Here is a 57,671-nt window from a genome sequence, read left to right on the forward strand (position 1 = left end):
TACGGCGCTTTAGCCTCAAAAAACAGGGCTTTCCACGCAATGGAAAATCACGAACTGAAACCTCCTCAAAAAAACCTTTAGAAAGTAGCTTCTCACCAACAAATTCTTGGGGATGGATATTCTTTTCAATGAGATAAATATAAGTGGAGCCATTAACCGTTTCTACTTTATCAAAATCAAAGTAGTCGCTAAGCCCTTGGGGAAGTATTAAGGAAAGTAGTGCTGAATTCAAAAGTCAAGTGTTTCAGGCAAAATTAATTAAATTTTATTCCTCCCCAACTTTTACGCTTGGTCCGTAAAAAGCACCAGATTGCCAATACACGCCTAAAGAAAAAAGGCTTCTAGAATAATCTAAAAGCCTTTAGCTGTACCCCCAATAGGATTCGAACCTATGACCTACGGTTTAGAAAACCGGTGCTCTATCCAGCTGAGCTATGGAGGCATCCTAAACCAATTCATCAATGATTTATTGGTTAATGCTGCAAAGATATAATTTCAAAAGGATAATTAGAATAATTTTTTAAAATTATATGCTTTTAAAAGCATACATCTCTATTTTAGGTTGATTAATAACCAATTAGCTTTTAAGAATAATTCAGTTAAAGTATCTTTTTAATAATTTCCAGTTACCCCTACTTCAAGTCCCCTCAGTTCTGCTAAGCCCCTTAGCCTACCAATGGCAGAATAACCTGGATTTGTAATTTTATTTAAATCATCTAACATCTGATGACCATGATCAGGTCTAAAAGGAATTTGTTCTGCTCTCCTAGCATTTTCTGCTGTTACTACCTTCATTACTTCATACATATTCACATCGCCACCTAAATGATCGGCTTCATAAAAATTTCCTTCTTCATCTTTAGTAACATTACGCAGATGCAAAAAATATACACGCTCTTTTATGGCTTCAAAAATATCAACCAAATCGTTACTCATACCTGCACCCAAAGAACCAGTACAATAGCAAATGCCATTAAATGTTTGGTCTACACTTTTTAAAATGTCTACTAAATCTTCTTTGGTACTTGCAATACGAGGTAAGCCTAAAATTGGATATGGAGGGTCATCTGGGTGAATAGTCATCTTTATTCCTGTTTCAGTGCAAGTTTCAGCAATACCTTTTAAAAACCAAGCTAAATTTTGCTTTAATCCTTCCCTACCTATCTCTTTATACTCATCAATACTTGCACGTAGCGCTTCTATTTCAATTTCCTTTTCATTCGGAATTCCCATTAAAACATTGGTGCGCAATTCATCCAGCTCTGCTGTAGTCATTTGAGCATGTTTAGCTTTGGCTTTTGCTAAAATATTTTCATCATAATCGTCAGCAGCATTAACTCTATTAAAAATATAAAGATCAAAAATAGCTAAGTCTGTCCAGTTAAAATATAAAGCTTTAGAGCCATCAGTCATTTCTAAATCTAACTGCGTACGTGTCCAATCCAGCACCGGCATAAAATTATAACAAATGGTTTTAAGTCCACAAGCTGCTAAATTTTTAAGCGACTGATTGTAGTTAGCCAAATAATGCTCGGCATTTGGTCTGCGGGTTTTAATAGCTTCATGCACAGGTACGCTTTCTACCACAGCCCATGTTAAGCCAGTTGCTTCAATAATTCTTTTACGTTCCTTAATATCTTCAATTGGCCAAATTTCGCCATGCGGAATATGATGCAATGCAGATACTATTCCGTTTGCTCCCGCCTGCTTAATGTCTTGTAAACTTACAGGATCTATTGGCCCATACCAACGCCAAGTTTGTTGTAATTTATGTTTTATAGTACTCATAGTGTTGCTTAATGCCTAGTAAAATAAATTTTTTACCAATATAAGTGAAAAACAAAGTTCATGTTTAAAATGTGCATAAAATAATTACGGAAACGTTAGCGTAAGGTTGGTTCATAATTTCAATTGTTCATTAAGCTAGCGGCATTAAATTTATGATCATTTAACAGATATTGAGGAACAAAACCTAAAAGATTGAACTAACAAAATGTTTAAATCATTAATTATTTTGAAAAGCAGTTACAGTACTGCTATTAACGGCAGCCCCGCCAATGCTACAATTCTTCAAACTTTTTATTCCCAATTTCATTGGGAAAAGTTTAAAGAGATTTTCGCGTATGTCAGGTTTAGGTAACTGGTTTTTTGCACCTATGCAGGTTTTACTGCACCACCTTTAATTATAGCCCTGGTTGTAGCGATATCTCCCTATTTTTTTTCGATTTGATCGGAGAAAAATAGAGAATAAAGCGGAAAGCAGGAACAAAGTAACTAGCATGCAATGTAACTGCGCTTCATAATTTATTAATAACCTTTGTTTTTACGCCTTAACAAGGCTTCGATGTAATAATAATCAGCATAATTAATAGGTACATCAATTTCAGATTTCGCAGGGCGATGACCTGTGCTATGTTCTAATAAAAAACCATAGTTGGCATTTGGTGCACTTGCATAAGTAGAACTTAACGAGATCAATATTTTATCTGCTGCAGCTTTGTATTTTTTTGCATTAGCCTTACTAAATTTTGCCAACTCATAAAGTGCCGATGCGGTTATAGATGCCGCAGATGCATCTCTAGAAACATTCGGGATCTGAGGGTCGTTGTAATCCCAATAAGGAATACCATCTGCTGGCGTAATTTTGCTACTTAAAATATAGTTTGCTATGGCATCAGCTTGGTTAAGGTAAGTAGAGTTTTGAGTGTAACGGTAGCATAAAGTATAACCATATAAACCCCAAGCTTGGCCTCTAGCCCATGCCGATTCATTTGCGTAACCTTGCGCAGTTAATTTATTGCGAACATTACCCGAGATCGTATCATAATCGATGACATGGTAAGAGCTAAAATCTGGACGGTAATGATGGGCGATAGTTTGATCAGCATGTGAAACAGCTATTTTATAAAATGAAGAATCACCTGTAAATTTCGTAGCCTCAAATAACAATTCTAAATTCATCATGTTATCTATTATTACAGGAAACTTCCATTTATCTGTATTGTGATCCCACGATTTAATCACACCAGCTTTTGCATTAAAACGTGTAGAAAGTGATTTTGCAGCTTGGACAATCACATCTTTATAAGCTTCATTTTTAGTTAATTTATAGCCATTACCAAAAGGACAATAAATCATAAAACCTAAATCATGTGTACCTGTGTTAAACTGCTCTTTTTTAATGTCTTCAGTGTATTTTTTAGCTAAATCTAACCATTTTTCATCTTTGGTATATTGATAATAAAACCACAATTGTGCAGGAAAAAATCCACTCGTCCAATCTCTAGAAACCACCATCTTAAACTGACCATTTTCTACCGTTCTTGGCGATACCAAATTTGGTTTAATCAGCCTTGCTGAGTCTACGTTTTTAACCAATACTTGTGTTTGTTCCATCGCATGGTTAAATGCTTGTTTTACATTAAGCTTTTGAGCTTGCACATAAGTACACATTAGCAACATTATTGCTATTAAATTTAACTTCATTTTCATGATTTATTTTTTCTTAAGTTCTTCTACTTGTTTTAAATATAATGACAGAGGCATTAAACCCTTTTTATTCAATCCTTCAACAATGCCTACTGGTCTTCCTTTTAATCTACCATCGTACAAATTTGCATTTAAACTAAAAGCATAATTTTTACCGCTTACATAAGGGTTTTGTATAGCTACCTTACTAGCAGTACAATTCCAAAGTACCTGGTTTGCCCCAGACCATCCGTGTCCTGTGCCCCAATTACCCCGGTCTTGGATATTAATTTCACCATCGGTAACTACATTGTCGTATAAAGTACCAACAGCCCAACGGTGGTGCGGACCAATATCTGCTTTGGCGTTTTCTGATCTGCAATTGTAAAAAACATTTGGTCCGGCAACTTTAGCACCTGTAACATAATCATGCCTTCCTTCTGCTGCATAACAATTCATCACTAAATTCAGTTGTCCATCATTGTTAAAAGAATATCTCCTACCTCCTATAATCTGAGATTTTGGCGAAAGTGATTTACAATCTTTTACGGTAATTTGTTTACTAAAGTTGCCCAAATTAACACACGAATAACCAAAATATTTGCTGGTTACACCACTCACCCAGCTATTCTCAATTCTATTGTATGAAATGGCGTCCCAACCATGGTCTTCATCTGTATCGCCATTGTATTCAGATTCTAAAGCAAGGTTTTCAATACCTACTTCGTTAATTCTTCCCTCAAAAGTGTATCTATAAACTTCTCCGCCGCCATATTGAGTTTCCATGGCCATCACAATCGGATTATCAATATCAATTCTGTTGCCTTTAATTGCAGTAATTACCCTTTCAAATTCTAGATGATAATCATCGGCTTTCCATTGCACCAAAGTTGGCTTATCCTCAATCTGATCCATTTTTAAATCTTTAATCCAATTGGCTGTGCCTGGTCTAAATACTACAATTTTATCGCCCACTTTTAGGCCTTTAGTATTGGCAACGTTAAAATATTTTGCACCAACGGGTACATAATTGTCTGTAATTTTTATTCTAGTATTGGGCACTTCCTCTAACTTGCCGTTGCCAGAGGCGATGATCGTTTTTCGTTGTCCCTTACCTGTGGCTAATAATACCGTTTCCTCCCCCTCGCCCCGTAAAACGATGCCATTTGCAGTGATTTTAATGCTGCCAGGAATTTTATAAACTCCTTTTTTTAGTAAAATAGCACCGCGGATTCCATTTTTATCTACTGGAATTTTACTGAGTTCATCAATTGCTTTTTGTATTTTTTGCTGATCATCATTTCCGGTGGCATAAAGCGTATCCATTACCGGAGCATTTGGTATAGTTTTTTGCCCTTGTTGGTAACCTACCCTACTAAAATCTGGAATAATATTACCCTGCTCATCTGGCCGATAAGCTAATTTACCATCGCTTTTAAGCTTAATGTATTTCGATTCCCATAATTTTTGGGCCGATGCATCATGCAATAAAAATAGGCTACTCAATAAAACAATTACTTTTAGTTTATTTAAAATTTTCATATTTATAACCAAATTAAGGGATGCCTGATAGGAACATTACGGATTACTTCTTCGTTAGATGGCTTTAAATCGAGACTTTTCCAAGTATTAAACCAATGTTGTTTATTAAAATTATTTGCTCCAAAAATTAAAAAAGGTTGTGCCACTGGCCAATTGTTCCAATACATTACATCAGGTTTTAAAGTCCACTTGCTTTTATCTGCCACGTAAGGATAAAGATAAGTAATGCCTTTGTAAATCGACTTTCCATCAGCTGTTTCGTACTCCCAAAGGTTATCTTTTTGGGTAGATAAAATATGACAGATCATGGTAAACGCATCTAAATTAAAAATCGAATAACCATAAGGCTTTGTTCTGGCCAACTCTAAAGGAAAACTGCCATCAACTGCCATTTGATGAGGTAGTGAAACATTTTTATATCTCCACCTTAAAGAATCAAGCATTAACTGATCATTACATAATTTTGCAAATGATGCAACTTGCATTACCCAACATGCGCTATGGTTATTTTTTGATAGTTTTTCGGCAATACCGGGCTTACTTGTATTTAACCAAAGCGTGTAGGCAGCAAACCATTTTTTTATGGTAGCTAAATCTTCTCGATTAAATGATTTAGCCTTTTCCATTACAATTATTCCTTGGGCAACTTCCATTAAATGTATGGTATCTATAATACCCCAACTTCTCCCTGTTGCCACCCCTTTTACCGCTTGGGCAAAAAGTAAATTAGGGTTCATTAGCGTTTCTTTATTTACAAACCATGCTTTTAAGTGCAATACTGCATGTTTTACATATTTTTCATCGCCAGTAATTTGATAAGCTGACGCCAATGCACCTATAATTTCGCTAAACCTAATCATGGCTTTGCGGTGTGCAACAAAATTATCGGGGTTAGTTTCTCCATCTCTGTTAACGTAAGGGCCGTCAGGATTTAAAGGGTTTGGCCACCAGTAATCGGCCTCAGAAAAGAAGTCGTGTTTACCGCCAGCACTTCTGGGCGAATTTTGCGCAGTAACTGTAATTGGCTGTTGCTGCAAAGCCCAATTTGCATCAGTTAAAACCTGCTTTTTTAAAACTTCAATTGTTTGCGCTTTAATGATATCTTTTTGGCCAAAGGCGATTAAAGACATTGAAATCAGCACAAAAAATAAAATTACTTTTTTCATAATTATAGATTTGAAAAGAACTTTGTTAATCTTACATCTAATGATTTATTCATCTTTTAATACAAACTCGCTCTCCAATTTAATTTGATCTGATGCCGTTCCAATCATTAATTTAAAATCGCCAGGTTCGGCAGCCCATTCTAATTTTTGATTATAAAAGGAAAGTTTTTCTTTATCAATTACAAAGTTGATGGTTTTACTTTCACCCTGCTTTAACATTACTTTTTGAAAATCTTTTAACTCTTTAACAGGTCTGGTAATGGATGCAAATTTATCTTGCAAATAAAGTTGAACGACTTCTTCACCATCAAATTTTCCAGTATTTTTTAGCGTAAAACTGATGTTAATTTTCGCTTGCTGAGAAAGTTCTTTCGTACTTAATTTTAAATCCGCATAATCAAAAGTGGTGTAGCTTAAACCATGTCCAAAAGCAAATTTCGGACTGTTTTGCATGTCTAGATACGCAGAGCGATACCTCGTATCCTGATCATTTTTCGCTGGTCTACCTGTGCTTAAATGGTTATAGTAAATGGGTATTTGTCCTTCATCACGAGGAAAAGTCATCGGTAATTTACCTGCCGGATTGTAATCGCCATAAAGCACGTTTGCCATCGCATTTCCAGCTTCGCTACCTAACCACCAAGTATACAAAATGGCGTCAGCGTTATCAGCCGTATAATTAAAAACCAATGGTCGGCCAGCCATAATTAACACTACAACAGACTTACCAGTAGCTTTTATGGCTCTAATTAAATCTTCTTGTATACCAGGTAGATGAATATTTGCTTTGCTTTTTGCTTCACCGCTCATATCGTAAGCCTCGCCTACAGCCATAACTACAACATCTGCTTGTTTGGCAATTGCTATTGCTTCTGCAAAACCTGTTTTACTGGTGTCAGTAATTTCACAACCTTTGGCATAAAGCAACTCGGTTTGTTTGCCTACTTTATTTTGCAAGCCCTCGTACAAGGAGATGAGTTTATCGTTTTGCCAAGAAACCGACCAAAAACCTTGCATATCTTTTTCAGATTTTGCTAGTGGACCGATTACTGCAATTTTCTTTAAGCTTTTGGTAAGCGGTAAAGTTTGTTTATTATTTTTAAGCAATACGATACTTTTTTCGGCCATTCTTAAGCTTGCTTGTTTATTTGCTGCCGAATTAATTTCTTTTTCTTGGCGAGTTACATCACTAAAACGATAAGGATCATCAAAAAGACCTAACTCAAACTTTTTACGCAAAATTCTTTTAACCGCATCATCAATTAAAGCAATATCAACTTTGTTTTCTTTAACCAATTGAGCTAGGTATGGCAAGTAACTTCTACTTTCCATATCCATATCACTGCCTGCTTTAATCGCTTGTTCGGCAGCTTGTTTTTTGTCTTTTGAAAAACCATGAGCAACCATTTCGCCAATTGAGCCCCAATCGCTAACCATAAAACCATCAAAGCCCCATTTCCCTTTTAAAATATCGCGTTGCAAATAATTATTCCCAGTAGCAGGTACGCCATTTAAGGTATTAAAAGAGTTCATAAAAGTTGCAGCACCAGCATCTAAACCAGCTTTAAAAGGAGGAAGATAATATTCCCATAACGCATTTTCACTCATATCAACAGCAGCATAATCTCTTCCCGCAATTGCGGCGCCATAAGCTGCAAAATGTTTAACACAAGCCATTACTGCATCTAAATTACCCAATCCTTTACCCTGAAAGCCTTTAACCCTAGCATAGGCTATTTTTGATCCTAAATAAGTGTCTTCCCCAGCGCCTTCCATTACTCTGCCCCAACGTGGGTCGCGACCAATATCTACCATTGGTGCAAATGTCCAATGTATGCCAGAGGCAGCAGTTTCTCTACCCGCAACTCTAGCTGCATTTTCCATTTCAGCTAAATCCCAGCTTGCTGCCTCGGCCAAAGGGATGGGAAATGTAACGCGATAACCATGTACCACATCAAGTCCAAATAACAAAGGAATTTTTAAACGAGATTGCATCGCAACTTCTTGTACAGCCCGAGTTTCTTTGGCGCCACGAACGTTAAGCATTGAACCTAATTTGCCGTCCCGAACTTCTTTTAATTTATTCGGACTATTGGTGATTGGCCCTGTTGCATCTCTGTCGCCAGTATATTGATTTAATTGCCCGATTTTCTCATCCAATGTCATCAATTTTAGTACAGAATCAACCTTTAAATCTATTCGATCAACAGCTCTTTTTTGCGCCGAAACTGAATTTATTTGCAATACAAACCCTAAAAACAGGATTGCTGTTATTTTATTTTTAATCATTTTTGCTTGTTTCTTTTATTTTACTCCATCTAAAATGCCTTGATAAGCAGCTTTCCTTTGGTATAGGTTATTAAATGGCATTGGCCAGTCTGGGCGATTATAATTTGATGGAATCCAGCTATCTGCATCGGTTACATTCCAAGTAGTTATACCAAATTGCTGTTCTCTTGGAATAGCATTAAATGTTTTTACGATGAACTTATATTTTGCTGCTTGGAGTTCGCCTAAAGCTGTGGTATAGGTAAGTGATTGATTATTGTCTGGATTTAATGCAATATCTAACTCTGAAATGTGAACCCTCAACCCTGTTGCTACAGCGGTATTTATTGCAGCTGCAAGATTGGCATCGGTTTGGTTGTAACGGGTATGCATTTGTAAACCAATGCCATTAATAGGCACGCCCTTGGCTTTTAAATCTGTAACCAATTTAACGATGGCTGCTCTTTTGGTTGCACTATATTCGTGTCCATAATCGTTGTAAAACAACAAAGCATCTGGATCTGCATTTCTGGCATACTGGAAAGCTCGCTCAATATAACCAACGCCCAATTTTTGCACCCAAATGCTATTGCGATAAGTTCCGTCATCTTCCAAGGCTTCATTTACTACATCCCATGAAGTAACCTTGCCTTTGTAACGACCAACTACAGTTTCGATATGTGTTTTTAACAAATTTTCCCAATCTGCAGTTGTACCATTAAAGTTGTTTACCCAATCAGGTAATGATTTATACCAATTTAAAGTGTGCCCATGAACCCTTTTTCCATTTGCTTTTGCAAAATCAACCAAGTAATCGGCATCCGTAAAATTGTAGGTGGTTGCAGATGGTCGTAATGCGTTCATTTTCATTACGTTTTCTGCAGTCACACTATTAAACTCTTTAATTACCAAATTACGATAATTGCTGTTGTTTTTTAGCAAACCAATGTTTAATGCTGCTCCTATCGGAAAGGGCAATTTCTCTTTCAAAGTACCATCTCCAATTACCACAATTTCTGGAGAAATAGTTGGAGCTATTGAGGTTTGGCTTTTTTTAGAACACACTAAAAAAGTTAAAGACGAAATGCAGATGATTTTGATATAGCTATTCATATCTAGCGTTGTTTTTTATCGAAAAAATCGGTGAGTTGATACATTTGCAGATTAAGTTCTTTCATTTTATCAACCAAAGGCGAATAAGGTTGATAATCGTTATTTAAAATTCCTTTATTTGCGTTGGTATTTGATGGCTCTGCTCCTTTTTGATCTGGATCATTGTCCATATATTTAAACCAATGCCAGCCAATACAATTTTTAGATTCAATTAAACCAAGGGTGAAGTTTTGGTAAAATAAACCTCTGTCGTTTTGTGTTTTAACCACCCATCCTGCACCTGCGGTATTGCCCAAACCAGAATCATCTGCTTTTACATACCATTCGGTAATTAGAAAAGATTTGCCAGACCAGTTTGCCCAGTTTGCCATTTCGGCCTGATTTGGCGTCCAAGCGTTGTAATAATTCATCGAAATTGCATCGATATATTTACCTGCTGAACGCCACAATGGCTCCCATTTACTTTGCTGACCATGAAACCTACATCCCAAATACATGTGATTGGGATCGTATTTTTTTATTGCTTTAGAAACTATTGAAAAGTACTTATCAGCCACTACAGACAAAAATTCAAGTCGATTGGCATCGCTAAGTTTATTGGCATCAATCCCTCTTTCATCAATCCATTTTTTGGCAATCAAATAACCGGGATCATTCTTATCTTTTAACGTTAAGTAACCGTCTAAATTTTTAATGCCCAGCGGCATTTCATTATCAGAAAAATAGCCAAACAAATTAGGATCATCTTTATAGGCCAATAGTTTTTTAGCATGTCCATCACAAAACTCTTCAAACTGAGGATCGAAAACGAAGATGACGTTATTTGGATAACCTTTATGCCCAGGTACCACATAAGTTCCTCCCCTTTTATCGCCATAAGCACTCATAAAATCGAGGTTGATGGTGTAAGCTAATGGTTTTGTTTTTTGTAGGGGAGAATTGGTAATCACATTTGTATTAGACCATGCGCCAACCCCATTAAAGCCATTTTCCTTTAAGTAATTTTGCGTTTTTGCAATCCATTCTTTTTCATCACTATACTGTTTACCAAATGCATTTTTATTTCTCTCTGATGAGCCATAATTAACAGCCACAACAGCATTATGCAAAAATAAATGTCCTTTCGGATCGATAGCCCACCATCTGCCATCAATTTTTTTAGTGTGATAAAAACCCGTAGCTTTTTCTTTACGATCTAATCTGCCACCGTAAACATCGTTTTTAATTGTTTTAGCTTTAAACCCTGTTAAACTATTCAGTGTTCTTGTTAAAAATGGCTTATAAGGAGTAAAATAAGCATTTACTGAAGAATTTTTCTCTACTTTTCTAGCATCAACTTTTAGCTTAAAATCTAAACTATCCTGAGCATTGAGTGATACGATCGAGAGCGTAAATAATCCAATAACCAATCCAAATTTTTTCATGTTATTTATATTTAGCTTGCATTTGCTTATAATAATCTTGTAGCACGAAAAAAGCTTTTTTCTTCTTTCCTGTTTCGCTAATTAAGCCCTTTCGGTTCCAAAAATTTTGGTAAACAGGGTGCTGTCTTCTGGGTGATCTAAAATCTGCCAAAATCCATGGGGTCATGCCTCTTAATGCATCAATTTTACTTAACAGGATAATTTGATTTTTGTATAATGCCTCTTGATATTCTTCACTCCAACGGGTATTCTCATCTGCATGAAAACCTCCTAAGGCATCGCCCCCAAACTCGGTAATTACTACAGGTTTATTGTATTTAATATCGAAATTGTAACTGGTAATTTCACTTGGTGTGCCACCCCAATACCAACCTGCGTATTCATTAAAACTTACCAAATCTATTTTATCTCCCAATGGATCATTTAAGATAATGGTTTTACCTTCTCTATGCACTTCTAAAGCTGCTGCAACTAAACGTGTATCATCTAAACCTCTGGCTGTTTCGGCCAAGTTGCTCATAAAACTTAGTCTTGGCGAGCTCAATGGCGTTTCGTTTCCAATAGACCAAACAATTACGCTTGCTCTATTTTTATCTCTTACAATTAAATCGGTAAGTTGTTGTTTTGCATTGGCATAAGTACCAGGATTTTCCCAACTTATAGTCCAGTAAACTGGCACTTCTGCCCAAACTAATAAACCCATTTCATCAGCCAATCGAACCATTTCTTCGTTATGCGGATAATGAGCTAAACGCACATAATTACAATTCATGTCCTTTGCCCATTGCAACATCATTCGCATATCGCCTTCAGAACGTAATCTGCCAGCCAATAAAGGGTTTTCATCATGGATAGAAATTCCTCTTAAAAAGATAGATTTACCATTTAGCAAGATATTATTTTCTTTAGTTTCTATTGTTCTAAAGCCAATTTTGTCTTGCAGCGTTTCTGTGGCCGATTTTATGGTAACCGCGTAAAGTTTAGGGTTTTCTGGCGACCAAAAATTTAGCCTATTCCACTGAAATTGTTCACTAATTTTACCTTCGCTATCTGTTGTAAACTTTTTTTCTAATTTCAATTCAGGAATAGTAAGGGTAATTTCTTGTCCGGCAGTGGCATCTTCCAATTTCACATCTAATTTTAAGGTGTTGTTGCTACCTTTAATCAATTGTAGTTTATAATCTTGGATATAATGATTTGGCAGTTCTGCTAAAAACACATCTCTGGTAATGCCTCCATAATTCCACCAATCTGTATTTACGGTTGGTATTTCATCAGGTTTCCTAGTGTTATCAGCTTTAACAACTAAAGAGTTTTCACCTGCTTTTAGTTTATCGGTTACATCAAATTGAAAAGGTGTAAATCCACCTTTGTGTATACCTAATTTTTTACCATTTAAATATACATGAGCTTCATAATTTACTGCACTAAAATACACCAAGTATTTCTTCCCCTTTTCAGGCTGTGCATTAAACTTACGCCTTAACCAAACTGTACCTTCATACAATTCTAGCTTTTCCGATTGCGAATTCCAGTCGCCAGGTACATTCATTTGTGGAGATAAATCAAAATTGTATTCAATCAACTCTGTTTTATTTTTTTGAACTTTATCATCATAAAAACCGCCAGAACCTGATTTAGACTGATCAAAGGGATCATGCCTGTAATCGTAAAATCCGTTCTCATAAGGATCTACAATATAATTCCATTTGCCATTGAGGCTGAGGATTTTACGAGATTGTATATTTTGTATAGAGTTAACTTGAGCGTAACTGAATGTGGTAAGAAGGGAAAAGCAGATGATGAGTACTCTATTTTTTAATTTTAGCATAGTATGGTGATGAGATTTTTAAGTATAATATCAACAGCTAATAGAACCTACGAGCTGTTGATTTTTAGTGTTAATAACCTGTATTCTGGCCAAGTTTAGGTGATCTGTTTAATTCGTTTTGCGAAATTGGATAAAGGTAATTTCTGGCTGCAAATACTCTATTATCAACAGTAAAACGAGTATAGGTAAAAGTTGTTGCCGTAATTGGCGTAATTCTCATGCCTGTAACTGGTCCGTTAAAAGTAGTTTCGCCTTCTTTCCATCTACGTACATCAAAAAAGCGATGCTCTTCAAAACTAAGTTCTACTCTGCGTTCGTTTCTAATTCTTTTGCGCAATTCAATTTGGGTTGGCGCTACATAAGCATTACCTGCCGGATTTGTAGTTTGCAAAGCTGGCATTGCCACACCAGCTCTTGCCCTAACCAAATTAACAACCCTTAAAATTTCTGTAAGCTGAGCAGTTCCTTGAGCTTCATTTAGTGCTTCAGCATAATTTAATAAAACCTCTGCATATCTAAAGAAAATCCAAGGGCGACGAATATTTGTAGTTGTACCTGCCCAAGATGCACTCTCGCTTAAATACTTACGCATGTAATAGCCTGTTTTAGTTGCATTTACATTTAACCCCAAACCGTCTTTACCGCCAACAAAAGTTTCTACAGGGCGAGATTTAAAATTGGTAGCTGCTATTGCAGGTTGTACCGAAGCCGAGTTAAATAATACCGTAAAACCTAAACGTGGGTCTCTGTTGGTATAAGGTGCGTTTGCATTGTAACCAGAAGTACCATCAGAAATTGGTTTGCCTGTAGTTCTCATCTCGAAAGCATCAACAAATTCTTGTGTTGGGTTAGTGCGACCATTTGCACCATCGTAACTAATTGGCGCATTATTGGTTTCGATAGCTGTGGTATTTAATGTTGCAGTGGCAAAAATTGTTTCGTTATTAAATGCTCCAGCAGTATTCCACAACCAAATGTTTGGGTAAGAACTATAAATACCATGTTTGCCGGTATCCATAATTCGTTTGGCCGCATCAGCAGCTGCTTGCCATTTTACTAAACTGTTGGTGGTATTGTATTGCGGACTAGCAGCATACAACAATAATCTGGCTTTTAAAGCCATTGCTGCAGTTTGCGTTGCTCTACCTCTATCAACTGTTCTCCACTCAACTGGTGATAATGGTAATCTTGAAATAGCTGCTTCACAGTCATCTGAGATTTGTTTAACACATTCATCGAAAGTATTTCTTGGTAAATCTAACTCATCGTTAACTGATAAAGTTTTGGTTACGATGACATAACTACCATAGCGTTTTAACAATTCGAACTGGAAAAATGCCCTTAAAAAATAAGCCTGACCCAATAAACGTTGTATTTGAGCATCATAAGTTTGGTTTGCTGCTACATTTGCAGGCAAAACTTCATCAATGGGAATAATTGCACTTCCATTTGCTTTTTCTAAAAACATGTTCGCCTTGCGAATACCAGTATACATATCCGTATACACATCATCAACTGTTCTGGCGGCATTCCATGTACCATTTGTAAAAGTGTTAATGCCCGAATTTAAATTTGAATTAACCGCCTCATCAGTTGCAGATGCCAATAGTGCGCCATCGCCCAAATTATATCGATCTGAGAGTGATGCATAAACATTGTTCAAAAAATTTCTGGCATAATCTGGATTTGCCCACAATTGAGCCTCAGTAACATCGTTTGTTCCACTGAATGATCCATCCTGAAGAAATTTATCTTTTTCGCATCCTGCTGAAATTAAAATTGCAGCGAGGAATATATAGCATATATTTTTTTTCATCTTCTTAATCATTAAAATTTCAAGTTTAAACCGAATGAATAGATTTTCATATAAGGATATGATGAATTGTAACCTGATTCTGGTAGTTCAGGATCGATATCCAAATCGCCCAATTTATCAAAGGTTAACAAGTTTAAACCACCTACATAAAATCTCAATTGTTGAAGTTTTAGTTTCTTTACAAATGCATCTGGTAATGAATAACCTAGCTCGATATTTTTCAATCTTAAAAAATCGCCAGAGCGGATCCAAAAATCTGAGTTAACCGTATTGTTCCCTCTATCTGCCAATAACAATCTAGGGAATGGTGCATTCGGATTTGATGGTGTCCATCTATCTACGCTGTATTGATTTAAAAATCCGTTGTTGGTATTGCCTGCATTAACCAATTGTTGAATAGTAATTGAGCTACCTAATGTTCCTTGCAATAAAAAATTTAAATCGAAACCTTTTACAGCAACGCCAGCTCCAAAACCATAAACAGATTTTGGCACGAAGTTAAAATCGGTTTTAACACGATCTAAATCATTGATAATTCCATCTCCATTTTGATCTACGTACCTGATATCTCCCGGTTTAACTTCTCTCGAAAAAAGTTGAGTTGGGGCGGCATCTATCTCTGCTTGAGTTTGAAAAATACCATTAGAAATTAACATGCTGTTAATGTAACCAGCTCCTGTAGTTGCCGTTGCAGCTGGTGAAATTACACTCGAAATTGGTCTGCCTAAAGCTTTTTGATATTCTGGTAAATTTGCAGCTTCGTTAATAGCTAAAATTTTACTCACCTGATAAGTATAGTTACCAAACAAATTCAAGTTAACTTCACCAATCTTTTTATTGTAATTGATACCAGTTTCGAAACCTTTGTATGATGCTTGACCTTCATTAACAAAAATTAAATTTTGGCCTAAAATATTCGGCAATAAAGATCCTGTAGTTAAATCTTTTCTGTTTTCGTAAAAGTAATCGGCACTAATTGAAAGTGATTGTTTAAATATTTTAGCATCAAAGCCAATACTCGATTTGTAGGCTTTTTCCCATGTTAAAAAAGGATTTGCTAAAGCCAATTGTGCAGAACCACCTACACCAGTATATCCTGTGCCAAACGTGTAGCCAGTTGAGCTTCTCGCAAAGAAATCATTAAAAGCAAATCTTCTGGCACTGCCAATTGCATCATTACCAACTAAGCCAAATGAACCTCTAATTTTTAAGAAATCAAGAAAACTTGATGAATTTTTCATGAAATCTTCATCCGAAATGATCCATCCTGCTGAAACTGCCGGAAAGAAACCAAATCTTCTGCCAACCGCAAAGTTTTCTGAACCAGAATAACCAGCCGTTAAATCCATAAAATAGCGTTGCTTAAATCCATAAGTCATCCGACCAGAAATACCTTGGCGTTTTACATCCAAGTTTCCGAATGTAGAATAAACTTGTCTAGATACTCGCGTACTAAATTTGATATCATGATCTCCAAAAGTTCTATCATAATCAAAACCTGCCCAAAACTCACTTTTTCTAATATTGCCAGAAAAACTGTTAGCCTGATAATCTACTTTATTGGCAGTACCATAGGTTTGATATAAGCCAGTTGGCAACAGTTCTGATGTTTCATAAGTTTGAGAAAAACCCGAACGATAGGCACCAGAAATATCATAAGCATAAAAAAGCTCTGCTGTTAATCCTTGTAAAATGCCATTCATTTTTTGTCTGGCACTAATGGTAGCAATCATATTTCTAACCAAATCAGTACTGGCTCCACGTGCCTCTAGCATCGCTTTAGGATTGCTAGTCTGGAAAATGGAAGTTCCGCCATAAGAACCATTAGGGTTTAATACCGGAAAAGCATTTGCTGGAGTACTGTATACAGCATTTAAAAATGGACCAGTACCTTGGTTAGGGAAAGTTAAATTGGTAATTCTCCCGCCAATATCTAAAGCAACATCCAGATTTTTATTAACATGTAAATCTAAATTGGTACGTAAATTATACCTGCTAAAATTCGTGTTTGCATCGTAGGTTTCGTTAAAACCACCTTTGTAAAAGCCACCTTGTTGGTAAGCACTTAGCAAAGTATAATATTTGATAAATGCGTTACCACCACTTACACTTGCCACATAACGTTGTGTTGGTGCAACAGATTTGGTAAAATCTTTTACAAAATTATTGTTTGGATATTTGATCGGATCTGAACCTGTTTGATAAGCTTGCAAAGCGGTAGCATCGTAAATTGCTGTACCGCCACTATTAATTGAGGCTTCGTTGTATAAGGTTGCATAGCTAAAAGCATCAAGCGGACTTGCAATATTCAATGGAGCTTGTAAGCCTGCTTGCCCATCAAAAGTAACTTTTGTAGATGTAGCACTACCTCTTTTGGTTTTAACATAAATTACACCATTTGCGGCATACATGCCATACCAAGCTAAAGTTGCAGCATCTTTAAAAACACTTACACTTTCTATTTCACCTAAATCCATTGCGGTAAAACTACGCTCTATCCCATCCACCAAAATTAAGGGCTCTTGGTTACTGTTATAAGATGATCTTCCCCTAATTAAAAAGCTCGATTCATCGTAACCTGGTTGCTGAGAACCGCTTGGGTAGATATTTAATCCCGGTAGGCGACCTGTAAAAACATTAGTTAATGATGAGGATGGAATTTGAGGTAAGTTTTCGGCGCTAATGGTGCTGATAGAAGCTGTAACTTCTCTCTTTTTTCTTACCCCAAATGGGATATATACCAAGTCATCGTCTCCAGCATCTATTAATGATTTTGCTAAAGTAATGGAAACATTATTCACTTCGCCAGCTGGCTTATAAACTGTACCGTAACCAATCATTTTAAAAACCAATACATCACTTGTAGAGGTTTCAATGGTATATTCGCCATTGGCATTGGTATTTACTGTTCTATTTTTTTTATCTTCTTGAATAGAAATAGCCACACCAGGTAATGGATTTTTATCCTGATCAATTACTTTTCCTTTAATGGTAATTTGTTCATCGGGGTTTTGTTGCCCATAAACATGCAGTACAGCCATCCATAAAAATAGCAGACATACGATATATTTTGATTTTGATAATTTCATAATTGAATAAAATCTTATTGCGTAATTGAATAGACAGCTTACTCCCAACCAGGATTTTGAGTTAATACTCCTTTACTTTTAAAAATCTCTGGGCGAGGAATTGGGTAAAGGTTTTGGCGCTCATTCCATGTTTTTTGGAAATTGTTACCTAAAGTGAATACAGTGTAAGTGAAAGACCCATTGCTGTTTCTAAACACATCCATTCCTTTCATAGGCACACCAATAGTAGTTGCGCCAATTTTCCAGCGCATAATATCGTACCAACGGTGATCTTCAAAAGCCAATTCAATAGCACGCTCATGTCTAATTGCTTCACGCATTTCTGCTGTAGTCATGTTGTCTTTTAAACCATAGCCATAAACTCCAGTACCACGAGCAATACCTGCTCTTTGGCGAATAAGTACTAGCGCATTGTAAACGCTAGCATCTGGCGCTGATAAAAATTCATTTTGTGCCTCTGCATAATTTAATAAAACTTCCGCATAGCGGAAATAAATGTAATTGAGCAAGGTGGTACTGCCACCAACAGTTCTATAAACTTCTGGCCAGTATTTTTTACAATAATATCTTGTTGCTGTATAGGTGATATTTCTCGGATCCCAATCTACACCATAACTTAAGTTTGGCGCTGTACCTGTTGCCCACATTTGGATTCTTCTTCCCTGCCAAGGTAAATCGTTATAAATAATATTGGCATAAAAACGTGGCTCTCTACCTACATACGGAGTTGCTGCATTGTAACCAGATGTTGGGTCTGTAATTGGCTTTCCATTAGCCATTTCATACATATCTACGTGGTTTTGTGTTGGGTTCATTTGGCCTTGTGCACCTCCAGAACCTGGAGACATCGAAAAATCCTGCATCATTTCTCCAGCTAAAGGGGTATTACCTTTAATTCTGATCATGATGTATTCTGGCGAGTTTGGAACGTTTAAAATATCTGCATAAGTTGGTTGTAATGCATATCTACCATCCATTAATACCAAAGATGCATCAGCCGCTGCTTTCCATTTTGCTTTATCACTCGATGGATTATTTAAAGGACTGGCTGCATAAAGTAATACACGAGCTTTTAAAGCTTGTGCCGCTCCAATTGTTGGCCTGCCATAGTTAGATGTGCTATAATCTTCGTCATTTCCTAATTTAGTTACCGCTACTTCTAAATCTGCCAATATATAATCTGTAATTTCTTGAAAGGTTTTTCTTGGCAAGTTGATGTCTTCATTTACTTCATAAACCTTATCAATTAATGGTACACCACCAAATCTTTTGGTTAGTTCGAAATAAGACATGGCACGAATAAATCGCATTTCTCCTTCAACACGTTTAGGATCGAAAATTGGAACAGTTGCGTTTGGAGAAGGTGGAACATCATTGATTTTAGCCAACATTTTATTGGTAATGGCTATGCCTTTATACATTCTTTCCCAGATATCTCCAATATCATTTAAAGAGGCTTGTGTAGAATGCTCGTGGTACAAACCACGATTTAATGAAGTAACTGTTCCTTCTGAATTACCAGAAACTGCCTCATCTGAAGCTTGAGCCACACAACCCCGGTGATCGTTAAAGCGTACATATTTATGGATAAGATAGTTATAAGCGTTATCTGCAAATCTTGCAGCCAGTGCAGGGTTAGCGAAAATTTCTTCCTCGCTAATGGCTACACCTGGTGTTCTTTCTAAAAAGTCTTTTTTGCAAGATACAAAGCCGACAGTAATTAAAAAGACTAGTATAGTTTTGATATATTTTTTCATCATTTTAGAAATTAATGTTTAATCCAAAATTGTAAACTCTTGAAGATGGATAAAGCGATTGAAGAGGAAAGGTCTGATTGACCACATTCAAGTTTTCAGGATCTAAGTACATTTTGAATTTTGTCCAGGTATACAAGTTTTGTCCATTCATAAAAACCCTAATGTTGCTTAATTTTAAAGCCGTAGACCAAGCTTTAGGCAAATTATAAGCAACTTCTACGTTCCTGATTTTTAGGTAAGCAGCATTTTGTAAGGTAAAATCGTTTAAAGCATAATTTAACGATGCCGTACCTCTAGAGTGCAAAGCTGGCCAAGTTGCCGTTGCTGGATTTTCTGGCGTCCAAGCGTTTAACATAAAAGGGTACATTTGCTGACCATTGTTTTGCTCTGATAAAATTACATTTGAGCTTACATTTGCAGCGCCTTGAAACATTACCGATAAAGTAAGACCTTTAAAGGCAACCCTTGGTGTAAAACTATAAACGTACTCTGGGTTGTTGGTATAACCGATTGAGGTTTGATCTAAAGTTGTAATGAGCCCATCACCATCTAAATCTAACATTTTTAAATCTCCAGGTATCGGATTAAAACCTTGCTGTTTTGGCGAAGCATCAATATCTGCTTGAGAAGCATAAAAACCATCAGTTTTATAACCAATAAACTGACCAACACTTTTACCCTTTCTGGCATCTCTATCTGGCAAACCATCTGGTTCATCGTTTTCTACAATTCTATTTTTAGCGTAGCCTACTTGTGCATTTAAACCAATAGACACCTGCCCAACTACTGCTTGATAATCTAACTCAACCTCGTAACCTTTGTTATAAACCTCCCCAACATTTAAACGCGGATAGGCATGACCAAAAAGTTCTAAACCACTTAGTGCATTGGTTAAAATATCTTTACGGGTTTCGTCAAATAAATCAACAGTAACTTTAAATCTATCTTTAAACAACCTTGCTTCTAAGCCAATGTTTCTTTTATAGCCAGTTTCCCAAGTCACTAAATCATTTCCTAATGCATTAGGTGGCAACCAAATAGTTGGATAATTTGTGATTGATAAAGGATTTCCAAATGGCGCTAAAAAGCCCTCGCCAGAAGTACCGTTTGTAGTTCCGTTTGCATAGGCTGTTAAAAATAGAAAACGCTGATCTGCAATTCGATCATTTCCTACCAAACCATAACTACCTCTTACTTTTAAATAAGTTAAGGTATTGTTTTTCCTAAAGAAAGGCTCGTTTGTAACAGTCCATCCTGCCGATACCGATGGGAACAACCCATATCTTAAACCAGGTGCAAAATTTTCTGAACCATTATAAGTTCCATTTACCTCAACAATGTAACGGCTATCATATTCGTAAAAGAAACGTGCGGCCAAACCCTGTGCTGCTCTTGGTGGTGCACTAAATGAATTATCGCCTGTGGTTCGAATAAGTTCTCTCCTACCTAACAACATCCCGTTAACACTGTGTTTACCAAAAGTACGTGTATAGTTAAAAGAGGTTTGGATGTTCATATTGGTGCTACCAGAAGTTACCCCGCCATTTACTACTGCACCTAAAGGCTCATCTCGGTTACGGGTATCGGTTGATAAGGTTGCCTCTCTAGTAACTGGATTAAAAACCCATGCTGCCCAGTTGGCATTTCTTCTCTCCACATTGTTGTAGTAAGAATCGTAACCAAAAATGGTTTTAAACGTTAAACCTTTAGTTACAAAATCTAATTTGTAATCTAAATTAAAAGTACTTTCTATGGTATTGATATCATCGTTACGTGTGCCATAACGTGTTAAAATGGCAAATGGGTTCCAAATGTTTGTACCAACGTTCGGGTTTGCTGTAATTCTTCCATCGGGCAACGTAACCGGATAAGCATAAGCAGGCACTTGCAAAATACGAGAAATCATCCCCTCAATTGTATCATACGAAAAAGCTGAGGCAGACAATAAACCAGATGGTTGATAACGGTTGGCAAAACGACCACCTAGTTTAATTCCTACGGTTAAATCTTTGCTCAATGTTAAATCAACATTTGACCTAAAATTGTATCTACTGTAATTGGGTACAGTATTGATGCCATAAGGCGAATCAAATTTTTTGAAAATACCATCTTGAAAAGAATATCCAGCCGAAACAAAATATTTTGCAATTTTAGTACCACCATTAATGTTAATGTTGTGTTGGGTTTGAGAATAATATTTCTTGGTTAAATAATCAAACCACTGCACATCTGGGTATCCAATTGGATCAGATTTATCGGCAAATTTTTGTATGGCTTCATCAGAAAATGGAGCCGCCTTTCCATCATTTAAATAGGATCTATTTAACAATTTTGCATTCTCTAAGGCTGGCAAACCAACCGCTAAACCCGTGTAAGTTTGTGCTGCAAGATTACCTGTGTATGTTACACGTGGTTTACCAATTTTACCAACTTTGGTGGTAATTACGATAACGCCATTTGCTCCTTTTAAACCATAAATTGCTGTAGATGCAGCATCTTTTAATATCGATACTGTTTCAATTTCATTCGGATCTACATCTGCAAAGCTTGGGCGTTCAATACCATCAACAACAACAATTGCCGAAGCAGAAGCTGAGTTTAGTGTGGCAATACCTCTAATTCTAATGGTAGAAGCATCTGCTCCGGGCTGGCCACTTGTTTGAACTGCAATTAAACCCGGCAACCTACCAATTAAACTATTGGTTGGATTTGGGGTTGGAGATTTTAAAATGTCTTCTGAACTAATTTGAGAAATTGCTGCGGTAACACTGGCTTTTTTCTGTGTTCCATAACCTACAACAATTACCTCATCCAATCCTTTTGCATCTTCTTCTAAAGTAACTTGAATGGTTGTTCTTCCTCTTAAAGCAACTTCTTGCTCTTTATAGCCAATACTCGTAATTACTAAAGTTGCCTGAGCATCTACATTACGCAAAGTAAATTTACCATCAACATCTGTTGATATGGCATTTTGAGTTCCTTTTACCTTAACACCAATGCCTGGTAATGGGTAACCTTTGGTATCTAAAACTACGCCGGTAACATCGGCAAAAAAAGATTTGGGTTGATTTACCCTCTTTTTTAACTTGATTGCAGATGTAGTTAGATAATTGAGCTTGATACTATGCTTAATAGTAATAGCTGAAGCACTAATTTGCAGAAACAAACACCATAGCAGTGTAATTGAAATTTTCCGCAAAATTCTTTTTAATAGAATTTTCCTCATACAGTTTAATTTGGTTGATTAGTATTCCAAAATATTTGGTTTGGTAAATATAGAATAATCACATTCGTATATGCAAATATTAATTTTCATAAATACCTGATATTTAATTAGTTATAAAGTTTTTAATACGCTTTATGCGCACTACTACTTTTCATTAAGTAATTGATTTACTTATACATAAGGTACGTTAAAAAAAAAGTGCTGATACGTTAAAATCACATTAAAAAAAAATGAAATATTTTTTAGAAAAACGATTAACTGAAGGCTTAAACATTGATTTTAGTTCTTTTGCAGCAGTTATTTATTAATGATGAGCTTGCTCCAACCAGATTTACCGCTGCCTTTAATGTCTTTTTTGCGATCTTCCATTACTTTTTTAACCTTCGAAGCGTAGGTCCAACAGGTACTTTGTCTTATTCCAATCCTTTCTGAAAGCTTATGAGAAGATATGGCACCTTTATGGTTGTACATTAAATAAACCAAATAAAAGGCCTTGTTAATTGGAATACGATTGTTTTCAAAAATGGTATCGTGTAAAACTGATTCTTCATAAGCACATTTGGTGCACCTGCGATTAAATGGAACTTTACCGTTGCAATAGCTCGTATTGCTGCATTTGATACAGGCATAACCATTCTCCCATTTCATATCAGCTAAAAATTTATAACACGAATCTTTATCTGGATATTTTAAACTAAACTCTTCAAAATCAACCTCTGTTGCATTTACACGTGCTTCTCTTACCTTTTCTATATTTGTTTTTAGATTGATGTTATCTTTTTCCAGCAAAATATTCATCCTAGAAATCTCTTCAGCTTGATGCTCTAACAAAGTATTTTTTGATAAAAGTTCTTCGTTTTGATGTTCGATAGTAATATTTTTCTGCTGCAACTCGGCCGATTTTTGTTGCACCTCCTTTGTTCGCACTACTACTTTATCTTCTAATTCCTTATTAATGTTATCTTTCAATTCTGCATTAACCTGCATTTGTTTGATGATTTGTTTGCGAGCATTTTCTTTTTTACGCCTTAAAATCCTTACCTGATCGCCAATGGCAAAAGATAAAAAAACCATCTCTAGTAAAAAGCCAAAGCTTAAACTGTAGTAACCAACAACATTGCCTATAAATAACCTAGACCAGCCTAAAATGTGTACAATTTTGATGATAAAGCCGAGCGACAGAAAAAAGTAGCCCAAAACAAAAAACCTAGCGGGGCCATATTGTTTTTTCCACCAGATGTAAATACCAGTAAAAAAGCAAAGCGATAATGGAATAAACTCTAAAAATTTGTACTTGAACCAATCGGTGTTATAGAAAAGACAAACTAAAAAATAGATTAACCTGATTATAATTAGAAGGTTGATAACCGTATTAATTTTTGGAGCCTTTATTTTAACATGCAAAAGTTCTTTGGTAAAAATTAAGCCAAAAGTGCTTAAGAAAAAAAGCGAAACCCCATACGCATACTCGTTCCAAACAGGTTGGTTTGGCCATAGATATTGAAAAGCAATTCCATCGGTCGACATTTCGAACATTCCAACACTTAAAACATATAAAATGTAGAACAGATATTGCCGTCTTCGCACTGCTAAGAACATCAATAAATTATGGAAACTAAAAATTACAATCATGCCATAGAAAAAACCAAACATGATGTATTCTGATAACGCATAACCGATAAACCTTTCTACTGTTCTAAAAACAATAATAACGTTTACCTGATCTTTAGATTCTACCCTGAAGTAATAAAAATACTCTCCTTTTTTATCGGTATTAATTAAAAATTGGAAGTTTTTATGATGAAATGAGCGCTCTCTAAAGCTTAAATCGGCACCAGCCTTACTTTTAACATAATTACCATTTTCGTCAGGCAAATACGCCTCCACATGATCAGTAATCTGATCGAAGAACTCGATAATAGCAGAGTGACCCAATTTTTCATTAAACCTAACTTTTATCCGATACCAATAAGCAGCCTTACGGTTATAGTTTTTAGGATAAAAATCTTTATTGGCAATAAACTTATCCTGATAAGCCGCACTTTTAACCTCTTCAATCGTTAAATTTCGATTTATATCTTCTAAACAAACGATCTCTTTATTTACAAAAATATGTTCTTTTGTATTGGTATCTATATTAACAACTTGCTGTGCTATAACCTGATGAGCACTAAAAAAAATAAAAAAGTAAACTAAACGGTTTATAACTTTTCTTAACATATTAACTAATTTGTAAATTATAATCAGTTACTATATTTAAAATATGGCTCATACCTGATGTTAAAAATGATTTGGTTTAAAACTGTTTAAATTTAGCACGAATAAATTGTTTGGTTCTTGAAAACAGTAACCAAGGCACCAAGCCGCGGTAAGTGTTTACAAGTGTAAATTGAACCTATCATTTTTAAACAGCTTCTTATTATTGATTAAATATATTAACAAAAAATTAAATACCTTACCCTATTGTTTAATATCATTATCAATTGTGAAAAAACTATTCATTTTCTTCCTGCTCATCAACAGCTATCAACTCGCTAGTGCCGCTAAATACAAGGTTAATTCTGCAGATGAACTAAAAAACTTAATGCCAAATTTATTACCTGGCGATGAAGTAATTATCGCTAATGGAAAATATATTAATTGGGCGGTAGAAATTACATGCAATGGCACTAAAGCAAAACCAATTGTATTTAAGGCAGAAAATGTAGGTTCGGTTATTTTTTATGGCGAAACTCATCGAACTATTTTTAAAATTACTGGTCATTACATTACCTTAAGTGGCTTAGTATTTAACCAATGTATTTTAACAAAAAAAGAAGGAAAAACCGCTGTGTTAATAGAAATGAGCAACACCAAAAACTGCATAATTACAAAATGTGTTTTTAAACAAAACAATTCAAAAATTCAGTATTCGCCTTTGGTAATTATAGCTGGTAATGGTTTTAAAAACAAAGTTGATCAATGTTTATTTGAACAAAACATCGATGTGCAAGACATACAGGTTAAAATAACAAAAGAAAGTGCCCCTCAGTTTTCTACTATCTCCTATAATATTTTTAAAAACAAACCAAAGGTTACGTGGCAAAATGGAAATGGTGGCGAATGTGTACAAATAGGTCAAGACCCCATTTTGTTAGGCAATATGGAAGCAAACACATTAGTTAGTCATAACAAATTTTACAACTGCGATGGTGAAAATGAAATTATCAGTAATAAAAGCAGTAAAAACACTTATTTAAGCAATTATTTTACAGAATGTGATGGTGAGTTGGTTATGCGTGGAGGACATGATTGCATTATTAAAGGAAACATTTTTAACAGCGGTACTGGAGGAATCAGAATTAATGGAACTGGCCATATCATCAGTAATAACAAAATTAAAAACATAAAAACAGCCATTAGGTTAATGTACGGAATGACAAAGGGTAAAAATGAAACTGGCTTTTATGTGGCGGCAAGTGATTGTATAATATCAAACAATAAAATAACCAATGCCCAAAATGGAATTTTAGTAGGTGATAATAAAAATGAAGATTGGACTGGCAAATTCGACACCAAGCGGTATCCATCACCCGTTATGCAAAACGTTGCACCATTTAACAATAAGTTAAATGGCAATGTGTTTAAAAATGTAAAGGCTACTGAAGTAATTCAATAGCCTTTGTATTCTAATTAAAATGATATAAAAACATTACATCGCCAGTATAAGCTGGTTTAGCTTGGTCTTTTATGCTTAAGGTTGCTTCAATAATAACTTTGGTAATGCCTCTTAAATTAACGATAGATTTGAGTTTGGCTTTTAACTGAACTTCACTATCAACTATTACAGCCTGCCCAAATTTAAAATTTTCGATACCATAGTTAATCTCCATTTTAATATTTCTAATGTCAGCAATTTGCTTCCATAAATATGGGATTAAAGATAAAGTTAAATAGCCATGTGCAATAGTAGCTTTAAAAGGTCCTTCTTTTTCAGCCTTTTCTTTATCTGTGTGTATCCACTGATGATCTAAAGTGGCATCTGCAAACTTATTAATTTGTTCTTGATTGATGGTATGCCAATGCGACAAACCAATTTCCTTACCTAAGTAAGCTTCAAACTCTGCGTAACTATTAACAATAACCATATTTTTTTTTCTTGTAATAAGCGCTAAAATAACATTATTGTTTTAATAAACTACCTAAATTTGCGGGCGAATAATTAATTGATTTTAATGTTTTATGATCATTAGTTCTGTACACTAAAAACAAGCCATCAATTTCTTTATGGTACGCTTCAACACTTGCCGTATTTTTATAATGCGCAATTGTTTCATTCGCCTCTTCAATAGTTTTGCAGGCTTTGCTCATGTTAGAACGATGAACTTCATCAAATAAATTTTTAAACTTATCTCCTAAGCCAAATTCTAAAACTGCACCTGCCAATACATATTGCAAATCGCATAATGCATCTGCAATTTCTACCATGTTATTATCATTAATTGCTTCTTGTAGCTCTTTTAGCTCTTCCGCAATTAAATCAACCCTTAATTGGCTTCTTTCTTTAGCTGGTATGGTTGCCTTCTCTAAAATTGGATGTTTAAAGGTTTTATGAAATTCTGAAACTTGGCTTAGTGCATTTAAATCTTCCATTTATATATTTTATTGCACGAAGGTTACATAATTTTAATTTAAGGTCAAATTTTATTATCAACATCATATTTTGTTTCCACAATGTGGATCTATAAAAACATAAAAGCCTACCTAAAATAAATTAAGTAGGCTTTATCAGAAGGCTTGTTTAGCTAAACGTTAAATCCACCAGAAACTTCAATTCGTTGCGCATTAATCCATTTCGATTCATCCGAACATAAAAATGCAACAACAGAACCTATATCGTCTGGTAAACCTACTCTACCTAATGCTGTTTGACTAGCCAAAACCTGATTAAACTCGGTATTATCCCTAACAAAACCACCACCAAAATCGGTAGCTATGGCGCCAGGCGCCACAGAATTAACTCTAATTTTTCTTGATCCTAATTCCACCGCTTGATATCTCGACAATGAATCAACAGCTGCTTTCATTGGTCCATAAGCAGAGTATCCAGCGAATGAAAAACGTGCCAAACCAGACGAGGTATTCACTATACTACTTCCATCATTTAAAAGTGGAAGTAGCTTTTGGGTGAGTAAATAAGGGCCTTTAAAATGAATATTCATCATGGCATCTATCGCATCCTCGGTTGTACTTTCAAATGGCATGTTTAGGCCAACTCCGGCATTATTTACTAATGCATCTAACTTTCTGCCATTAAAATTATTGGTTAGCAAAGCTGACAGTTGATTTTGAAATTCAGTAAAGCTAGCCGAACTTGAAAGATCAAGTTGTAGAGCAGCAGCTTTTTTTCCTAATGAACTAATTTGCTCCACTACTTCTGTTGAGTCGGTAATTTTTGTTTGATAAGTGATAATTACATCAAAACCTTTTGCAGCTAATTGTAAAGCAGCATCTTTCCCTAACCCACGGCTTCCGCCAGTAACTAAGGCTATTTTATTTAAATTTTGAAACATGTTTTGTATATTTAATTTACACCCCAAAATTGCGTATAAACCAAATGAAAAGTTTGCATGTTTCAAATTAATATTTGCAAAAATCAAATAATTACGTTCTGTATACCAAAGGTGATACACTGTTGTTCTTTTTAAAGAAGTTAGAAAAATGGGCAACTTCCTCAAAGCCTAAACTATAGGCAATTTCAGAAACATTCCAATTGGTTTGCTGAAGTAAAATTTTGGCTTCTTGATTAATCCTACTTCCAATAATATCTCCAGTTGTTTTACCTATGGTTTCTTTAAGTACCTTATTTAAATGATTAACATGAACGTTCAAAGCATCGGCATATTGTTTTGGTGTTTTTAGCTGCAAAACCTGCGCTATATTTTCAATTGGAAACTGTCTTTCTAGCAATTCAATAAATAAAGATGCTATTCTTGTAGTGGCTGTTTTAACATTATTTTGCGGGGCAATAGGTTTAAGTTTTTGACCATAATGAATTAATTCCATTAAATAGTTGCGAAGCAGTTCATACTTATATTGATAACTAGAAGCCATCTCTAAATGTATTTTGTCAAAAATTTGTTCAACAGCTTTATATTGTTCTCCAGAAATTTGAAATACAAAATCGCTTTGATTAGAAAAAACAGGAAGTAAATCAATATCCAAACCTATCTTAGAAATAGGTGCAAAATCTTTAGTAAAAACACAAAAATGACCAGACTGGTCTGTAGCTGTATTTGGCGTATATCGATAGGGTATTTTTGGCGTTGCAAACAACAAGCCGTATGTATCTATTTTTACAGTTTTACCTGCATATTCCACTAGATTTTCTCCGTTAATTAAACTCACTTTATAGTAAGTCCTTCTGTTATAGGGCATATCAGGCTTACCTGCACTAGACTTGTACATGTCTTTAATATTAAAAACATTAAAGTGACCAATATCTTTATTTAAATTTTCGGCTAGAAAGTGTTCTAAATCAGAACAGGTTTCTTTGAATATTTCTTTGTAAAATTCTCGTATAGTAATGCTCGTCATCGTTTTGCGAAATTCAAATATACATTTCAATTATAAACAATCATATTTAATTCATTAATAATGCTTCTTATACCCAAACCCTTTCTGCTTAACCAAGTAACAGTTTGCCATTAAACTCACATATCGTTTACACTATTTTGTGTTGTGCAAATTTCAAAGTGCTAATTTTTATATAGCTAGGTATATAGTTTCATTCAAATAGTTATTTAACTGTGAATTAATAATGATAGCTAGATAGATGTAAAAAGTGCTATTTACAACTTTAAATTTTTATTTGTTTATCCATATTTCCAAAACAAAACTTAGTAGTCGATTGTCTGTAAGCTAAAGCTTATCATTATTCTGAAAACCAATATTTTATAAATAAACAACAGCAGTTTAATTGGCTAAAAACAGAGAAACTATTAAAACTATTTAGCATTACTATCACCGTATTTAATGTAGATGGACTTAAAAAATGAAAAATCACCTATAGGTTAATATATTTTACAGCAAGATATTAGATGCAAACAAAATCAAATGATCACGAAGTAGAAATAAAGGAAGCTACTATTCAGCCACCAGGAAAATTTGCTACGATGTTTTTAACCATTTATGAGGTCTATCGTTTCATCGTTAGGTTTTTTAAGGAAGCTTTTCTCCCTCCATACGAACTAAAAGAGTTGATGAGACAGTGTTATGAAATAGGTTATCGATCAGCTTTGCTCATTTCTACAACTGGTTTTATTACAGGTTTAGTTTTTACAAAACAATCCAGACCTTCCTTATCAGAGTTTGGCGCTACTTCATGGCTACCTTCTTTGGTTGGCATCGCACTCATTAGAACCTTGGCGCCTTTATTAACCGGTTTAATAGCGGCTGGCAAAGTTGGATCGAGCATTGGAGCCGAACTTGGCTCGATGAAAGTTACCGAACAAATTGATGCGATGGAAGTTTCGGCAACCAATCCTTTTAAATATTTAGTGGTAACAAGGGTACTTGCAGCAACCATCACCTTACCTATTTTAACATTTTATACTGCAATGATTGGTATGTTGGGTTCGCTTCTCAACGTTTCAATGAACGAAGGAACAAGTGCCAGTGCTTTTTTTCAAAGTTCATTAGAAAGTATTACTTTTTTAGATATTACCGCATCTACCATTAAAGCTATTTTATTCGGTTTTACAATCGGTATTGTTGGTTGTTTTCAGGGATATAACTCAACTAAAGGTACCGAAGGAGTTGGTAAAGCCGCAAATGCCTCGGTGGTTATTGCCATGTTTTTAATTTTTGTGGAGGAAGTAATCTGTGTTCAATTTTTTAGCCTCTTTTTAAACTAGGTATTTATGGTACAAAAAAAACTAACCGATTTAAATGGCGAAAAGGTAATAGAGATAAAGGATCTATACAAATCTTTTGGAAAGCTTAATGTATTATCTGCTGCGAATTTAAATGTAATGAAAGGTGAAAACCTAGTTATACTAGGGAAATCTGGTACAGGTAAATCGGTACTTATTAAAATTATTGTGGGTTTGCTAATGCCAGATAGTGGAATTGTTAACGTTTTGGGGCAAACTGTAGACCAAATTAGCTACAAAGAACTTTTAGCTTTGCGTTTACGTGTTGGCTTTTCATTTCAAAACAGCGCATTATATGATAGCATGACTGTAAAGCAAAATTTAGAGTTTCCATTGGTTCGAAATCAGCGATTGCTTACCAAAGCCGAAACCGCAAAACGTGTTGACGAAATGTTAGATGCAGTGGGATTACTCAAAACACTAAATCAAATGCCTTCAGAACTTTCTGGTGGGCAGCGTAAAAGAATTGGCATTGCCAGAACACTTATTTTACAACCAGAGATTATGCTTTACGACGAGCCTACCGCTGGGTTAGATCCGGTAACCTGCATAGAAATTAATACTTTGATTAACGATGTTCAGGAACGTTTTCATACCAGCGCCATCATTATTACACACGATTTAACCTGCGCCAAAGAAGTAGGAAATAGAATCGCCATGCTGGCTGATGAGCGTTTTGAAAGACAGGGTGCTTTTGAAGATGTTTTTAATTCTGGAGACCTAGCAGCCCAACCATTTTATGATTATAATTTTATCCAATAAAACATGGCATTAACAGACAACCGTAGAAAAATAACAGTAGGGATTTTCATCGCCCTTGGCCTTCTTATTTTTATTCTTGGAATTTTTACGCTGGGCTCGCAGAAAAAAACATTTGTAAAAAGTTTTACACTTAGTGTAATATTTGATGATATCCAAGGATTGAAAAAAGGCAATAATGTTTGGTTTTCTGGTGTGAAAATAGGAACTATTAAAAAGATTGAATTTTTTGGCACTTCTCAGGTTAAAATATTAATGAGTATTGAGGAAGATGTGCATCAATATATACACAAAGATGCAGGAGCAAGCATTAGTGCCGATGGATTAATTGGTAATAAGATTGTGGTAATAACAGGCGGAAATCCAAAATTACCATTTGTAGAAGATGGAGACCAATTGAAAGTGGACGCTTCTATTTCTACTGATGATATGATGAAAACCCTGCAGGTAAATAATAAAAACTTAGTAGAAATTACTAGTGATTTTAAATTACTTGCCAGAAATTTGGTAGAAGGAAAAGGAGCTGCAGGTGCATTGCTTACCGACCAACAAATTGCAAATGATTTTAAGGCAATGGTGGCAAATTTAAATAAAACAGCTGTAGCAACAAGTCGCACTGCGGATGAAATGAGCAAATTTGCAGGTACATTAAATACAAAAGATGGGTTGATGAATAAATTACTAACCGATACAGCTGTTTTTACGAAATTCCAGCAATCTGCACAATCACTGCAAAAATCAGCACAATCTGCACAAGAACTTGCTGCGAACCTGAACTCAGCATCAGCAAAATTAAAATCGAGTGATAATGCAGCAGGTTTATTGTTGAATGATGCCAAAACTGCTGAACAAATTAAGGCAATTGTGAGCAACTTAGAAACTGGAAGTAAAAAGCTGGATGAAAATTTGGAAGCCCTGCAAAGCAATTTTTTATTGAGGGGATTTTTTAAAAAAAGAGCCAAAGAACAGGAAAAGCAAGCAAAGGAAATCAAACCATAAATCAAATTTTTATGAAAATACCATATCTCCTATCCTTTTGCTTTTTGATATTGCTGCAAACTGCCTGTGCTCAAGATCAATCACCTTATACTTTCAAAAAGCCATCTGCAAATGGCACTGGTAAGATTTACATGGGCAGAGAGATTGCACATGTAATGAGTTTTGAGGGTGTAGATTGGTTGGAACGCAACAGCCGAACACAGGAAGAAAATACGACACTAGCCTTGGCTTCCCTACCGCTCAAAAACAATAGTGTAGTGGCCGATGTAGGTGCAGGCTCTGGATTTTACACTTTTCGAGTTGCCCAGCGCATTCCAAAGGGCAAAGTTTATGCGATAGAGATTCAGGATGATGCCATTGCCTACCTCAAAAAAAAGGCACTTGATGACCGACTTACCAACGTGGAAGTAATTAAAGGTACTGAAAAGACACCCAATTTACCCGCCAACTCTATCGATTTGGCATTTATGGTAGATGTTTACCACGAACTACAACACCCTGCAGCTTATTTAGCAGCCTTGAGCAAGGCACTTAAACCCAATGGACAATTACTGTTGCTAGAGTACAAGGAAGAAGATCCGATGGTAGCCATTAAACCTGAACACAAAATGAGCGTAAAACAAACGAAAAAGGAACTCGCTGCAAATGGTTTTAAGTTGGTTAAAAACGGCACATTTTTACCATTGCAACATTTTCTGTTGTTTGAGAAAACTGGGAATTAACTATAACGCTTGTTGAATTTCAAATTTTGCTTCAACTCCATTTTACCTATGCAACAGGTAATTGAAAACTAAACTTACTTCCCTCACCAACCGAACTTTCTACCCAAATATTGCCATTTTCTGCTTCAATAAAGTCTTTAGAAATAGCTAAACCCAAACCAGATCCAGATTTGTTTTGCCCGTCTGTTGGTACTTGATAATAGCGGTCGAATAATCGTTTTTGGTACTGTTCTTCAATTCCTTTGCCGAAATCTTTTACAGAGAATGTGATGAATTTATCTTGCTCAAAAACATCAATGATAATTTTAGATTTAGCTGAGCTGTACCTTAACGCATTTGATAAAAAATTAACCATTACCCAAGCTGTTTTTTGAACATCGGCATTTACAAAAGGCAGGTTATTTGTACTGTTAAACACTAAATCTATACCCTTTTGCTCGGCTTGAAATTGCACTGCAGCCAAAGCAAAATTTACAATTTCTACAGGATTAGTTTTTACTAAATTCAACTGCAAGTTTCCAGTTTCTACCTGCGCTAAATCCAACAACTCGCTGGTAATTTTTAATAACCTTTCGCTATCTTCTTTAATGTGGTTTACCAATTGATTTTGTTCCTCATTCATTACACCAACTCGTTCATCATTTAGCAATTTTAAACTCATTTTTATGGATGATAATGGCGTTTTTAACTCGTGAGAAACCGTAGCAATAAAATTTGTTTTAGCTTCATCTAACTCCTTAAATTTAGTTACATTTTTAAGGATGTAAACTTTACCTGCAGATTTGCCAGCGGTTATTAAAGTTTGCTCATTCGGGTCATCCAGATTTGGAATAACAATTTCTCTGTTTTCTAATATGAAATAAGATTCCTTTTCATTGGCATAAATTTTAACTGGTTCATCGCCTATTTTCTCTGTCAACAATCTTTTAAATAATTCATTTTTTTGAGCCAATTCTACAGCATTTTTACCAATTACATAGGCCGAGTTTAAGTTTAATAACTCACTTGCAACCTTATTTAAAAATAGGATTTCTTGCTTTTCGTTTAGTCCAATAATTGCATCTTGCATTTGCTCAATTATGGTTTCTATTCGCTGTTTTTCTGAAATGAGCTGTGCAACATTGCTATTGTCCCAGTTTTTTAACTCGATTGCCATTTTATTAAAAGCCAAAGCCAATTCGCTAAATTCATCACTACCTTTAAAATCAAGCTTCTGTCTGTAATTTTTACGACTTATTTCCTTAATTCCTGCTAATAATTCTCGTAACGGATTAGCAATAAACCCAGGAAAGTTTACAATAAAACTAAATAGAATGATGAAAGTTATTGATGCAGTTACGCTTAAGTAAATAGTTGCTTTTTGCGTAGCTTTTTGTGCCTCATCATTTTTTTTAACGATGGCATTCATATTCAGTTCGTCAATATTGCGCAATTGCAACCGAATTTGAGCCATTGCATTATTTTTTGCCTCAATAGCATTATTAGGATTGGCAATACTTACAAATGCTTTTCGCAATGCGATAACAGCATTTTTTTCTCCGTTTTCGGTGATGTTGTTTTCTTCTAATTTTAAAGCTTTATCAAACGCCGAAACGTTTTTTAAGTTGATGTTCCCATTTTCATTATCCAATGCAGTTAGCATCTCATTTACATAAATTAACGATTTATAATTATCCTTTAAGATAACCTTAGAACGTTCTGAAATTTGGTTGATATGATATAGAGAAATACCTCCGAAACTAATTACCACCAAGAATAAAAAGCCGAAACCAAGTCTGAGTTTTGTTTTAATGTTCATTTTACTATAATAGTTGTTTTAAATATTAACCACCCCGCCCTTTGGGCACCCCTCCAAAGGAGGGGAATTGCGTTTTACATTCCCTCCGATGAAAAATCTGAGGGTGGTTGCAAACCGGGGTGTTTAAATTTTAGACTGATTAAACTCATTTTTTATCAAGACAAAATAACTAAATCTGTTTCTGTTTTTGCCATCGCTTTTAGCAGCTGATTAAATACACTTGTACTCAAAATCAATTGAAAAAGATTGAAATGCGGTTTGCCAATACAAATGGTAGTCACCTCTTTTTCCATTGCTAAATTGATAATTGTTTTTGTAATCTCATTGCTTTTAATTCTGATGACTTCCGCCCCTAATTCTGTTGCTAACTTTAAATTATTAAGTAAATATCGTTGTTTGTCTAACTTAATTTTATCAGCGGTTTCATTATTACTTTGTACATACAAAACCAACCAAGGCGAGTGATAGTAAGAAGCCAAACGAGCCGTTTTTCTAATTACAACTTTTGCTGTTTCCTGATTTGAAGAGATACACGCCAGAAATCGTTCTTGCCTTAATTTAACCTGTTTAGGCACCTCAATATTTACTTTCCGCTCTACCTGATGGGCAACTTCTTTTAGAGCCAACTCCCTCAATTGCAATATCTTTTCGGCTTTAAAAAAGTTATTCAAAGCTTGCTCAATTTTATTGGCTTGATAAATTTTTCCTTCTTTTAATCGGTTCAATAATTCATCAGCGGTTAAATCTATGTTTACAATTTCATCAGCAATTTCTAAAATCTTATCAGGAATTCTTTCCGTAATCGGGATGCCCGTAATTTGCTCTACCTCTTCATTAATACTTTCTAAATGCTGAATATTTACCGCCGAAATTACACTGATACCAGCTTCTAAAATATCTAAAACATCTTGCCATCGCTTTGCATTTTTGCTGCCTTCTACATTGGTATGAGCCAATTCATCTACAATCACAATTTCTGGATGCGCATTGATAATTCCATGCACATCCATTTCTTCTAACTCTTTGGCTTTATAAAAGATTTTCTTCCTAGCAATAACCGGAATGCCAGCTAATAATTCGTGGGTTTCTTTTCTGAAATGCGTTTCGATATAGCCAATTCTAACATCAACGTTGTTGCGTAAAAGAGAATGCGCTTCTTGCAACATCCGGTAAGTTTTACCCACACCAGCACTCATACCGATGTAAATTTTTAACTTACCCCTGCGGTTTTTTTTAACTAAATCTAGAAAATCACGAACGTCTTGCATATTTTAAATTGATTTTAGGAACCACCCCGTCCGCCGCGGCGGCCACCCCTCCAATGGAGGGGAATTGCGACCTTAATTCCCCTCTTTTAGAGGGGTGCCCAACGGGCGGGGTGTTTAATTTTGAAACATTTTATTTTTACATTCATAATCTTTCAGACTTTCCGACCTCCCGACTTCCGGACTATCAATTTAAAATGAAACCGCTATACTCGCCGTTACACTTGCATTATGGTTTACATTACTTAAATCTCTTACAAAAACTTTGTCTTTGCTATCGTAAACTTTGCCTTCCAACCTAACTACCGCATTGCTGATGGGCGCATAATCTAAGTTTAAAGAGTACCCCATTGTTTTAAAACCGTTTGGTGTGCCAGTGGCGATGAAAACTCCATCTTTGTCTTTGTAATATTCGGTCCTGCCAGCAATTGCCCATTTTGGATCAATCTTATATTGCGCTATTAAAACTGGAGACAATACTTCGCTTTTTGCCGACTGACCTTTTACTTTTTGTTGCGTTGCGTAATCAAATCCGCCAGTTAAACCAAATTGATCTGTAAGTTGTGCAATTGCATAAAAATTATGATAAATTCTAGTTACGGCAACCGCATTTAATCCTTCTTTACCTAAATAGTTGCTGTAATTTAAGGTAAGTTGTGATGTAGGTTTATAAGTTAATTGCAATCCACCTGCTGGTTTGCTATTTCCATCCAATCGCTTAATTTTTTGCCAGCCGTTTAGGTATAAAACTGTGGCTGTTAATTTGCCATCGGCTGTGCCATAAGTTAATTTTGCCCCAGCTTCATAATAAGGTGTATTTTCTGAGGAGATATTTCTGGTCAATACCCAACAATCTTTACTGATGGCACTTTCAAAACCAATGTGCGATGAGAAAATTCCTGCATCAAGCCAAAGGTTTTCAGTTTTACTTAATTTTAAACCTGCATTGGCTTCGTAAATGTTTTTTAGCACACCAGGCTCAGCCGAAAGATTTACATTGGCATAAGTTCCTGCCATTAAGGCGATATTTGCCCTAACCATTTCGCTGTCGTAATTCGCTTTAATAAAACCCAAATTTAGGTTTACTTCATTGTGTCTGTTATGCGAATAAACAAATGATGGTCTATTATTATCCACAGGTTTATTAAAATCGTAACCATAATAAGTTTCTAAATATCCTGATACTTTAATTTTTGATGCTTCTTGAGCTTGTACGCTAATGCCTATTAATGAGGCTATAATTATTGTGATAAGTTTTTTCATTTTTTTATTTTTTTGGGAAATAGATTTATTTGGGAAAATAGAGAATAAGAATTGGGAAATTAGCTGGATGCATAGCTATTATGGTTAATTTAAGAAACAGGGAATAGAGAATGGGAAATGGGGAATTGACAGGATGCATAAGGACTATACTATCGCACTTGGTCTATTCCCTATTTCCTACTAATTCTATTTCCTATTTCCACCTTTTTCTATTTCCTACTACCAAACTCTTCCAAAGCAAAATTCAACTTTAACACATTTACAGTTGTTGGTCCAAAAAAACCTAAAAATGGTTTTTGTGTATTGGCTACCACTAATTCTGCTACCTTTCTTTCGTCTATTTTACGATAAGCAGCAATTCTTTTAATTTGAATAATAGCTCCTTGTTCAGAAATATTTGGGTCTAATCCGCTACCAGATGCGGTAACCATATCTGCAGGGATATCGCTTTTTTTAATGCTTGGGTTGTATTTCAATAGCGTATCAATTCTATTGGAAACTTCTTTTAAATAATCCGGATTTGATGGTCCTTTATTTGAACCGCCAGAACCTGCTGCATTGTAATTTACTGCCGATGGTCTGCCCCAAAAATATTGTGGTTTAGTAAACGATTGACCTATTAAGGCATAACCGATAACTTTTCCATTTTTAGTGATTTTCTCCCCACCACCATTGCCTTTGCTAAATTTTCCTGCTAAGGCAATGCTGATTGGATAAACTACGCACAACAACACTAATAATACTACTGTTAAGCGAACTGATTGAATGATATATTTTTTCATTTTTTTTTAAGTTTTGTCATCCAGATCCGCCGAGGCGGAGAAGGATCTCGAAGATGAATGTTAATTTTATTTTCTCGCTTCGCGGATGATTACACCGATTTTAGCGATTACACTGATTTTTTATTATTGATTAGCTTTGACAACTTTATTTGCTTTTTGGTAATAAAGTTGTCAAAGCTTTTTAATCCTACACAAATAACCCCACCACTAAATCAATAAGTTTAATACCAATAAATGGAGCTACAACTCCACCAATTCCGTAAATAAGTAGGTTTCTTCTTAACAAAGCCGTTGCTCCAATTGGTTTGTAAGCCACGCCTTTAAGTGCCAATGGAATTAAGATTGGAATAATAATCGCATTAAAAATTACTGCCGACATAATTGCGCTTTCTGGTGTATGCAGACCCATAATATTTAGGCTTTGCAAAGCAGGAATTGAGGCAATAAACAAAGCAGGAACAATAGCAAAATATTTGGCCACATCATTAGCGATTGAAAAAGTGGTTAACGTTCCTCTGGTAATTAAAAGCTGTTTTCCTATCTCTACAATCTCAATTAATTTGGTTGGGTCGTTATCTAAATCGACCATATTGCCAGCTTCTTTTGCAGCTTGCGTTCCGCTGTTCATTGCAACGCCAACATCTGCTTGAGCCAATGCAGGTGCATCATTTGTTCCATCGCCCATCATTGCAACTAGCTTACCTAAAGCCTGTTCGTCTTTAATGTAGTTCATTTTATCTTCAGGTTTTGCTTCCGCGATAAAATCATCTACACCAGCTTTTTCTGCGATATATTTGGCTGTTAAAGGATTATCGCCTGTTACCATTACCGTTTTTACACCCATTTTACGTAAACGCTCAAAACGTTCGCTAATGCCTGGTTTAATAATATCCTGCAATTCAATTACACCCAATGCTTTTTCATTTTCCGAAACTACCAATGGTGTTCCGCCATTAGAAGCGATGTATTTTACTTTCTCTTCAATATCAAGAGGAAAAACATTGCCAGCTTTTTGAACGATATTTCTGATGGAATCAAAAGCACCTTTTCTAATTCTTCTACCATCAACGGTGTCTAATCCGCTCGAACGAGTTTCTGCTGTGAATTTGATAAAAGCCCCACCCCCGCCTGTCCGGCCGGCAGGCAAACCCTCCCCAGAAGGGAGGGCTTTAAAGTTTGCTATCAAATTTTCTATTTCCGCCCTGTCTCCCTCTCCTCTGGAGAGGGTTGGGGTGAGGCTCAGTTCAATAATAGATTTTCCCTCTGGGGTTTCATCTGCCAACGAACTCAATACGCAAGCATCAATAAATGTTTTTTCATCAACACCTGCAGTAGGGTAAAAATTTGTCGCTTTGCGGTTACCGATGGTAATTGTTCCCGTTTTATCTAATAGCAAAACATCAATATCGCCAGCAGTTTCTACCGTTTTACCAGATTTGGTAATTACATTTGCTCTTAACGCTCTATCCATTCCGGCAATGCCGATGGCAGAAAGTAAACCGCCTATGGTTGTCGGAATTAAACATACAAACAGTGAAATTAAAGCTGCAATGGTTATTGGTGTATTGGCATAAGCTGCAAATGGTTTTAAAGTAATACAAACGATGATAAAAACCAAGGTAAAACTTGCCAATAGTATGGTTAAAGCAATTTCATTCGGTGTTTTCTGACGAGAAGCACCCTCAACTAAAGCAATCATTTTATCTAAAAAACTCTCACCGGCTTCGGTAGTTACTTTAACTTTTATCTCATCAGATAACACTTTTGTTCCTCCCGTTACAGATGATTTATCGCCACCACTTTCTCTAATTACAGGTGCAGACTCTCCCGTAATTGCAGACTCGTCAATTGTTGCAATACCTTCAATAATTTCTCCATCTGTAGGAATGATATCTCCAGTTTCGCAGATAAAAACATCTCCTTTTTTTAATGTATTTGATGAACGGATTTCGTAACTTCCATTTACTAAAACAACTTTAGCAGGCGTTTCTTCTCTCGTTTTACGTAAACTGTCTGCTTGTGCCTTTCCTCTTGCTTCGGCAATTGCCTCTGCAAAATTGGCAAACAAAACGGTTAGCAATAACACCAAAAAGATGAAGAAATTATATACTGGCGAACCCTCTCTGGTGTTGAAGATAGAGTAAACGGTTACGTAAGCCATAACCAATGTTCCAATCTCTACGGTAAACATTACTGGGTTTTTAATCATCACCCTTGGGTTAAGTTTGATGAAGGATTGTTTGAGCGCTGTTTGCACAAGTGCGGGCTCAAATAATTTTGTTGATTTCATAATATGATTTTATGTTTTGTCATCCAGATCCGCCGCGGCGGAGAAGGATCTCCAAGATGAATGATTACAAGGATTAATTTTTTAGTGTTTGTCAGCCTGAGCCTGTCGAATCCTGCCTGCCCGACAGGCAGGGATTATCGAAAGCACTTCGACAAGCTCAGTGGGACATATTTTATTTTAGCATCGTAAAGTATTCTGCAATTGGCCCCAATGCCAAAGCAGGGAAATAAGAAAGTGCATTTAAGATTAGGATTACCGCGAAAGTCATTAGCGCAAATGTTTTGGTATCTGTTTTTAATGTACCTGCACTTTCTGGAATGAATTTCTTCTTTGCTAATAAACCTGCAATTGCCAACGGCCCAATAATTGGTAAAAATCTACCCAGTAAGATGATAACTCCTGTTAAAAGGTTCCAGAACATATTGTTATCTCCCAAACCTTCAAAGCCAGAGCCATTGTTTGCATTTGATGAGGTTACCTCGTACAACATTTCTGAAAAACCGTGAAATTGTGGATTGTTGAGCCAGTTTTTAGGCTGAATTGCCCAGGCCGCATCGCCATTATTGGTAAAAATATAAGATGCCAAAGCTGTGCCAGCCAATATTAAAAATGGACTGAGCAAAGTAATAATCGCTGCAATTTTAATCTCTCTAGCTTCCACCTTGTGCCCTAAAAATTCTGGTGTACGGCCAACCATTAAGCCCGAAATAAATACAGCGATGATGAGATAAATGAAATAGTTTAAAATTCCGACGCCACAACCACCGTAAAGGCCGTTAATCATCATTCCTAATAATTGCCATAAACCTGTTAAAGGCATTGTACTGTCGTGCATCCCGTTTACAGAACCAGTAGAAATGATGGTGGTTAAAGTGCTCCAATAAGCTGTTGCAGCTGGGCCAAACCTAACTTCTTTGCCTTCCATTGCGCCAGTTTTTTGTGTAATTCCTAATTTTGCAAGCGCAGGATTACCACCCAATTCTGATGTTAAACTAGGTATCATTAATAACAACATTCCGATGGTCATTACACCGAAAATCATCCATCCTAATTTCCTTCTGCGAATGAAATAACCAAAACAAATAACCATTGCAATTGGGATAATCGTTTGCGCAATCATCTCTACCATATTGGTAAAGTAACTTGGGTTTTCTAATGGATGCGCAGAGTTTACGCCAAAGTAACCACCACCGTTTGTACCCAAATGTTTAATGGCAATCATTTGCGCAGCTGGTCCTCGAGAAACATTCACAGTATCGCCCTGCATAGAAATGAACTGATCTTTGCCCTCGTAACTTGCCGGTGTGCCATTAAATGTTAAAAGCAAAGCAACAACAATAGATAGTGGTAATAACAAACGAGTAATTGCTTTCACAAAAAACTCGTAAAAATTACCTAAAGTTGTGGTAGTTTTATCTCTAAAAGCTTTAAATAGCACAACAGCAGCAGCAATTCCAGTTGCAGCACTTACAAATTGCAAGAACATTAAAACGTATTGTTGGCTCAAATAACTCACACCGCTTTCGCCAGAATAATGCTGCAAATTACAATTTGCTACAAAGCTGATGATAGTGTTAAATGCCAAATCGTGTGTCATCCCTGGGTTACCATCTGGATTAAGTGGTAATTTGTCTTGATATAACAAAACAAAAAAGCCATAAACCAACCAAACAGTGTTGATGAGCAATAAAACTTTTAAGTGTTGTTTCCAATCCATTTGCTCTTTTGGATTGATGCCTGAAAGTTTATAAATTCCACTTTCTAGCGGTTTAAGGAAGTCTGTCCAGACTTTTTCTCCTGCAAATACCTTGGCTAAATACTTTCCTAGCGGAATAGCAATTACAAGTGTTAAGATGAATGTGGCAATGATGCCGAGATATTCTGTGTTCATTTTTTTTCGGTTAATTGTCATCCTGAGCGTAGTCGAAGGATAATTTCGATGCTTTTAAGACGACAATTGGTTTTAAAATTTTTCTGGTTTGATAAGCACGTAAACCATATAAAGGAATACGGCAATGGAGACGATAAATAATGCTAACATAATTTAAATGTTTTCGAACCAATCGATGGATTTGTAAATGATCCAACAAAAGATGATGAGGGTGAGCAATAAGACAATTGTGTACATAGTGATTTTAATTTCGAGCCCTATACCAATTGTTAAACCAAAAGTACCTACTTCTATATATAATATTGAATTACAAATAGTTAAGATAATACTGTGAATTTTAAGCATAAAAAAACCCTTCCAAAATGGAAGGGTTTTTATCAAAATGGTAATTTGTTCGTCATACCCAACTCGATTGGGTATCGTAATGCGATAAAAAGTGATAGTGCCCACACAGGTCTTAGCGTCTCGCTAATACCTAAGTCCAAAATTTATAAGCCTTGGCGAGATGCTAAGACAAGCATTTGTGATTTATCTGTTTTGATGTAGTTTGGGATTACGATTTTGATGCAGAATAGCAACAATAACTATCCTCTTATATTCATCATCGATAAAAAAATGGATAGCGTAAGGAAAAACATCAGTAAAAGCTGATCTTATTTTTTTATATTTTATCTCATAACCTTTAGGATTATTTTGAACTCTAACCAATGCTCTTTTAACTTCTTGAGCAAAGCGTTTTTCTAATCCTATTTTTTTGCCTTTATACCAATTTTTTGCCTCTTGTATTTCAAACTTTACTTCATCAAAATAATGTAAGTTGTAACCCATACTTATTTATCAAGTTCACTCATCAATTCGGATATTGGTTTTACCCTCTCTGGGTTATCCTCAATAGCTTGTAGTCTGCTATCTAGAATTTCTTTATGCCATTCAGGCAAGGAAAAATCGACACTATCTACATTAGGATATATACTTTTTATCTTCTCCCATTCTTCTATTGGAAGTTGAACAGCAGTAACTAATCCGTTCTCGTTTGATAAATATTGAATGTTCATATACCAAATTTAACAAAAAAAATTTCAATATATTAATTTAAATGCTTGAAATAGTTAAAATCACTGGTCTTAGCGTCTCGCTAAGACCAAAGTTCAGTTTCCTAAGTTCATCCATTTGTCTTAGCGAGACGCTAAGACTAGATTTACGACTAGATTTATTAAACCTCCCCAATCTGGTACTCTTCAATTTTCCTATAAAGCGTTGTCAAGCCAATATTTAACAATCGAGCAGTTTCTGTTTTGTTGCCTTTGGTGTGTGCTAAAACCTTTTGAATATGTTGTTTTTCTATAGTTTGCAAATCGAAAGCATTTGTAATTGGCGCATCAATAAAGAACTCTATTGGTAATTGATTAGCCATTAAAACATCTCCATCTGCCAAAATCACTAACCTTTCAATTACATTTTTAAGCTCACGAACGTTTCCTTTCCAACTGTGTTTTTCTAAAACGGCTAATAATTCTTCGTCTATTTTTAGCGCAGGGCGATTTACTTTTTTTGCAAATTCCCTCAAATAAAAATCTGCCAACAAGCTAATATCCGCTTTGCGTTCTCTTAAAGCTGGCAAATTGATGGTAAAAACCGATAAACGGTAATATAAATCTAAACGGAAATGCCCAGCTTCTGCTTGCGCTTTTAAATCTCGATTGGTAGCCGCCAAAATTCGCACATTAACCTGACTTGTAGTAGTAGAACCCACTTTAATAAACGATTGATTTTCTAAAACCCTTAACAATTTGGCCTGTAAATCTAGGTTCATCTCTCCTATCTCATCTAAAAAGAGTGTGCCGCCATTGGCTTCTTCTAATAATCCTTTTTTGTCTTTATTTGCTCCTGTAAAAGCACCAGCTTTGTAACCAAATAACTCGCTTTCTAACAATTCTGGACTAAAGCCACTGCAATTTAATGCTACAAAAGGTTTGTTTTTTCTGGGGCTTTCGTAATGGATGGCTTGTGCAAAAACTTCTTTTCCAGTTCCGGTTTCGCCCAACAATGAAACGGTTGTATCTGTAACTGCAACTTTTTCTGCTAGGGCGACAGCCTCTTTTATAGGTTTAGAATGACCTAAAATTGTTTTAAAACTGTATTTAACAGCAATCTTGTTTTCTAACTCAAAAACTCTTTGTTGCAATTGTGCTTTGGCAATGGCTTTATAAACCAGTGGGATAATTTTATCGTTATCATCACCTTTGGTTAAATAATCAAATGCTCCATTTTTAATGGCTAAAACACCATCTGCTATGGTACCATAAGCAGTCAAATTTATTATTTCGATATATGATTTTAGAGCCTTGATTTGCTTTACCAACTCAACCCCATTAGCATCAGGCAGTTTTACATCGCTTATTACAACAGCAATATCCTCGCTGTTTACAATTTTTAATCCTTCTTTGGCATTTTCGGCTTGATAAACCACAAAACCTTCTAGCTCAATAATCCGAGCAAGCAGGCTCCTAATTTTAATTTCATCGTCTATGATGAGTATGGAAGATTGCATGAATTGAAATTATGTAGCAATATTAAGGATAAACCTTTATTAGTGGTGCTAAAATTATAATTTCACGAGGTTCTAATGTAAAAATATTAGTCAGCTAAACCGTAAAAGTTCCTTAAAACTTAAATTATAAAGCTTTTGATATTATTTTTAATTAATTAAAATCGAATTGATAATTTGATGTTAAAACAAATACCTGTATTTTAGCATCAATCATTTCCACCTAACGCTAATATCAATGAGGCTCTCTCACCTTATCATTGCTCACACAAATCCCTCGCAACTTAAACGTTTAGTAAATGCTATAAGTAATCCAAATGCTGATATTTATATCCATATAGATAAAAAAAGCAACCTTAAAGAATTTAGTCATTTATCATTAATACCAAACGTATTTTTTATAAAGGAAAGGTGTAAGGTTACTTGGGGAGCTTATAGTATGGTTGAAGCAACTTTGTGTAGCATGCAACAAATTTTAGACACTAAAATAACATATAGCCATATCAACTTATTGAGCGGTCAAGATTATCCTTTAAAAAACGCAAAAGAAATAACAGACTTTTTTATCGCTAATCAAGGTATTAGTTTCATGAAATATCGTTGTATAACTGAAAACTGGAGAGATGCCTTGCCACGACTTAACAGATATGACTTTAGTAATTACAATTTCCGGTTTAAGTATAAATTAGAATTTTTTATTAATAAAATCCTGCCAAAAAAAACACTTCCAGCAGATCTAAAACCCTATGGATTATCGCAATGGATAACCATTACACCAATACATGCTAAATATGTAATTGAATATTTAAAAGCTAACAAAAAAGTAAGAAATTTCTATTTTTATACTTGGGGAGCTGATGAAATGGTATTTCAAACGATTTTAGTAAACTCTATGTACAAAGAAGAAATAGTTAATAGTTATATGAGATTTATAAGATTTAATAAAGGCGCTTACCGACCTGATGTACTTACCATTAAAGATGCTGAAGCTATGGTTAACTCTGGCAAATTTTACGCTAGAAAATTTGATGATAGCGTTGATGTTGAAGTATTAGATTACTTAGATGAAGTAATTAAAGCGCATTAACTTTTATAAAAAATAACTCTTTTAAATATAATTTTAACTAATCGCTTTAAACTTCGCTTATTTGGGTGCAATTTAAATGCTTCCCATACTTGAACAGTTGCTGCTGCAGGATTTTTTTGATTGTGGTAAATGTGATCAGAAAGTATACCTGCATAAATAGAATAGTTCATTCTGGCAGTTTTTTTTAAAGATTTTCTATAATTTTCTGGTAAATAATTTTGAATAATATCTATAACTTTAGCAATATCTTTTAAATTTTGTCCGGTTTTTAAAGCATTGCCCGTTATGTTATTTGAATGAACTCGATACGATGCTAATTTTAGCGGAGTATAGGCTGTTGGATATTTTGCTGCAATTCTGTTCCACATCTCCCAATCTTCGCCATAATGTACTGCGTAAAAACTGCCTAAATTTTCGTAAACTTCACGCTTTACAACCATACATGGGGTTTGTAAAAGTTGTCCGGTAGCAATTTGAAGATACCAATCTTTTATAATTCCTGGCTCATCTAATATTTTTTTGCTATCCCATAAATATTCATCATTTTCATTTATTTCTGTACAGCCCGTAAATGCAGCGCCTGCTTCTGGATATTTTTCGAATAGATTTGTTATTTCTTTATAAAAACCTGGTCTTACCAAATCATCGCCGTGCAAAATATGTACATATTTACCTTTTGCCCTATTAATGCAAGTTTCAAAATTTCTTAAACTACCACCATTTTCAGACTGCTGAAAAAACCCAACTCTTCCTTTTCCAAGTTCTCTAACCAAAGCCTCAACATCTCCGTCAGTGCTAAAATCATCAATAACTTCAATTTGCATTAAAGTTGTGCTTTCTGCTTGTATTAGTACACTTTCAATTGTTTTTCTTAAATAGTTGATACAATTATAACTAGGAATCATTACAGACCATAAAGGTCTATCATCACTTTGTGGTAATGGTAAAATTTGTGGTGGAGTTTGAGGTGTACGTACAAGCATCACTTATTGTTTATTAATTTGAGTAATAGTATTCCCAATTTTTTAATCCATTTTGGTAGGCATCCATTTCTTTATCTGTTGTAAGATATTTGTGCTGCCGTTGGAGTACTTTAATTACATTATCAAGCATTAAATTTTTGTCTGCAGACATGTTATAATCGTGTATGCGATAGGCCGCAATTTTTCCACTGTGCGTAATTGATGGGAAATTTCTTGTAATGTTTAAGTTGATGTCGTAATCTTCGCAAGCCTTTAGTAAAGGATCAAAATAAAATGTATAAAAAAGCGCACTCCTATACATCACAGTACCTTCCATAGCTATATAATTGCCATGTAAAAGACCTTCAAAATTATCAGCCCACTTTTCTATTTGCACAGAAGATGGCAAAATTTCTCCTTTATCATTTACCTTATCATGCGCACCTGATACAAAAACAACCTTTTTGTTGTTTTGAAAATGATTAAGGTTGATTTTTAAACCATCTGGATAGAGAAAATCATCCGCATCTAAAAACACAAAGAAATCGCCTCTTGCATAAAATACACCTCTATTTCTTGCTGCTGATAAGCCTAACCTATTGGCTTTATAGTACTTTACATTAGCATAATTTTTGCATACTTCGGCGGTATCATCTGTAGATCCATCATCAATTACTATGATTTCGAAATTTTGATGAGATTGCTTCAGCACGCTTTCTATTGCTTGGGGAAGATATTTTCCATGATTGTAACATGGAATAATTATAGAAACTAATGGATTTTGACTGATGATTACCTCTTCTTTTAGGGATTTTAGATATAATAAGTTACCCTTTCGCTCTACATTTCTATTTTTTCGGTAATACAACCAGCCTGAAATACAACCTCTAACTTCATTAATTGTATTAAAAAGAGAATTTGGTCTTAAGTGGAGAAAATCACTCAATAATTTTTTGCCGTAATATTTAGGAAGAATTTTTTTCAACCTAAACATATCCCCATCATTGCGATAGTTTTCATACTGCACTAAAATTGAACTTACTTGCCCACGCATGTAACTAAAAATTTGTTTTTTTAGCGATTGTATTTCTTCACGATGTTGATGAAATACAAACAGTTGTGGAAAATAATGACAATGGTAACCTTCTGCTAAAATTCTATACCAAAATTCAGAATCACCACTGCAACCTGATGCGCCAACATCTAAGCGTTCATCGAACCAACCAACTTGTTCAAAAATTTCTCGTCTAAATGCCATATTTGCCCCTGCTCCAATATTCCAAACTGGCACACCTTCATTTACGTGGTCGGCAAAATACTTTTCATCAAATAATTTTGGTAAATAACCATTATTAAAGCCCCAAAATTTTTCGAAAGTATATTGAGCTTTAGTTGCTAAAGCAATTGGAATAACCAGACCAGTTACTGCCATTGTTTTTGGCGCTGTAAATAATGTTTTTAATTGTTTAGTCCAGTTTTTATCAACTATTACATCATCATCAGTGTAAGCAACAATTTCATTTTTTGCATATATAGCACCTGTATTACGAGCAATATCTAAGCCTTTACGTGGCTCTTTTACATATTTTATGTTTGGATATTTACTGACAATTTCCGCTGTTAAATCATCATCTGGTGCATTGTCTACAATAATTAATTCAAAATCTTTATCAGCAGAATTGAGCAACGATTTGATGCAACCTTCAATAGCATGAGAGCGGTTTCTGGTACAAATCACAACAGAAAGTTTATGATCGGAAATAACTAAATCATTTCTTTTAAAAATATCACTTAATACTTTATTTAATTCCTTTGATTTATTTTCAAAAAATAAAGTTTGCCAGTTAAGTTTATCACTTTGAGGATGCTGGCTAACATAATATTCAAATGTTGTTTTTACAGAATTTACTGCTAGTTGATTTAGTTTCTTTCTATCAGCCGCCAAAAGTTGATCATCTAACCAAATATGACCTAATGGAATATTTAAATACCAAATAACTACATAATAATTTTTAGCTATTGGAATAAAGTTATGAAAATCACTTAACTGAATATGTTCTATGCTATATGGTTTAAATTTATCCATCATTATTCTTCTTCCTGTTCTAATTGCACTTTAAATTGTGGTCTTATTGCTCCTGGCCAATCGCCATACCAGGCTGTATTTTCTCTAAAATCTTCTATATCAAAAGATAAACACTCTTCGAATTCAAAAATGGCTGCACTAGTATTTTTCACAAAAAATAAACTTATGGTATAAGAACCATTGTTTAATAAATTGCCAGGAATTTTACATCTCCCCTTTACAACACCTTTTTTATATGGCTTGGCAACAGAATCAACATCAAATATGCAATCGCCCAAAACAGTGTTTAAAGTTAAGCTTACACCTAGGTCAATAATTTCTGAAGGAAGATACCAAAATTCAAATTCGACAACCAAAGGTGTTCTGATATCAATAATTTTATTTTGATCAAGATATTGAGGTATTAATTCTAATTTTTTAATTCGAATATTATCATTACCAGGAGCTTGATCGGGATCGTTATACTTTTTTTGGAGTTCGTGGATTTGTTCATTTTTAAGGTAATTTGTAATGATTTCTTGTGTTCTTCCGATACCTAACAATCTACCCTTTTCTAAATGGATGGCTTTATTGCATAAATTTTTTAGCGCTTGTGCATTATGGCTAACAAAAAGAACTGTTTTACCTTGCTCGGCAGAAACTTCTTTCATTTTGCCTAAACATTTTTTCTGAAATTCTGCATCTCCAACAGCCAAAACTTCATCAACAATTAATATTTCTGGATCCAAATGTGCTGCTATTGCAAAAGCTAGTCTAACATACATCCCACTCGAGTAACGCTTTACTGGAGTATCTAGAAAACGTTCAATACCAGAAAAAGCCACAATCTCATCAAACTTATTCATGATCTCTTTCTTGTGCATGCCAAGTATCTGCCCATTTAAAAAAATATTTTCTCTTCCGGTAAGTTCTGCATGAAAGCCTGTACCAACTTCTAATAAACTAGCAATTCTGCCAATTCCTTTTATCGAACCTGAAGTTGGCAATGTTATTCGAGATAAAATTTTCAACAAAGTTGATTTTCCAGCGCCATTTTTTCCAACAAAACCTACAACATCACCTTTAAAAATTTCAAAACTTACATCTTTTAATGCCCAAAGTTCGTTTTTGTGAGCTTCATTAGCTTGCTCATCTGCACTTAAATTATTATTAATTTTAAATGCTTTTTTCCATACACTTTGTATGTCTTCTTTAAAAGAACGTGTACCAATTACGCCTAATTTGTAGTATTTAGATATGTTTTCTGCTTTTAATATTATATTACTCATTACTAAAAATTAAATGATATCCATTACTTCAACTTCACGCCTTTTAAATAAAATTAATCCTGCTATGAGCAAAATAATGGTTTCCGCAACCGCGATTAACAAAAAATCATATCGTATGGCATTTTGATTAAAAAATATGCTTCTAAATGTTTCAATAATTGGTGTTAATGGATTTAACCAAAACAAAAGCTGAAATTTTTGAGGCACTATAGAACTAGGAAATACTACTGGAGTAATAAACATGCCTAATCTTAAAATGTATTGAAAAAATGTATCAATATCGCGGTAACGAGCAGTAAAAACAGCTATTAATAAGCCAGAGCCTAAAGCAAAACCTGCAGTTAAAATTACTAAAAAGGGTATTAGTAACATTTTAAATGACAGTTGAAACATATCATACGCAAAGAAATAAAATAAAAATATGATGATAAAAAGCACCATTTGAATAGCTAATCTCACACTTTGTGTAATGATATTACTTACTGGTACAACTAATCTCGGAAAATAAACTTTATTAAAAATATGTGCATTGGTAATAAAGGTGTACATCGTACCCGAAATATTGTCAAAAAAAAACGTCCATATTATAGTGCCCGATAGGTAAAATAAAATTTTTGGAACTCTATCTGTAGATACATTAGCAAAATTACCGAATACTACCAAGTAAATTAGTGTGGTGAGTAGCGGCTGTAAAAATATCCAAATCGGACCAATAACAGTTTGCTGATAGTTCGCAATTAAATCTCTACGTACAAAACGCAAAATTAATCCACGGTAATTAAAGAGCTCTTTTAAGCCTAATTTAAACCAGCTTTTTGCAGGACTTATTTCCCATTGCCAATTTATGGTATCATTTTTTATGTTCTCGTTGTTCATTATTTTTTATTCGATAACCAATTCATAAGGTGTTGTTCAAACTCTTTACCATTCCAATTTTTAACCTGAAAGCGTGGAACAGTAAATTTATAAGTGCTATTTGTTAATCCATCTGGATTGGTTGTAAAAGCCAATTGAATGGCGGTTTTATCAATAATTTTTATGGTATCATCATTACATCCACCATGTGGATAGGCAAAATATTTTATTTTGCCCTTGGTTAATTGCTCTAAGGTATTTATCCCATTATTAATTTCTTCTTCTTGATATTTGTAGGAGAAGTTTGGTAAAAAAGGATGGGTTTTAGTATGTGCACCAATTGTAAATAAACGATTTGCATTAAGGGCTAATAACTCCTCTTCGTTCATTTGTAGATATGCTGCTCTTTTGATATGGTTACTCGCCCACTTTTCTAAATACCTAATAAGTGCTTGATGTTCTTGAGCAGGTAGTTTTTTAAAAATTTCGCAGAGCTGAAGATATAAATCTGATGGTTTGGTTTCATGATCTTCAAAACCTATATGCCAAGAAAATTTTACTGGAGTATTAATTTCTAAATTTGATGGTAAATTAGCAGTTTCTAAGCAAATTCTTTGCAAGGCATCCCACCAAAATTCTATCTCAGAACCGATAAAACCAGTTGTAATAAAAAAAGTTGCAGGAATATTGTATTTCTCTAACTGAGGCTTAGCTGTCGTGTAGTTATCACGATAGCCGTCATCAAAAGTAATGGAAACATTGTTTTTTATATTTTTTTGATGCGTGATTAAATCATTGAGCTTATCAAGTGAAATCACATTATATCGTTTTAACACTTGTAATTGCTCTTCAAAATTAGCCGGACTTACCGCAAGCTCCCAAATATCAGATGAAACATCCGCTATGCGATGATACATTAAAACAACTCCAGTTAATGTAGATTTATTTCGAAAAGAAGAGAAAAGTGAGCGAATTTTCATTTCTATTTTGTTAAACGTAGTGTTAATACCACATCAAAGGCACTATCACGTACATCAAGTTTTGCTTTATCAACCTCTGAAATTCCTATACCATGCAAGAAGCTAATTGCTGCATATACATTTCCGTAACTATTAATTATATAATCTTCACCTTCAAACAGCTCAGTACAAATTTTATGTATCGAGGCTTCGTTAAAAGACCACAACCAAAATTTTCGCCATTCACCAGCTTCAATCGGACTAATTCCGGGTACAGTTAGTAATAGCGTGCCTCCTTTTTTTAACATTCGATAACAATTTTTAAGGGCTAACTTAAAGTCATATATGTATTGCAATGTTTGTGTTAAAATAATACAATCGAAATAGTCTGATGGCATGCTATTCTCCTGACCTAAATCTGCAACGTAGGTTGCACCAGGTGCATTCTCGTTTAAATGAAGTATGTTGCTTTTGGTAATTGCAGAACCGCCAAATTTTAAACTATAAAAATTATCTGCAATTTCTAAAACATTACCTTTAATTAATGATGCTTCTGAGGCTAAAAAGCTTTCTATATAATATCTATCTATTGCTCCACCCCGATCGAATCCAAAATTACTACTGATTGGTGTTATACGATTAAAATCTCCCCAAGCTATTTTACCTACTAATGGTGTGTTTTTAGTATGGAAATTTAAACTATTAAAAACACGTTTAAAGAAATCTTGAACGTATGGTTTTAATCTTGATTTTAATCTAATATACATTAATTGAGCGTTGTATTGATAGATAGGCAAGGTAGGAAAAAATATACTTTAAGGAAAATTTTTGTTTCCTAACGCTTAAGTTTTAACAAATAATTAAAAAATGGCAATAATAGTATTTAGTATATTACAATTGATTGTGATAAAAATGAACTTAAATTTTTATTTGTAAATAAATAAACGTTATTTAGACATTTATTTATTTCTTGTATGAACGAAGCAAACTATGTAATTGGTGTAGATTATGGAACAGACTCAGTACGTTCAGTAATTGTTGATACAGCCAACGGAAACGAAATCTCCTCTTCAGTATTTTTTTACCCACGCTGGCAAAAGGGTTTATATTGTAATCCATCAAAAAATCAGTTCAGACAACATCCTTTAGATTATATTGAGGGATTAACTGCAACCATAAAAAACTGTATAGAAAAAGCTGGTGGCGAGCATATTGCTCAACAGATTAAAGGTATTTCTGTAGATACAACGGGCTCTAGTCCGGTTGCAGTCGACGAAAAAGGCGTTCCATTAGCATTAACATCAGGTTTTGAAGAAAACCCAAATGCCATGTTTGTGCTTTGGAAAGACCACACATCGGTTGGCGAAGCAAACGAAATCAATAACCACGCTAAAAAATTTAAAATAAATTATTTAAAATACGTTGGTGGTACTTATTCATCAGAATGGTTTTGGGCAAAGCTTTTACACGTACTTCGTATTGATAAAGAAGTAAGAAAAGCAACTGCATCATGGGTTGAACATTGTGATTGGGTCCCTTTTTTATTAACTGGCGCCGCTGATGTTAAGGAAATGAAACGCAGTCGCTGTGCTGCTGGTCATAAAGCTTTGTGGGCCGAAGAATATGATGGTTTACCTCCAGATACTTTCTTCAGTAAATTAGATCCATTGTTAAAAGGATATCGAGAAAAGTTATTTACCGAAACCTACACCTCTGATGTTGTTGCTGGAAATTTAAGCAGTGCATGGGCCGAGCATTTAGGCTTAAGTACCGATGTTGTGGTAGGTGTTGGCGCATTTGATGCACACATGGGTGCTGTAGGCGGACAAATTGAACCTTATTATTTAAGCAAAGTAATGGGTACTAGTACTTGCGATATTCTGGTTGCCCCCAACAAAGACATCGATGGTAAGCTGATTAAAGGTATTTGTGGACAAGTGAATGGTTCTGTTATCCCAAACATGGCTGGTTTAGAGGCAGGTCAATCTGCTTTTGGCGATACTTACGCCTGGTTTAAAAACTTAATTAGCTGGCCTTTAAATCATTTACTTACCCAAACTACATTAATAGATCAGCAAACTGCATTAGCTTTAAAAGAAGAAATTGAAGGTAAAATTATAGCAACTTTAAGTGAGCAAGCTGCAGCTTTAACAGAAGATTACGATGCAGAAGTTGCGTTGGATTGGTTAAACGGTAGAAGAACTCCTGATGCTAACCAAGAATTAAAAGGAGCAATAAAAGGGTTAAGTTTAGGTACTGATGCGCCTCGAATTTTTAGGGCATTAGCCGAAGCCACTTGTTTTGGTGCAAAAAATATTGTAGATCGTTTTAAAGAAGAAGGTGTACCTGTAAAAGGAATTATCGGCATTGGTGGTGTGGCAAAAAAATCGCCTTATATTATGCAAATGATGGCCGATGTATTAGAAATGCCAATTCGCATACATCGTTTTGAGCATACTTGCGCATTAGGTGCAGCCATGTTTGCGGCAGTTGCAGCGGGCATTTACCCTACTGTTGAAGAGGCTATGGAAAAAATGGGCACTGGTTTCGAAAAAGAATACAAACCAAATGCAAAGAATAAAAAAATGTATCGCGAACATTACGAGCAATATTTAGGCTTTGGCAGATACATAGAAAAATACAATAAAAGAGATGTAAAACCTTACCAATCATGAGTTACCAAGACATAAAAGAGCAGGCTTATGAAGCCAACATGCAATTGCCAAAATTAAACTTGGTGCTTTTTACTTTTGGTAATGTAAGTGCTGCAGATCAAGCTAGAGGTGTTTTTGCTATAAAGCCAAGTGGAGTGCCTTATGAACTTTTAACAGCAGACAAAATGGTTGTGGTAGATTTTGACTCAAATATTGTAGAAGGCAGTTTAAGACCCTCTTCTGATACGAAAACTCATGCCGTTTTATACAAAAATTGGAAAGAAATAGAAGGTATCGTACACACACATTCTACTTACGCAACATCGTGGGCACAAGCGCAAATGCCAATTCCAATTTACGGAACAACCCATGCCGATCATTTAACTACAGATATTCCTTGTGCGCCACCCATGGCTGATGAAATGATAAAAGGAAATTATGAATATGAAACTGGTTTTCAAATCATTAATCATTTTACTGAATTAGGTTTAAGCTATAAAGAAGTAGAGATGATTTTGGTAGGTAACCATGCTCCTTTTACTTGGGGTAAAACTGCAGAAAAAGCAGTTTACAACAGTGCGGTTTTAGAATATACGGCACAAATGGCATTGCTAACGCAACAAATTAATCCAAACGCACCACGATTAAAAGATTCATTAATTAAAAAACACTTTGAGCGTAAGCATGGTGCTGATGCCTATTACGGTCAAGAATAGTTAGGCAGAACGTCATTGCTGGCTTCCCGAAGTAAATACGGGACAAGCGACTGGCAATCCTAGTGCAATGAAAAATCAAATTGGGAACAAGAATAATTAGATAAAGTAATTTAAATAATTTGTAAAGCTTAGACAGTAGTTCTTTTGAAAATTCAGTCCCGCCATTCGCTACAATTTTTTTGTCCTTCGACAAGCACAGGATGACAAAAAAGATTTTCGCTGCTGTCGGGTTTAGATTTGAAAGGTTTGCTGAAGTAAACTAAACCTGATTGAAGTGAGCATGAGCCTGCGGCACACAGGCGAGTAAAACGAAAAGCAGGACTTTCGGAACCGATGAAAACTGAACATTGCTTTACTAAAGATTAAAGACTAAATAAAAAACGATTAAACAAAATAAAAATGATTGATTTAAAAAAATTACAAGTTTGGTTCGTAACTGGAACACAACATTTATACGGTGAAGAAACTTTAAAGCAGGTTGCTGAACACGCACAAGAAGTGGCTAACTCGCTAAGTGATCATAAAAATATCAGTGTTACTGTAGTTTACAAACCTATTGTAAAAACTACCGAAGAAATTTTTGAAACCTTACAACAAGCCAATGTTGATGAAAATTGTATTGGTGTAATTACTTGGATGCATACCTTCTCTCCTGCCAAAATGTGGATTAGAGGTTTAAATATCTTACAAAAACCATTGCTGCATTTGCATACACAGTTTAACCGTGATATTCCTTGGAACACCATTGATATGGATTTTATGAACCTAAACCAAAGCGCACATGGCGATAGAGAATTTGGTTTTATGGTTTCGCGGATGCGTAAAGACAGAAAAGTTGTGGTTGGCCATTGGCAAGATGAAGAGGTTGCTAAACAGATTGATGTTTGGTGCCGTGCTGCTGCCGGTTGGAACGATTGGCAAGGTGCAAAATTTGCTCGCTTTGGAGATAACATGCGCTATGTTGCTGTTACCGATGGCGATAAAGTAGAAGCTGAAATGAAATTCGGTTTCTCTGTAAACACTTATGGTATTGGCGATTTAGTTGCACTTATTAACGCAATTAGCGATGAAGATGTAAAGAAATTAGTTGCAGAATATGAAGCAACTTATACCATGGCCGATGATTTAAAAACTGGCGGTGCTAAACATTCATCGGTTTATGAAGCTGCAAAAATTGAATTAGGCTTAAGAAAATTCTTGGTTGATGGTAACTTTAAAGGTTTCTCTGATACTTTCGAAGATTTGCATGGCATGATCCAATTACCTGGCATTGCTGCGCAACGCTTAATGGCCGATGGTTACGGTTTTGCTGGCGAAGGCGATTGGAAAACAGCAGCCTTGGTACGTGCTTGTAAAGTAATGGGTGCAGGTTTGCCAGGTGCAAATGCATTTATGGAAGATTATACTTATCATTTCGACCCGCAAAACTCAATGGTGTTAGGCTCGCACATGTTAGAAATTGATGCATCATTAGCAAACGGAAAAGCAAGTTTAGAAGTGCATCCTTTGGGTATTGGCGGCAAGGCAGATCCTGCTCGTTTGGTGTTTAACGTTGCTGGTGGCAATGCTTTAAATGCATCTCTAATTGATATGGGCAACCGTTTCCGTTTGTTGATTAATGAAGTAGAAGCTGTTGAAGTTGAAAACGAATTGCCTAATTTACCAGTAGCAAGAGTATTATGGAAACCACTGCCAGACATGAAAACAGGGTGTGCGGCCTGGATTTATGCTGGCGGTGCTCACCATACTGTATATAGTCAAAATTTAAGTACCGAACATTTGCTAGATTTTGCTAATATTGCTGGACTAGAATACATTAACATTGGAGCTGATACTAAATTGAACCAATTTAGAAATGAACTTCACTGGAATGAAGTATTCTACAAATAAAATTACAACCTAAACCAAATATAAACTTATATGAATAATCTTTCGGCAATAGACTATGCAGTCTTTATCTTTTACTTTATCTTAATTTCTGGCTACGGTTATTGGATTTACAGAAGCAAAAAAAATACAGCAGTTAAAGGTACCAACGACTTCTTTTTAGCAGAGGGTTCTTTAACCTGGTGGGCAATCGGCGCTTCTTTAATTGCATCTAACATTTCGGCCGAGCAATTTATTGGCATGAGCGGACAAGGATTTAGTGTGGGT

At 35.2% G+C, this 57,671-nt stretch carries 44 protein-coding genes and 1 tRNA gene (1 of these 45 running past the window's edge); 10 read left to right on the forward strand and 35 right to left on the reverse strand.

Going from position 1 to position 57,671, the window contains the following annotated elements:
• The 15 genes from FA045_RS03205 to FA045_RS03275 form a co-directional block, all read right to left on the reverse strand.
• A partial coding sequence (locus FA045_RS03205; RefSeq protein WP_449415938.1) for an ISAon1 family transposase N-terminal region protein occupies positions 1 to 232 on the reverse strand: 232 nt, incomplete at its 3' end.
• Positions 233 to 368: 136 nt separating this feature from the next.
• Positions 369 to 442: transfer RNA gene (locus tag FA045_RS03210), tRNA-Arg, on the reverse strand.
• 170 nt (positions 443 to 612) lie between these two features.
• On the reverse strand, positions 613 to 1,788 hold the full coding sequence (gene uxuA, locus FA045_RS03215) for a mannonate dehydratase (protein WP_136874426.1): 1,176 nt from the start codon (positions 1,786 to 1,788) through the stop codon (positions 613 to 615).
• Positions 1,789 to 2,307: 519 nt separating this feature from the next.
• Positions 2,308 to 3,486: a glycoside hydrolase family 88 protein gene (locus tag FA045_RS03220; protein ID WP_136874428.1), complete on the reverse strand. Its 1,179-nt coding sequence runs from the start codon at positions 3,484 to 3,486 to the stop codon at positions 2,308 to 2,310.
• A gap of 9 nt (positions 3,487 to 3,495) precedes the next feature.
• Positions 3,496 to 5,010 (reverse strand): hypothetical protein, encoded by a 1,515-nt coding sequence (locus FA045_RS03225; RefSeq protein WP_136874430.1) that lies wholly within the window; start codon positions 5,008 to 5,010, stop codon positions 3,496 to 3,498.
• A gap of 2 nt (positions 5,011 to 5,012) precedes the next feature.
• Positions 5,013 to 6,176, reverse strand: a complete 1,164-nt coding sequence (locus FA045_RS03230) for an alginate lyase family protein (RefSeq protein WP_136874432.1) — start codon at positions 6,174 to 6,176, stop codon at positions 5,013 to 5,015.
• A 45-nt stretch (positions 6,177 to 6,221) separates the two neighbouring features.
• Positions 6,222 to 8,465 carry a glycoside hydrolase family 3 N-terminal domain-containing protein gene (locus FA045_RS03235; protein ID WP_136874434.1) on the reverse strand — a complete coding sequence of 748 codons (2,244 nt, stop codon included), beginning with the start codon at positions 8,463 to 8,465 and terminating at the stop codon, positions 6,222 to 6,224.
• A 15-nt stretch (positions 8,466 to 8,480) separates the two neighbouring features.
• Positions 8,481 to 9,557: an endo-1,4-beta-xylanase gene (locus FA045_RS03240; RefSeq protein ID WP_136874436.1), complete on the reverse strand. Its 1,077-nt coding sequence runs from the start codon at positions 9,555 to 9,557 to the stop codon at positions 8,481 to 8,483.
• A 2-nt stretch (positions 9,558 to 9,559) separates the two neighbouring features.
• Complete coding sequence (locus FA045_RS03245; RefSeq protein ID WP_136874438.1) at positions 9,560 to 10,981, reverse strand: agarase; 1,422 nt, start codon at positions 10,979 to 10,981, stop codon at positions 9,560 to 9,562.
• A gap of 1 nt (position 10,982) precedes the next feature.
• Positions 10,983 to 12,812, reverse strand: a complete 1,830-nt coding sequence (locus FA045_RS03250) for a glycoside hydrolase family 2 protein (RefSeq protein ID WP_136874440.1) — start codon at positions 12,810 to 12,812, stop codon at positions 10,983 to 10,985.
• A gap of 70 nt (positions 12,813 to 12,882) precedes the next feature.
• Positions 12,883 to 14,628: a RagB/SusD family nutrient uptake outer membrane protein gene (locus FA045_RS03255; RefSeq protein ID WP_169305012.1), complete on the reverse strand. Its 1,746-nt coding sequence runs from the start codon at positions 14,626 to 14,628 to the stop codon at positions 12,883 to 12,885.
• A gap of 11 nt (positions 14,629 to 14,639) precedes the next feature.
• Positions 14,640 to 17,717 (reverse strand): SusC/RagA family TonB-linked outer membrane protein, encoded by a 3,078-nt coding sequence (locus tag FA045_RS03260; protein WP_136874444.1) that lies wholly within the window; start codon positions 17,715 to 17,717, stop codon positions 14,640 to 14,642.
• A 38-nt stretch (positions 17,718 to 17,755) separates the two neighbouring features.
• Complete coding sequence (locus FA045_RS03265) at positions 17,756 to 19,477, reverse strand: RagB/SusD family nutrient uptake outer membrane protein (RefSeq protein ID WP_205943088.1); 1,722 nt, start codon at positions 19,475 to 19,477, stop codon at positions 17,756 to 17,758.
• A gap of 1 nt (position 19,478) precedes the next feature.
• A complete protein-coding gene (locus tag FA045_RS03270) occupies positions 19,479 to 22,700 on the reverse strand; it encodes a SusC/RagA family TonB-linked outer membrane protein (protein ID WP_136874446.1) in 3,222 nt (1,073 codons plus the stop codon).
• Between the two features lie 297 nt (positions 22,701 to 22,997).
• Positions 22,998 to 24,920 carry a 7TM diverse intracellular signaling domain-containing protein gene (locus tag FA045_RS03275; RefSeq protein WP_136874448.1) on the reverse strand — a complete coding sequence of 641 codons (1,923 nt, stop codon included), beginning with the start codon at positions 24,918 to 24,920 and terminating at the stop codon, positions 22,998 to 23,000.
• A gap of 265 nt (positions 24,921 to 25,185) precedes the next feature.
• On the opposite strand from FA045_RS03275, the gene FA045_RS03280 reads away from it, so the two are divergent.
• Entirely contained in the window at positions 25,186 to 26,358 is a 1,173-nt protein-coding gene (locus FA045_RS03280; protein WP_136874450.1) for a chondroitinase-B domain-containing protein, read from the forward strand.
• A gap of 10 nt (positions 26,359 to 26,368) precedes the next feature.
• Here the strand turns inward: FA045_RS03280 and FA045_RS03285 are convergent, their stop codons facing one another.
• The 4 genes from FA045_RS03285 to FA045_RS03300 all read right to left on the reverse strand — a co-directional run bounded on the left by FA045_RS03285 (position 26,369) and on the right by FA045_RS03300 (position 29,276).
• A complete protein-coding gene (locus FA045_RS03285) occupies positions 26,369 to 26,827 on the reverse strand; it encodes a MaoC family dehydratase (protein WP_136874452.1) in 459 nt (152 codons plus the stop codon).
• A 34-nt stretch (positions 26,828 to 26,861) separates the two neighbouring features.
• A complete protein-coding gene (locus tag FA045_RS03290; protein WP_136874455.1) occupies positions 26,862 to 27,332 on the reverse strand; it encodes a pyrophosphohydrolase domain-containing protein in 471 nt (156 codons plus the stop codon).
• A 152-nt stretch (positions 27,333 to 27,484) separates the two neighbouring features.
• Entirely contained in the window at positions 27,485 to 28,252 is a 768-nt protein-coding gene (locus FA045_RS03295) for an SDR family NAD(P)-dependent oxidoreductase (protein ID WP_136874457.1), read from the reverse strand.
• Positions 28,253 to 28,343: 91 nt separating this feature from the next.
• Entirely contained in the window at positions 28,344 to 29,276 is a 933-nt protein-coding gene (locus FA045_RS03300) for a helix-turn-helix domain-containing protein (protein WP_136874459.1), read from the reverse strand.
• A 578-nt stretch (positions 29,277 to 29,854) separates the two neighbouring features.
• On the opposite strand from FA045_RS03300, the gene FA045_RS03305 reads away from it, so the two are divergent.
• From FA045_RS03305 to FA045_RS03320, 4 genes are read left to right on the forward strand one after another with little or no spacing between them, the layout of a single operon-like run.
• The gene (locus FA045_RS03305) at positions 29,855 to 30,595 is read left to right on the forward strand and encodes an MlaE family ABC transporter permease (protein ID WP_136875276.1); all 741 of its coding nucleotides are present in this window, start codon (positions 29,855 to 29,857) and stop codon (positions 30,593 to 30,595) included.
• A 6-nt stretch (positions 30,596 to 30,601) separates the two neighbouring features.
• Entirely contained in the window at positions 30,602 to 31,375 is a 774-nt protein-coding gene (locus tag FA045_RS03310; RefSeq protein WP_136874461.1) for an ABC transporter ATP-binding protein, read from the forward strand.
• Positions 31,376 to 31,378: 3 nt separating this feature from the next.
• Positions 31,379 to 32,371, forward strand: a complete 993-nt coding sequence (locus FA045_RS03315; RefSeq protein ID WP_136874463.1) for an MlaD family protein — start codon at positions 31,379 to 31,381, stop codon at positions 32,369 to 32,371.
• Positions 32,372 to 32,382: 11 nt separating this feature from the next.
• Entirely contained in the window at positions 32,383 to 33,093 is a 711-nt protein-coding gene (locus FA045_RS03320; protein WP_136874465.1) for a class I SAM-dependent methyltransferase, read from the forward strand.
• A gap of 46 nt (positions 33,094 to 33,139) precedes the next feature.
• Here FA045_RS03320 and FA045_RS03325 read toward each other — a convergent pair whose 3' ends face one another.
• The 10 genes from FA045_RS03325 to FA045_RS03370 all read right to left on the reverse strand — a co-directional run bounded on the left by FA045_RS03325 (position 33,140) and on the right by FA045_RS03370 (position 44,933).
• Positions 33,140 to 34,891 carry a HAMP domain-containing sensor histidine kinase gene (locus tag FA045_RS03325; protein ID WP_136874467.1) on the reverse strand — a complete coding sequence of 584 codons (1,752 nt, stop codon included), beginning with the start codon at positions 34,889 to 34,891 and terminating at the stop codon, positions 33,140 to 33,142.
• A 155-nt stretch (positions 34,892 to 35,046) separates the two neighbouring features.
• On the reverse strand, positions 35,047 to 36,159 hold the full coding sequence (locus tag FA045_RS03330) for a sensor protein KdpD (RefSeq protein WP_136874469.1): 1,113 nt from the start codon (positions 36,157 to 36,159) through the stop codon (positions 35,047 to 35,049).
• Positions 36,160 to 36,348: 189 nt separating this feature from the next.
• On the reverse strand, positions 36,349 to 37,419 hold the full coding sequence (locus FA045_RS03335; protein WP_136874471.1) for a porin: 1,071 nt from the start codon (positions 37,417 to 37,419) through the stop codon (positions 36,349 to 36,351).
• 209 nt (positions 37,420 to 37,628) lie between these two features.
• Positions 37,629 to 38,201: a K(+)-transporting ATPase subunit C gene (locus FA045_RS03340; protein WP_136874473.1), complete on the reverse strand. Its 573-nt coding sequence runs from the start codon at positions 38,199 to 38,201 to the stop codon at positions 37,629 to 37,631.
• Positions 38,202 to 38,388: 187 nt separating this feature from the next.
• On the reverse strand, positions 38,389 to 40,491 hold the full coding sequence (gene kdpB, locus FA045_RS03345) for a potassium-transporting ATPase subunit KdpB (RefSeq protein ID WP_136874475.1): 2,103 nt from the start codon (positions 40,489 to 40,491) through the stop codon (positions 38,389 to 38,391).
• Between the two features lie 172 nt (positions 40,492 to 40,663).
• Positions 40,664 to 42,382: a potassium-transporting ATPase subunit KdpA gene (gene kdpA, locus FA045_RS03350; RefSeq protein WP_136874477.1), complete on the reverse strand. Its 1,719-nt coding sequence runs from the start codon at positions 42,380 to 42,382 to the stop codon at positions 40,664 to 40,666.
• Between the two features lie 72 nt (positions 42,383 to 42,454).
• Complete coding sequence (locus tag FA045_RS19185; RefSeq protein WP_136875278.1) at positions 42,455 to 42,532, reverse strand: potassium-transporting ATPase subunit F; 78 nt, start codon at positions 42,530 to 42,532, stop codon at positions 42,455 to 42,457.
• Positions 42,533 to 42,910: 378 nt separating this feature from the next.
• Positions 42,911 to 43,210, reverse strand: a complete 300-nt coding sequence (locus FA045_RS03360) for a type II toxin-antitoxin system RelE/ParE family toxin (RefSeq protein WP_136874479.1) — start codon at positions 43,208 to 43,210, stop codon at positions 42,911 to 42,913.
• A 2-nt stretch (positions 43,211 to 43,212) separates the two neighbouring features.
• Positions 43,213 to 43,437 carry an addiction module protein gene (locus tag FA045_RS03365; RefSeq protein ID WP_136874481.1) on the reverse strand — a complete coding sequence of 75 codons (225 nt, stop codon included), beginning with the start codon at positions 43,435 to 43,437 and terminating at the stop codon, positions 43,213 to 43,215.
• A 158-nt stretch (positions 43,438 to 43,595) separates the two neighbouring features.
• Positions 43,596 to 44,933, reverse strand: coding sequence for a sigma-54-dependent transcriptional regulator (locus FA045_RS03370; RefSeq protein ID WP_136874483.1), 1,338 nt, complete (start codon positions 44,931 to 44,933; stop codon positions 43,596 to 43,598).
• Between the two features lie 235 nt (positions 44,934 to 45,168).
• Here FA045_RS03370 and FA045_RS03375 point away from each other — a divergent pair, with 235 nt between their 5' ends.
• On the forward strand, positions 45,169 to 46,017 hold the full coding sequence (locus tag FA045_RS03375) for a beta-1,6-N-acetylglucosaminyltransferase (RefSeq protein WP_136874486.1): 849 nt from the start codon (positions 45,169 to 45,171) through the stop codon (positions 46,015 to 46,017).
• Here FA045_RS03375 and FA045_RS03380 read toward each other — a convergent pair.
• From FA045_RS03380 to FA045_RS03405, 6 genes are read right to left on the reverse strand one after another with little or no spacing between them, the layout of a single operon-like run.
• Positions 46,014 to 47,000: a glycosyltransferase family 2 protein gene (locus tag FA045_RS03380; protein ID WP_136874488.1), complete on the reverse strand. Its 987-nt coding sequence runs from the start codon at positions 46,998 to 47,000 to the stop codon at positions 46,014 to 46,016. The two genes, FA045_RS03375 and FA045_RS03380, sit on opposite strands and share 4 nt — an antisense overlap.
• A 13-nt stretch (positions 47,001 to 47,013) precedes the next feature.
• Positions 47,014 to 49,068 (reverse strand): glycosyltransferase family 2 protein, encoded by a 2,055-nt coding sequence (locus FA045_RS03385; protein ID WP_136874490.1) that lies wholly within the window; start codon positions 49,066 to 49,068, stop codon positions 47,014 to 47,016.
• Positions 49,068 to 50,333, reverse strand: a complete 1,266-nt coding sequence (locus tag FA045_RS03390; protein ID WP_136874492.1) for an ABC transporter ATP-binding protein — start codon at positions 50,331 to 50,333, stop codon at positions 49,068 to 49,070. Before FA045_RS03390 ends, FA045_RS03385 begins: the two co-directional genes overlap by 1 nt.
• A gap of 9 nt (positions 50,334 to 50,342) precedes the next feature.
• Complete coding sequence (locus FA045_RS03395; RefSeq protein WP_136874494.1) at positions 50,343 to 51,209, reverse strand: ABC transporter permease; 867 nt, start codon at positions 51,207 to 51,209, stop codon at positions 50,343 to 50,345.
• Positions 51,209 to 52,168, reverse strand: coding sequence for a polysaccharide deacetylase family protein (locus tag FA045_RS03400; protein WP_136874496.1), 960 nt, complete (start codon positions 52,166 to 52,168; stop codon positions 51,209 to 51,211). The genes FA045_RS03395 and FA045_RS03400 overlap by 1 nt, the downstream gene beginning before the upstream one ends.
• Positions 52,169 to 52,170: 2 nt before the next feature.
• Positions 52,171 to 52,914, reverse strand: a complete 744-nt coding sequence (locus tag FA045_RS03405) for a class I SAM-dependent methyltransferase (RefSeq protein WP_136874498.1) — start codon at positions 52,912 to 52,914, stop codon at positions 52,171 to 52,173.
• Between the two features lie 207 nt (positions 52,915 to 53,121).
• On the opposite strand from FA045_RS03405, the gene FA045_RS03410 reads away from it, so the two are divergent.
• The 4 genes from FA045_RS03410 to FA045_RS03425 form a co-directional block, all read left to right on the forward strand.
• Positions 53,122 to 54,822: a ribulokinase gene (locus FA045_RS03410; protein WP_136874500.1), complete on the forward strand. Its 1,701-nt coding sequence runs from the start codon at positions 53,122 to 53,124 to the stop codon at positions 54,820 to 54,822.
• Positions 54,819 to 55,517: an L-ribulose-5-phosphate 4-epimerase gene (locus FA045_RS03415; protein ID WP_205943090.1), complete on the forward strand. Its 699-nt coding sequence runs from the start codon at positions 54,819 to 54,821 to the stop codon at positions 55,515 to 55,517. Before FA045_RS03410 ends, FA045_RS03415 begins: the two co-directional genes overlap by 4 nt.
• Positions 55,518 to 55,916: 399 nt before the next feature.
• The gene (araA, locus tag FA045_RS03420; protein WP_136874504.1) at positions 55,917 to 57,407 is read left to right on the forward strand and encodes an L-arabinose isomerase; all 1,491 of its coding nucleotides are present in this window, start codon (positions 55,917 to 55,919) and stop codon (positions 57,405 to 57,407) included.
• A gap of 30 nt (positions 57,408 to 57,437) precedes the next feature.
• Positions 57,438 to 57,671, forward strand: the 5' portion of a protein-coding gene (locus tag FA045_RS03425; protein WP_136874506.1) for a sodium:solute symporter family transporter. 1,467 nt of this gene lie beyond the right edge of the window; only the first 234 of its 1,701 coding nucleotides appear in the window; it begins with the start codon at positions 57,438 to 57,440; its stop codon lies off the right edge, out of view.

The sequence above is a fragment of the Pedobacter cryotolerans genome (genome assembly GCF_005116475.1).
Classification (GTDB): Bacteria; Bacteroidota; Bacteroidia; order Sphingobacteriales; family Sphingobacteriaceae; genus Pedobacter; species Pedobacter cryotolerans.

What these genes read in the sequence shown, in the direction of transcription:
- uxuA (WP_136874426.1), bottom strand. Translation starts at nt 1,788, where the DNA reads ATGAGTACTATAAAACATAAATTACAACAAACTTGGCGTTGGTATGGG.
- FA045_RS03220 (WP_136874428.1), bottom strand. Translation starts at nt 3,486, where the DNA reads ATGAAGTTAAATTTAATAGCAATAATGTTGCTAATGTGTACTTATGTG.
- FA045_RS03225 (WP_136874430.1), bottom strand. Translation starts at nt 5,010, where the DNA reads ATGAAAATTTTAAATAAACTAAAAGTAATTGTTTTATTGAGTAGCCTA.
- FA045_RS03230 (WP_136874432.1), bottom strand. Translation starts at nt 6,176, where the DNA reads ATGAAAAAAGTAATTTTATTTTTTGTGCTGATTTCAATGTCTTTAATC.
- FA045_RS03235 (WP_136874434.1), bottom strand. Translation starts at nt 8,465, where the DNA reads ATGATTAAAAATAAAATAACAGCAATCCTGTTTTTAGGGTTTGTATTG.
- FA045_RS03240 (WP_136874436.1), bottom strand. Translation starts at nt 9,557, where the DNA reads ATGAATAGCTATATCAAAATCATCTGCATTTCGTCTTTAACTTTTTTA.
- FA045_RS03245 (WP_136874438.1), bottom strand. Translation starts at nt 10,981, where the DNA reads ATGAAAAAATTTGGATTGGTTATTGGATTATTTACGCTCTCGATCGTA.
- FA045_RS03250 (WP_136874440.1), bottom strand. Translation starts at nt 12,812, where the DNA reads ATGCTAAAATTAAAAAATAGAGTACTCATCATCTGCTTTTCCCTTCTT.
- FA045_RS03255 (WP_169305012.1), bottom strand. Translation starts at nt 14,628, where the DNA reads ATGAAAAAAAATATATGCTATATATTCCTCGCTGCAATTTTAATTTCA.
- FA045_RS03260 (WP_136874444.1), bottom strand. Translation starts at nt 17,717, where the DNA reads ATGAAATTATCAAAATCAAAATATATCGTATGTCTGCTATTTTTATGG.
- FA045_RS03265 (WP_205943088.1), bottom strand. Translation starts at nt 19,477, where the DNA reads ATGATGAAAAAATATATCAAAACTATACTAGTCTTTTTAATTACTGTC.
- FA045_RS03270 (WP_136874446.1), bottom strand. Translation starts at nt 22,700, where the DNA reads ATGAGGAAAATTCTATTAAAAAGAATTTTGCGGAAAATTTCAATTACA.
- FA045_RS03275 (WP_136874448.1), bottom strand. Translation starts at nt 24,920, where the DNA reads ATGTTAAGAAAAGTTATAAACCGTTTAGTTTACTTTTTTATTTTTTTT.
- FA045_RS03285 (WP_136874452.1), bottom strand. Translation starts at nt 26,827, where the DNA reads ATGGTTATTGTTAATAGTTACGCAGAGTTTGAAGCTTACTTAGGTAAG.
- FA045_RS03290 (WP_136874455.1), bottom strand. Translation starts at nt 27,332, where the DNA reads ATGGAAGATTTAAATGCACTAAGCCAAGTTTCAGAATTTCATAAAACC.
- FA045_RS03295 (WP_136874457.1), bottom strand. Translation starts at nt 28,252, where the DNA reads ATGTTTCAAAATTTAAATAAAATAGCCTTAGTTACTGGCGGAAGCCGT.
- FA045_RS03300 (WP_136874459.1), bottom strand. Translation starts at nt 29,276, where the DNA reads ATGACGAGCATTACTATACGAGAATTTTACAAAGAAATATTCAAAGAA.
- FA045_RS03305 (WP_136875276.1), top strand. Translation starts at nt 29,855, where the DNA reads ATGTTTTTAACCATTTATGAGGTCTATCGTTTCATCGTTAGGTTTTTT.
- FA045_RS03310 (WP_136874461.1), top strand. Translation starts at nt 30,602, where the DNA reads ATGGTACAAAAAAAACTAACCGATTTAAATGGCGAAAAGGTAATAGAG.
- FA045_RS03315 (WP_136874463.1), top strand. Translation starts at nt 31,379, where the DNA reads ATGGCATTAACAGACAACCGTAGAAAAATAACAGTAGGGATTTTCATC.
- FA045_RS03320 (WP_136874465.1), top strand. Translation starts at nt 32,383, where the DNA reads ATGAAAATACCATATCTCCTATCCTTTTGCTTTTTGATATTGCTGCAA.
- FA045_RS03325 (WP_136874467.1), bottom strand. Translation starts at nt 34,891, where the DNA reads ATGAACATTAAAACAAAACTCAGACTTGGTTTCGGCTTTTTATTCTTG.
- FA045_RS03330 (WP_136874469.1), bottom strand. Translation starts at nt 36,159, where the DNA reads ATGCAAGACGTTCGTGATTTTCTAGATTTAGTTAAAAAAAACCGCAGG.
- FA045_RS03335 (WP_136874471.1), bottom strand. Translation starts at nt 37,419, where the DNA reads ATGAAAAAACTTATCACAATAATTATAGCCTCATTAATAGGCATTAGC.
- FA045_RS03340 (WP_136874473.1), bottom strand. Translation starts at nt 38,201, where the DNA reads ATGAAAAAATATATCATTCAATCAGTTCGCTTAACAGTAGTATTATTA.
- kdpB (WP_136874475.1), bottom strand. Translation starts at nt 40,491, where the DNA reads ATGAAATCAACAAAATTATTTGAGCCCGCACTTGTGCAAACAGCGCTC.
- kdpA (WP_136874477.1), bottom strand. Translation starts at nt 42,382, where the DNA reads ATGAACACAGAATATCTCGGCATCATTGCCACATTCATCTTAACACTT.
- FA045_RS19185 (WP_136875278.1), bottom strand. Translation starts at nt 42,532, where the DNA reads ATGTTAGCATTATTTATCGTCTCCATTGCCGTATTCCTTTATATGGTT.
- FA045_RS03360 (WP_136874479.1), bottom strand. Translation starts at nt 43,210, where the DNA reads ATGGGTTACAACTTACATTATTTTGATGAAGTAAAGTTTGAAATACAA.
- FA045_RS03365 (WP_136874481.1), bottom strand. Translation starts at nt 43,437, where the DNA reads ATGAACATTCAATATTTATCAAACGAGAACGGATTAGTTACTGCTGTT.
- FA045_RS03370 (WP_136874483.1), bottom strand. Translation starts at nt 44,933, where the DNA reads ATGCAATCTTCCATACTCATCATAGACGATGAAATTAAAATTAGGAGC.
- FA045_RS03375 (WP_136874486.1), top strand. Translation starts at nt 45,169, where the DNA reads ATGAGGCTCTCTCACCTTATCATTGCTCACACAAATCCCTCGCAACTT.
- FA045_RS03380 (WP_136874488.1), bottom strand. Translation starts at nt 47,000, where the DNA reads ATGCTTGTACGTACACCTCAAACTCCACCACAAATTTTACCATTACCA.
- FA045_RS03385 (WP_136874490.1), bottom strand. Translation starts at nt 49,068, where the DNA reads ATGATGGATAAATTTAAACCATATAGCATAGAACATATTCAGTTAAGT.
- FA045_RS03390 (WP_136874492.1), bottom strand. Translation starts at nt 50,333, where the DNA reads ATGAGTAATATAATATTAAAAGCAGAAAACATATCTAAATACTACAAA.
- FA045_RS03395 (WP_136874494.1), bottom strand. Translation starts at nt 51,209, where the DNA reads ATGAACAACGAGAACATAAAAAATGATACCATAAATTGGCAATGGGAA.
- FA045_RS03400 (WP_136874496.1), bottom strand. Translation starts at nt 52,168, where the DNA reads ATGAAAATTCGCTCACTTTTCTCTTCTTTTCGAAATAAATCTACATTA.
- FA045_RS03405 (WP_136874498.1), bottom strand. Translation starts at nt 52,914, where the DNA reads ATGTATATTAGATTAAAATCAAGATTAAAACCATACGTTCAAGATTTC.
- FA045_RS03410 (WP_136874500.1), top strand. Translation starts at nt 53,122, where the DNA reads ATGAACGAAGCAAACTATGTAATTGGTGTAGATTATGGAACAGACTCA.
- FA045_RS03415 (WP_205943090.1), top strand. Translation starts at nt 54,819, where the DNA reads ATGAGTTACCAAGACATAAAAGAGCAGGCTTATGAAGCCAACATGCAA.
- araA (WP_136874504.1), top strand. Translation starts at nt 55,917, where the DNA reads ATGATTGATTTAAAAAAATTACAAGTTTGGTTCGTAACTGGAACACAA.